General features: G+C 61.6%; 46 protein-coding genes (2 of these 46 cut by a window edge). 15 read left to right on the top strand and 31 right to left on the bottom strand.

What is annotated here, in order from left to right; all coding sequences use genetic code 11:
* Both JOE32_RS20140 and JOE32_RS20135 read right to left on the bottom strand, forming a co-directional pair.
* Positions 1 to 4,556, bottom strand: the 5' portion of a protein-coding gene (locus JOE32_RS20140; RefSeq protein WP_209988023.1) for a DUF6543 domain-containing protein. It extends 2,434 nt beyond the left edge of the window; only the first 4,556 of its 6,990 coding nucleotides appear in the window; it begins with the start codon at positions 4,554 to 4,556; its stop codon lies beyond the left edge, outside the window.
* Positions 4,557 to 4,634: 78 nt separating this feature from the next.
* Entirely contained in the window at positions 4,635 to 5,576 is a 942-nt protein-coding gene (locus tag JOE32_RS20135) for a DnaJ C-terminal domain-containing protein (protein ID WP_209988018.1), read from the bottom strand.
* Between the two features lie 238 nt (positions 5,577 to 5,814).
* Between JOE32_RS20135 and JOE32_RS20130 the strand changes: the two genes are divergently transcribed.
* Entirely contained in the window at positions 5,815 to 7,083 is a 1,269-nt protein-coding gene (locus tag JOE32_RS20130) for an Hsp70 family protein (protein WP_209988014.1), read from the top strand.
* Positions 7,084 to 7,172: 89 nt separating this feature from the next.
* Here the strand turns inward: JOE32_RS20130 and JOE32_RS20125 are convergent, their stop codons facing one another.
* The 4 genes from JOE32_RS20125 to JOE32_RS20110 all read right to left on the bottom strand — a co-directional run bounded on the left by JOE32_RS20125 (position 7,173) and on the right by JOE32_RS20110 (position 10,997).
* A complete protein-coding gene (locus JOE32_RS20125; protein WP_209988010.1) occupies positions 7,173 to 7,796 on the bottom strand; it encodes a GAD-like domain-containing protein in 624 nt (207 codons plus the stop codon).
* A gap of 13 nt (positions 7,797 to 7,809) precedes the next feature.
* Positions 7,810 to 9,147, bottom strand: coding sequence for a DUF6861 domain-containing protein (locus tag JOE32_RS20120; RefSeq protein WP_209988008.1), 1,338 nt, complete (start codon positions 9,145 to 9,147; stop codon positions 7,810 to 7,812).
* A gap of 337 nt (positions 9,148 to 9,484) precedes the next feature.
* Positions 9,485 to 10,498, bottom strand: coding sequence for an AI-2E family transporter (locus JOE32_RS20115; protein WP_209988006.1), 1,014 nt, complete (start codon positions 10,496 to 10,498; stop codon positions 9,485 to 9,487).
* 199 nt (positions 10,499 to 10,697) lie between these two features.
* Positions 10,698 to 10,997, bottom strand: coding sequence for a PsiF family protein (locus tag JOE32_RS20110; RefSeq protein ID WP_209988003.1), 300 nt, complete (start codon positions 10,995 to 10,997; stop codon positions 10,698 to 10,700).
* Between the two features lie 122 nt (positions 10,998 to 11,119).
* Here JOE32_RS20110 and JOE32_RS20105 point away from each other — a divergent pair, with 122 nt between their 5' ends.
* Together JOE32_RS20105 and JOE32_RS20100 are read left to right on the top strand one after the other, a co-directional pair.
* The gene (locus JOE32_RS20105; RefSeq protein ID WP_209988000.1) at positions 11,120 to 12,034 is read left to right on the top strand and encodes a DMT family transporter; all 915 of its coding nucleotides are present in this window, start codon (positions 11,120 to 11,122) and stop codon (positions 12,032 to 12,034) included.
* 88 nt (positions 12,035 to 12,122) lie between these two features.
* Positions 12,123 to 12,653: a ferritin-like domain-containing protein gene (locus JOE32_RS20100; protein ID WP_209987997.1), complete on the top strand. Its 531-nt coding sequence runs from the start codon at positions 12,123 to 12,125 to the stop codon at positions 12,651 to 12,653.
* A gap of 135 nt (positions 12,654 to 12,788) precedes the next feature.
* Here JOE32_RS20100 and JOE32_RS20095 read toward each other — a convergent pair whose 3' ends face one another.
* The gene (locus JOE32_RS20095) at positions 12,789 to 14,855 is read right to left on the bottom strand and encodes an AsmA family protein (protein WP_209987994.1); all 2,067 of its coding nucleotides are present in this window, start codon (positions 14,853 to 14,855) and stop codon (positions 12,789 to 12,791) included.
* A 345-nt stretch (positions 14,856 to 15,200) separates the two neighbouring features.
* On the opposite strand from JOE32_RS20095, the gene JOE32_RS20090 reads away from it, so the two are divergent.
* The 7 genes from JOE32_RS20090 to JOE32_RS20060 all read left to right on the top strand — a co-directional run bounded on the left by JOE32_RS20090 (position 15,201) and on the right by JOE32_RS20060 (position 20,265).
* Entirely contained in the window at positions 15,201 to 15,569 is a 369-nt protein-coding gene (locus tag JOE32_RS20090) for a hypothetical protein (protein ID WP_209987990.1), read from the top strand.
* A gap of 184 nt (positions 15,570 to 15,753) precedes the next feature.
* Entirely contained in the window at positions 15,754 to 16,386 is a 633-nt protein-coding gene (locus JOE32_RS20085) for a TetR family transcriptional regulator (RefSeq protein WP_209987987.1), read from the top strand.
* A 192-nt stretch (positions 16,387 to 16,578) separates the two neighbouring features.
* Positions 16,579 to 17,079, top strand: a complete 501-nt coding sequence (gene ureE / locus JOE32_RS20080; protein ID WP_209987985.1) for an urease accessory protein UreE — start codon at positions 16,579 to 16,581, stop codon at positions 17,077 to 17,079.
* On the top strand, positions 17,076 to 17,750 hold the full coding sequence (locus tag JOE32_RS20075) for an urease accessory protein UreF (protein WP_209987982.1): 675 nt from the start codon (positions 17,076 to 17,078) through the stop codon (positions 17,748 to 17,750). The genes ureE and JOE32_RS20075 overlap by 4 nt, the downstream gene beginning before the upstream one ends.
* A 23-nt stretch (positions 17,751 to 17,773) precedes the next feature.
* The gene (gene ureG / locus JOE32_RS20070) at positions 17,774 to 18,388 is read left to right on the top strand and encodes an urease accessory protein UreG (RefSeq protein WP_003236172.1); all 615 of its coding nucleotides are present in this window, start codon (positions 17,774 to 17,776) and stop codon (positions 18,386 to 18,388) included.
* 23 nt (positions 18,389 to 18,411) lie between these two features.
* Positions 18,412 to 18,984, top strand: coding sequence for a HupE/UreJ family protein (locus JOE32_RS20065; RefSeq protein WP_209987979.1), 573 nt, complete (start codon positions 18,412 to 18,414; stop codon positions 18,982 to 18,984).
* 171 nt (positions 18,985 to 19,155) lie between these two features.
* Positions 19,156 to 20,265, top strand: a complete 1,110-nt coding sequence (locus tag JOE32_RS20060; RefSeq protein ID WP_209987976.1) for an AGE family epimerase/isomerase — start codon at positions 19,156 to 19,158, stop codon at positions 20,263 to 20,265.
* A 352-nt stretch (positions 20,266 to 20,617) separates the two neighbouring features.
* Here JOE32_RS20060 and JOE32_RS20055 read toward each other — a convergent pair whose 3' ends face one another.
* From JOE32_RS20055 to JOE32_RS20015, 9 genes are all read right to left on the bottom strand, one after another.
* Complete coding sequence (locus tag JOE32_RS20055; RefSeq protein ID WP_209987972.1) at positions 20,618 to 21,523, bottom strand: cation diffusion facilitator family transporter; 906 nt, start codon at positions 21,521 to 21,523, stop codon at positions 20,618 to 20,620.
* Positions 21,524 to 21,728: 205 nt separating this feature from the next.
* Positions 21,729 to 22,493, bottom strand: a complete 765-nt coding sequence (locus tag JOE32_RS20050; RefSeq protein ID WP_209987969.1) for an SDR family oxidoreductase — start codon at positions 22,491 to 22,493, stop codon at positions 21,729 to 21,731.
* Positions 22,494 to 23,187: 694 nt separating this feature from the next.
* Positions 23,188 to 23,904 carry an ABC transporter ATP-binding protein gene (locus JOE32_RS20045; protein WP_209987966.1) on the bottom strand — a complete coding sequence of 239 codons (717 nt, stop codon included), beginning with the start codon at positions 23,902 to 23,904 and terminating at the stop codon, positions 23,188 to 23,190.
* Positions 23,901 to 24,776, bottom strand: a complete 876-nt coding sequence (locus tag JOE32_RS20040) for an ATP-binding cassette domain-containing protein (protein WP_209987963.1) — start codon at positions 24,774 to 24,776, stop codon at positions 23,901 to 23,903. The genes JOE32_RS20045 and JOE32_RS20040 overlap by 4 nt, the downstream gene beginning before the upstream one ends.
* Positions 24,773 to 26,050, bottom strand: a complete 1,278-nt coding sequence (livM, locus tag JOE32_RS20035; RefSeq protein ID WP_209987960.1) for a high-affinity branched-chain amino acid ABC transporter permease LivM — start codon at positions 26,048 to 26,050, stop codon at positions 24,773 to 24,775. Before livM ends, JOE32_RS20040 begins: the two co-directional genes overlap by 4 nt.
* A gap of 2 nt (positions 26,051 to 26,052) precedes the next feature.
* Positions 26,053 to 26,967, bottom strand: a complete 915-nt coding sequence (locus tag JOE32_RS20030) for a branched-chain amino acid ABC transporter permease (RefSeq protein ID WP_003236186.1) — start codon at positions 26,965 to 26,967, stop codon at positions 26,053 to 26,055.
* 202 nt (positions 26,968 to 27,169) lie between these two features.
* The gene (locus JOE32_RS20025; RefSeq protein WP_057009736.1) at positions 27,170 to 28,306 is read right to left on the bottom strand and encodes a branched-chain amino acid ABC transporter substrate-binding protein; all 1,137 of its coding nucleotides are present in this window, start codon (positions 28,304 to 28,306) and stop codon (positions 27,170 to 27,172) included.
* Between the two features lie 373 nt (positions 28,307 to 28,679).
* On the bottom strand, positions 28,680 to 29,963 hold the full coding sequence (locus JOE32_RS20020; RefSeq protein ID WP_209987957.1) for an FAD-binding oxidoreductase: 1,284 nt from the start codon (positions 29,961 to 29,963) through the stop codon (positions 28,680 to 28,682).
* A gap of 106 nt (positions 29,964 to 30,069) precedes the next feature.
* The gene (locus JOE32_RS20015; RefSeq protein WP_209987955.1) at positions 30,070 to 31,560 is read right to left on the bottom strand and encodes an aldehyde dehydrogenase family protein; all 1,491 of its coding nucleotides are present in this window, start codon (positions 31,558 to 31,560) and stop codon (positions 30,070 to 30,072) included.
* 152 nt (positions 31,561 to 31,712) lie between these two features.
* Here JOE32_RS20015 and JOE32_RS20010 point away from each other — a divergent pair, with 152 nt between their 5' ends.
* The 3 genes from JOE32_RS20010 to nadE all read left to right on the top strand — a co-directional run bounded on the left by JOE32_RS20010 (position 31,713) and on the right by nadE (position 34,871).
* Positions 31,713 to 32,603 (top strand): LysR family transcriptional regulator, encoded by an 891-nt coding sequence (locus tag JOE32_RS20010; RefSeq protein ID WP_209987952.1) that lies wholly within the window; start codon positions 31,713 to 31,715, stop codon positions 32,601 to 32,603.
* Positions 32,604 to 32,825: 222 nt separating this feature from the next.
* On the top strand, positions 32,826 to 34,040 hold the full coding sequence (pncB, locus tag JOE32_RS20005; RefSeq protein ID WP_209987948.1) for a nicotinate phosphoribosyltransferase: 1,215 nt from the start codon (positions 32,826 to 32,828) through the stop codon (positions 34,038 to 34,040).
* Positions 34,041 to 34,043: 3 nt separating this feature from the next.
* Entirely contained in the window at positions 34,044 to 34,871 is an 828-nt protein-coding gene (gene nadE, locus JOE32_RS20000) for an ammonia-dependent NAD(+) synthetase (RefSeq protein ID WP_057009741.1), read from the top strand.
* A 119-nt stretch (positions 34,872 to 34,990) separates the two neighbouring features.
* Here nadE and azu read toward each other — a convergent pair whose 3' ends face one another.
* The gene (azu, locus tag JOE32_RS19995; protein ID WP_209987945.1) at positions 34,991 to 35,437 is read right to left on the bottom strand and encodes an azurin; all 447 of its coding nucleotides are present in this window, start codon (positions 35,435 to 35,437) and stop codon (positions 34,991 to 34,993) included.
* Positions 35,438 to 35,659: 222 nt separating this feature from the next.
* Between azu and JOE32_RS19990 the strand changes: the two genes are divergently transcribed.
* Positions 35,660 to 35,842, top strand: a complete 183-nt coding sequence (locus JOE32_RS19990) for a hypothetical protein (RefSeq protein WP_209987942.1) — start codon at positions 35,660 to 35,662, stop codon at positions 35,840 to 35,842.
* 36 nt (positions 35,843 to 35,878) lie between these two features.
* Here the strand turns inward: JOE32_RS19990 and JOE32_RS19985 are convergent, their stop codons facing one another.
* From JOE32_RS19985 to JOE32_RS19955, 7 genes are all read right to left on the bottom strand, one after another.
* Positions 35,879 to 36,769: a transglutaminase family protein gene (locus JOE32_RS19985; RefSeq protein WP_209987939.1), complete on the bottom strand. Its 891-nt coding sequence runs from the start codon at positions 36,767 to 36,769 to the stop codon at positions 35,879 to 35,881.
* Positions 36,769 to 39,255, bottom strand: coding sequence for a circularly permuted type 2 ATP-grasp protein (locus JOE32_RS19980; RefSeq protein WP_209987936.1), 2,487 nt, complete (start codon positions 39,253 to 39,255; stop codon positions 36,769 to 36,771). The genes JOE32_RS19985 and JOE32_RS19980 overlap by 1 nt, the downstream gene beginning before the upstream one ends.
* A gap of 158 nt (positions 39,256 to 39,413) precedes the next feature.
* Positions 39,414 to 42,704: a transglutaminase family protein gene (locus JOE32_RS19975; protein ID WP_209987934.1), complete on the bottom strand. Its 3,291-nt coding sequence runs from the start codon at positions 42,702 to 42,704 to the stop codon at positions 39,414 to 39,416.
* Between the two features lie 187 nt (positions 42,705 to 42,891).
* The gene (locus JOE32_RS19970; protein ID WP_245229078.1) at positions 42,892 to 43,254 is read right to left on the bottom strand and encodes a hypothetical protein; all 363 of its coding nucleotides are present in this window, start codon (positions 43,252 to 43,254) and stop codon (positions 42,892 to 42,894) included.
* Positions 43,255 to 43,357: 103 nt separating this feature from the next.
* Positions 43,358 to 43,801, bottom strand: a complete 444-nt coding sequence (locus tag JOE32_RS19965; protein ID WP_209987931.1) for a hypothetical protein — start codon at positions 43,799 to 43,801, stop codon at positions 43,358 to 43,360.
* Positions 43,801 to 44,718, bottom strand: coding sequence for an NAD synthetase (locus JOE32_RS19960; protein ID WP_209987928.1), 918 nt, complete (start codon positions 44,716 to 44,718; stop codon positions 43,801 to 43,803). The genes JOE32_RS19965 and JOE32_RS19960 overlap by 1 nt, the downstream gene beginning before the upstream one ends.
* 211 nt (positions 44,719 to 44,929) lie before the next feature.
* Positions 44,930 to 47,233, bottom strand: a complete 2,304-nt coding sequence (locus JOE32_RS19955; protein ID WP_209987925.1) for a YgiQ family radical SAM protein — start codon at positions 47,231 to 47,233, stop codon at positions 44,930 to 44,932.
* Positions 47,234 to 47,416: 183 nt separating this feature from the next.
* Here JOE32_RS19955 and JOE32_RS19950 point away from each other — a divergent pair, with 183 nt between their 5' ends.
* Positions 47,417 to 51,280 carry a DUF6543 domain-containing protein gene (locus JOE32_RS19950; protein WP_209987922.1) on the top strand — a complete coding sequence of 1,288 codons (3,864 nt, stop codon included), beginning with the start codon at positions 47,417 to 47,419 and terminating at the stop codon, positions 51,278 to 51,280.
* On the opposite strand, the gene dnaB is transcribed toward JOE32_RS19950, so the two are convergent.
* From dnaB to rnr, 7 genes are all read right to left on the bottom strand, one after another.
* The gene (dnaB, locus tag JOE32_RS19945; RefSeq protein ID WP_003236220.1) at positions 51,281 to 52,675 is read right to left on the bottom strand and encodes a replicative DNA helicase; all 1,395 of its coding nucleotides are present in this window, start codon (positions 52,673 to 52,675) and stop codon (positions 51,281 to 51,283) included.
* 110 nt (positions 52,676 to 52,785) lie between these two features.
* The gene (gene rplI / locus JOE32_RS19940; protein WP_003171376.1) at positions 52,786 to 53,232 is read right to left on the bottom strand and encodes a 50S ribosomal protein L9; all 447 of its coding nucleotides are present in this window, start codon (positions 53,230 to 53,232) and stop codon (positions 52,786 to 52,788) included.
* Positions 53,233 to 53,250: 18 nt separating this feature from the next.
* Positions 53,251 to 54,144 (bottom strand): hypothetical protein, encoded by an 894-nt coding sequence (locus tag JOE32_RS19935; RefSeq protein ID WP_209987916.1) that lies wholly within the window; start codon positions 54,142 to 54,144, stop codon positions 53,251 to 53,253.
* Between the two features lie 36 nt (positions 54,145 to 54,180).
* On the bottom strand, positions 54,181 to 54,411 hold the full coding sequence (rpsR, locus tag JOE32_RS19930) for a 30S ribosomal protein S18 (protein WP_002551829.1): 231 nt from the start codon (positions 54,409 to 54,411) through the stop codon (positions 54,181 to 54,183).
* A gap of 28 nt (positions 54,412 to 54,439) precedes the next feature.
* On the bottom strand, positions 54,440 to 54,862 hold the full coding sequence (rpsF, locus tag JOE32_RS19925; RefSeq protein WP_003236224.1) for a 30S ribosomal protein S6: 423 nt from the start codon (positions 54,860 to 54,862) through the stop codon (positions 54,440 to 54,442).
* A gap of 309 nt (positions 54,863 to 55,171) precedes the next feature.
* Complete coding sequence (gene rlmB / locus JOE32_RS19920) at positions 55,172 to 55,927, bottom strand: 23S rRNA (guanosine(2251)-2'-O)-methyltransferase RlmB (RefSeq protein ID WP_012721924.1); 756 nt, start codon at positions 55,925 to 55,927, stop codon at positions 55,172 to 55,174.
* Positions 55,924 to 57,671, bottom strand: partial view of a ribonuclease R gene (gene rnr / locus JOE32_RS19915; RefSeq protein ID WP_209987912.1) — the 3' portion only. The gene runs 883 nt beyond the window's last position; the window shows 1,748 of its 2,631 coding nt (coding positions 884–2,631); its start codon lies off the right edge, out of view — the gene reads right to left on this strand; it ends in the stop codon at positions 55,924 to 55,926. Before rnr ends, rlmB begins: the two co-directional genes overlap by 4 nt.

Raw genomic sequence — 57,671 nt, 5'->3', positions numbered from 1 at the left:
GTCAAGCCGTGCATTTGGCCCAGGGCTGGCGGTAGTTCTCGCAGGTGGTTGCCCGACAAATCCAGCCAGCGCACCCCGCGATAGCGCGAGAGAAAGCCCTCCGGGGAGGTGGTCAGGTTCATGTTGTTCAACTTGAGCGAGCCCACATGGCCAAGGTCCGCTTCCAGGTCAGGCAGGCTTGGCAGGTTGAGGCCGCTGAGGTCCAGCTCCAGGCCAATTGGCGTGCCATCGGTGGCCAGCATCTGCGGGGTTTCCTTGCGCCAGCAGCGCAAAATGCGTTCCCGGGCTTCGTAGCGTCCACTGTGCACCGCCATAGTCATTTGCCATTGCTGCGGCCTGACATAACGCTGCTGCGCGCCCACACCCGAGAACGTCCAGGCGTCCAGTTGAGATTCGAGCAGATTGAACTCGCGCTCCAGCGCGATCAACTCGGTGCCTGCGCCGGTCCCCAGCTTCCAGATAAAGTCCCTGATCTGCTGGGCGCTGTAGTTCGGGTAGAGCCTGCGCATGATCGACTTGCCCGTGCCCATGCCGCTATCGAAAGCGTCGTGCAGTGCACCGGCGGCCAAGTCGGGACGGGACTCACCCAGACGCTTCCAGTAAGCATCGAAGACTCGCCAGTAGTCCCCGGGAAATGGGTTGCCGTCCAGCAACGTGACACGGTTGATCCTTGCCATGGTTTCGACTTGTTCAGGCGGCGGGTTCACGTGTGCCTCGGGAACCTGGCGCAGGTTATTGTTGCGCAGGTCCAGAAGTTCCAGCGAGGGCGACAAGCCGGTTGGCCACCGCTCCATCTGCGTAGCATTGAGCGTGACGCGCTTGAGCGCGGGCATCGTACTGAAATCGAGAGGTACGCCCAGCGGATTATGGCCCAGGTTGAGCGTTTCCAGGCTGGTGAGCGAGTTCAGCGCCGTCGCGCTTTGCGGGGTAAGGCGAATGTCATTGCCCTCCAGTTCCAGCGAGGTCAGGGCCTTCATGTCGGCGACGGCCAAAGGGACATCAGCCAGAGCACCGCTCACCTTCAAATGCTTGAGATGAGTGAAGTTTTTTAAAAACGTGTCGACACCGCCACCTGCGCCCACGTTATAGAGATCGAGCGTCTGGACATGGCTGAAGTCGCCGCTGATGGCCGGCAACTTTGCTGCTCGTGTGTTGAGGCTTAGATGCTCTGTCCTCCATCCCCGGCGCCAGCAATACAAAATATCCGAGGCCTCGCCAGCGATTAATGAAACCACAGAGGCAAAACCGCTGCCTGTGGGTTGCGGTGTATTTTCCTTGACCCAACGCTTCAACGTGCGCTCAAGCGTGTCCAGTTCAAGCTCGCGCCGAGCCAGGCTACTCGATACATCGCTACCCAGCGACTGAATGAATTCGGTGACCATCGCCTCACTGAACGTTGGAAACAGCCGGCGCACCCTCGCCTCGGGAGAACGCAGCACCTGCGCCGTCCTTGTGAGCAGTTGCCGGAAACCCGGGCCACCGCCGAGCAAGTGCAAACCACGATGGTAGGCCGGTTTGCGCACCGGATGTTTCAACAGGACCTGGCGCAGGGGCTCACGCGGCAACGGCGATTGCTGGATCGCTAGCTTGAGTTGCGAGGCATCGCTCAACCCCATCTGTTGCCACTGGGCAGGCGGCAATACCTCCCATGCCGCGCTGTAGAAATCCACGCCCAGCGGCGCTGAAAACAGTCCGTCGTCCTGCAATACCAACGCCTTGCCCAGCGGCGCGTCTGCGGCGCCGATGGCATCCAGCAGCGGCCCATCAGTCCGATAATGGCGCAGTTCCACACGCGTGCCGCTCGACCATCCTGGCACGGTTTGGAGCGTATGCAATGCCAGGCGATGGCTGTCGATCACGTTCAGCGTGTCCAGATGCAGCCCTTCGTAGGCGCGGGACACACGGGTTTCCTGTGCGCACCAGCGCATCTGCTCGGCGAGGGTGCCGGACAGCCGGCCGGTGGCGTGAAAGTGTTCCAGGGCAGCGGCGTCCAGGCCTTCGAGCATGTGCGCAGCCATTGGGGCGGAAAGCCCCGGGTAATCGGCCTGCACGCGTTGAACATTGGGATCGCTTGAGCGGGTGGAAGCTGCGTAGCGCTCGTCCATCAGGTTACCTTTGAGCTCGCCGACCGTGCGGGCAATGAACCTGCGCAACAGGCGCGCGCGCACCGACAACGGATCTTGAGGGGTACCGGGTATTTCCAGCAGTGACGGGTCAACACCTTGCAAGGTGTAGAGCACCCCGTCGAGCAGTTGGCCGCTGTCGAGCTCGGCCTGGCTGATCGGCGCAATGCGACGTTCGGCGGACGCTGGAGCGACGCTTTCCCAGAGCACTTTGCCGCTTGGGTCGAGCACCCGCAGGGATGAGCTTTGCGGCAGCATGCCGCGCCGCTGCATGATGTCGAGCTGCAGCGCCGGGTCTGCCTGTGCGTAGACCAGGGGATCGCTGCTGCTCATCTGCTCTACAAAGGTGCTGAGTTGCTGATGGATTTGGAAACGCTGGATCGTCTCGTCCAGCACCATCGGCAACGGCTCTTGGCTCATAAAGGTTTCGCGCAGGGTGGGCGCTTCGACGCCGCTGATGCGCACCTGATCCACGTAATGCTCCAGTCCAAGGCGCCGGTACAGCGTGTGCTCATCCCAGGTCAAGGGTTCTTCAACTTCATGGCTCCAGCCGCCCTGAGGGTGACGTGCGACTTTTGGCGTGTAGGCCTTGGGCCGCTTCGGGTGCTGGATGCGGTACTCGCCGGTCTGCGCGTCCGGGCTTACCTGATAGGACTTGCCCTCAATGGACAGCAACGTCTTGCCCTCGTGCACGTGCAGGCCAAGCGCATCGGGTTTGACGTCGGGTGCCGGTTTGATCGGTGACTCATAGGGTTCAAGGTCGGCCTTCCACAACATCCGCTTGCCCTTGGGCATCGTGACCGGTTTGTAGCGGTCCAGCACATTCACGTACTGGACATGGGGCAGTACTTTGGCGCCGCCAGCAAAGAACGCCGCATTCAGAGCCACCGAGGAAAAGTGTGCCCACATCTCGCGAACTTCGCCCTGCTCCGCCGCTTCGATGCCTTCGAAGACCTCACCGCACATTTGCGCAGCACCCACGGCCAGCATCACCGGGCCCAGCCCTGGCACAACGAAAGCCGCCAGGTTCAAGAAGCTGACCACCGCATCCAGATAGCTCTCCAGGCGTTCGTTGCGCGCCTTGATGTCTTCGTCGCCTGTCGGCACGGCAACCGCCCGGGCATCGCTGAGCGTCTTGTCGACAAACGCGTTGGCCTGGTGCGCCCACAGTGTTCCGGTAACGACCGCCTCGCCCAGGCGCAAGCGTTCCGAATCGGGCTGGTGCGGGAAGTCGAGGGACGCGGCGCTGTTATCGGCAGGTTGGTACAGTTTGTTGAATTGTTTAAAAAATGCCCCTTGGTCGCGCTTGGGTATAAAGCTGCTGAAAAAGCGCCGATAGGAAGCACTGTGCAGGCGCGTACGCAGGTCGGCCATGAAATCGGCGCTGGACGCATATTCCTTGAGGGGTTGCTGCGGGTCGTTGGGGATAAACACCAGCACCCGTTCACCACGGTCGCTGTGCAGGCGATCCGGGCCGATCAGAATGGGTCCGACCAGTCGGATATCGAAGACTTTCAAGGCGGCGAACGTCACCGGGCGGCCGTCCAGGTTGGCGCCGGGCGTCTCGGACAGCACGCGCTTGAGCATTTGGTAGGCTTCGTCACTCACGCCTGAATCCATTTCGCCGTTGCCTGGTACGCTGGCCACTTGCAGGTGCGCCATCTCAACGCTCACGGCCAGTTGTTGGCGGTAGTAATCCTGCAGGCGCTGCTGCACTTTATCGCGCTCGTACGTGACCGATGGGCGCAGCACGCTGTTGAGGTGTTCCAGATAACGCTCGCCCAGGTCAAGCGTGCGGCACAGTTTGGCGAAGGCATGCGGGGTGATGGGCACGGCCTGGCGCTGGAGTGCCTCGAACGGTGGACTGGCCTCGCCATCAAACCCGCTGTAGCGGGTAATAATGTGGCAATCGTCGCAGGCTGCAGGGATTTCTTCGTCGGGTTCGAAGTTGGCCAGCGCCGCTTCCAGCAATGAAACACCACGGTAGCGGTAGCCAAGCGCGGGGTCGTCCTGGCGCTCAAGGGTGAATGCACCAAACAGGTCGGTACGCCCGGTTGCATAGGCGTACTTCCTGGCGAAGTAGACGTTCTTGACATCCAGATCGAGGTTGAAGGTGCGCTTGATCGCCGCTGTCAGGGCCTCTTCGGCGAAGGCCTGGATATCGGTGATGTCGCCCAGCGTCTGCTCAAGCGCATTGAGCGCCTCGCGGTAGCGGGTGTGGTTGGCCTCCAGCACGCGCCGGGCCTGGGGCAGTGCCGCCCGATACCAACTGGGCAACTGGTGCAGTTCGTGGCTGGCGAGTTCTTGCTGGCGCCGGGTGCTGGCTTGGTTGAACCAATCGGGTACTCGCGCCTTGAGAAAGTCGTAGTGCGCGCCGCGCAGGTCGACATTGAAGACGCCATGGGTGGGGAGTGTGACAAGCTGAGGTGACATAAAGGGCCATCCTTGAAGGCTGTGAAAAAACAGCCTATCGAATGGCCCTGGCGGGAAAGCCTACCTATTTATCGGCGCTCAGAAATGCTCTCGCGGGTTGAACGCCGCTTTTTTGGCCAGCTCCTGCCACAACGCCTTGACCTCTTCGTCGCTGCTCTTTGGCATCACGGCCTTGAGCTGCACAAACAGATAGCCACGCTCGCCGGCCTTGTTCAGCAAGCCATGACCCCTGGCGCGCATGCGCTGGCCGTTCTGGCTGCCGGCCGGCACCTTGAGGTTGATTTTGCCGGTGAGGGTCGGCACCGCCACTTCCGTGCCCAGTGCCAGTTCCCACGGCGCCAGCGGCAGGTTGATGATCAGGTCGTTGCCATCCACTTCAAATTTTGGATGCGGCGCAAACCGGATGATCAGGTACAGGTCGCCATTGGCACCGCCACCGATGCCGGGCGCGCCCTGGGCCTTGAGGCGAATGCGCTCGCCGTCGGCCACGCCGGCGGGGATCTTCACGTTGAGGCTCTTGGTGGTGTTGCTGACGTGGCGACCGGAGGCGTCGTATTGCGGCACCTGGAAGCTGATCTGCTTGGACTCGGTGGCCAGTGTCTCTTCCAGCGAGACCGTCAGCTGCATCTCCACGTCCTGGCCCTTGCGCCCGGCAGGACGACGCTGACCGCCGCCAAAGCCGTCGCCGCGATTGCCGAAGATCGAGCTGAAGAAGTCGGAGAAATCCTCCGTTCCCGCGCCGCCACCGCCAAAGCCGCCACGGCTCTGCCAGCCCGGCGGGCCCTGGAACGGCTGGCCGTGCTGGCCATATTTGCGCAGCTCGTCGTATTCGGCGCGTTTGTCGGCGCTCTTGAGCGCTTCATAGGCTTCGGACGCGTCCTTGAATTTGGCTTCGGCGTCTTTTTCCTTGCTCACATCCGGGTGATATTTGCGTGCGAGCTTGCGATAGGCGGCCTTGATTTCCTTGTCATCGGCGCTCGGCTCGACACCCAATATCTTGTAGTAGTCTTTGAAATCCATCGGCGGTTCACCTTCCTTAAATCGAGACCGCACCGCCGGCTCTACACCGTGCGATGGTTTGCACATGTCGAGTGGTGTAGCCGGGGGTGCGTCAAAGTGTTATCGGCGAGTGCCGTATGCAGCAGATGTGGGGGCGAATCGCGCCGTTTCAAGCACTATTTAACGGATGGTCGGCCTACGCATCCGCCCCCGACTGGCATACACTGCGCGGCCGTTTTGCAACCGGAACCCGATAGACATGAAAAACCCAGCCCCAGCCCGTGCCTGCGGTATCGACTTCGGCACGTCCAACTCCACCGTCGGCTGGATCCGCCCCGGCGAGGAGACGCTCATTGCGCTGGAGGACGACAAGATCACCTTGCCGTCGGTGGTGTTCTTCAACTTCGAGGAGCGTCGCCCGGTATACGGCCGCCTGGCCCTGCACGAATACCTGGAAAACTACGAAGGCCGGCTGATGCGCTCGCTCAAGAGCCTGCTGGGTTCCAAGCTGATCAAGCACGACACCAGCGTGCTCGGCACCGCGATGCCGTTCACCGACCTGTTGGCGCTGTTTATCGGCCAGCTCAAGAGCCGCGCCGAAGCCACCGCTGGCCGCGAGTTCGAGGAAGTGGTGCTGGGCCGCCCGGTGTTCTTCGTCGACGACGACCCGATGGCCGACCAGGAAGCGGAAAACACCCTGGTGGACGTGGCGCGCGCCATCGGGTTCAAGGATATTTCGTTCCAGTACGAGCCGATTGCGGCGGCGTTTGACTACGAGTCGACCATCCAGAAGGAAGAGCTGGTGCTGATCGTCGACATCGGCGGCGGTACGTCGGACTTCTCGCTGGTACGCCTGTCGCCGGACCGCCGCCACAACGACAACCGCCAGAGCGACATCCTCGCCACCGGCGGCGTGCACATCGGCGGCACCGACTTCGACAAACAGCTCAGCCTGCAAGGGATGATGCCGCTGTTCGGCTACGGCAGCCGCATGAAAAGCGGCGCCTATATGCCCACCAGTCACCACATGAACCTGGCCACCTGGCACACCATCAACTCGGTGTACTCGCAAAAATCCCAGCTGGCATTGGGCAGCATGCGTTACGACATTGAAGACACCGGCGGCATCGACCGCCTGTTCAAGTTGATCGAACAGCGCGCCGGCCACTGGCTGGCGATGGAAGTGGAAGAAACCAAGATCCAGCTGACCCATGAAGACAGCCGCCATGTGGCGCTGGACCGCATCGAAAAAGGCCTGAGCGTGGACTTGAGCCGGGCTCTGTTCGAGTCGTCCATCGACAATTTGCTGGAACGTGTGCGCGGCAGTGTCACGCAGTTGCTCAATGACGCCTCGGTGAGCGTCGAGCAGGTGGACACGGTGTTCTTCACCGGCGGCTCCAGCGGCATCCCGGCGCTGCGCCACAGCATCTCTGCGATGCTGCCGAATGCGCGGCATGTGGAAGGGAACATCTTCGGCAGTATCGGCAGTGGTTTGGCGATTGAGGCGAGCAAGCGCTACGGCAGCTGATGTCCTGAGTGCGAGGCGGCTGCGCCGCCTTGTTCAGCACAGTGCTCCAGGCGCTGATGGGGCATTTGCTCCTGTAGCGCCAAATTTGATCAGAACTGAATATCGGAAAAACTATAGGGCTCAAGCCCGGCGAGCTGAGAGAGAAAGATAAGGTGCTCAACGGCCTTCACCTTTTCAAGATGATCAAGCGTGTCCGGGCCACCGAGCATCAATGCTGGAACGTAACCATACATCTCGTCGTGGCGTAAAGTGCCGAGCTTTTTCCTGGCGGGTTTGAAGAGATCGCCAAAGTCGTTGGATTTCACGCTTATGGACAGTAAAAAGTCCTGAAGTCTGCGATCCATTATTTCCGGTGTGGGTTCGAAGTCGTGGATAACGCACCGGGAAACAATGCTGCTTATCTTCAGGGAATATCCGGTCCTTTCGCCCCACAGGTACAGGCCGCCAAATGCACCGCGCGCAATCAAATGGTAAGTATCGTGCTGTTCAAGCTTCGTCCCCTCAATCCATGAAGCTACTACCCCCTCATATTCCTGCGGATTTACCAGCCAGAAAATTCCGTTTCCGTATCCGCACCAGCCGTGTTCAGCCCAGTACTCCAGCAGCTTGTCAGGCAGTTTGCCTCTGTAGCGCTCGATGCTTGATGCTGGCACTTCCTGTCGGTCGATAGGGTCACCCAGCTTCTCTATAAACCTTGCAAACACTTCGTCCACGGATGCCTCCTGTTCAGCACTTATGCAGTTTTACGTTAATAAAAGTTGATTTGCGCTGTGATTCTGGGATTTTCTCAGCAGCTTCTTTCAGGTTTTGAATTTTTGGCTTCCACTGCGGCCCTATGCTGGAATTGACTTGCCGATCACCAAAGTCGGCGATGACATCCTTCCCTCCAGCCCTCAGATCAGGATTATGGAGTGCGGCAAGGCTTGTCATCGTTTCCTTGGCTTTTTTGATTGCAGCTTCCTCCGCATCAGTGGGACTCAATTCTGCGAAGTCGAGTTGAAATCTCGCGCTCAACCTTTCCTCCAAGTCTCGTCGGGCCTGCCTGGCAGCTTTAGCACTGCGCTTCACCGGACTCGCAATATTCTCCAAATACTCCTCAATCGTCAGCCGATTCAACCCACCTTCCTGCCCCTTCAACTGCCGCTTGAATTCTCCCACCTTGTAAACCGGCAGCTTGTCCGCCTTGAAACACTCAACATTATGCAGCGCCATCCTGCCGGGCTTGACCACGGTCGGCTGTCTGGATTTTGCAGGAGTGGCTACCGGAGCAGGCTGCTGAGGCACATACGACCCAGTGTGCGATTTTGCCGTTTGCAGTTCCGGACGACTTTTCAGGGCTTCTTCATGTTTCAGTACCCAGGCGCCCAGTCGCTTGCCTTTGGCGCTGGCTTGCATTTGTTGGGCGAGGGCGTGCGCGTCGCCGCGACCGCGCGTGAGGTAGCTGACAATGGCGCCCAACAGCAGGATGACGGCTTCTACATGGCCCTTCGCGATTTCCTGGGAGGCGCAATAAATGGCGAAAGAATCGTCATGGCTATAGGCCGTCAGCCCCTCTTCACCACGCGGTGCGCCCCAGGCGGTGCGAATGCCCCTGAGGTAATACTCGGCAATTGCAGGCAATCCCTCGGCAAAGAACTCCGTCAGTGCGGCCAACCCAAGCACACTCAGGATCCCGCCGGCGACTTGCAAGCCCAGGGCAGCACCGGTGGCGCCCAGCGGAATGGCGCCGGCACCAGCGCCCAGCACGCCCACGCCGGCACCGATCACAGCACCGGTTAAAACGCTCCCGGCCACAATCATCGCCATTTGAGCGACGGCGTCGATCAAATCGTTAAGGACGCTGGATATGTCCAGGTCAGCGAAGCGTCGTCTCAAAAGATCGGCGGCTTCCCACTCGGCATGGATGAAAGCCGTTCTGATGCATTTAAGCCGACGCAGGTTAAACGCGAGAGAGGGAACAGACTCGTTGTACGCGGTACGAAAGCTGGCGCCTGGCTGATAACCCATTGCATGGGTCAAGCGTGACTCTATGTCGAACCAGGAAGGCACTGGCAATGCAAGCATTCACTGTCTCCAGCGTCCGCCCTGCCTGATCTTTATTAAGTTGGAAGAACCCAACTAACTCACGATAAGGATTGGCAGGTGTGCGGCTTAACGTTATTCGGTCGAGCAACTTACTGAGCCGAAGAAACTGCCGCCATAGGTAAACGCCGCAAAACAGTTAATTAGAACGTTCCTATAGTTCGCCATGAAATAAGTGTAAGAACGGTACTACAGCGATGCACAATTATAGAGTTGCCTTATATAGGCAGTCGAACCTGAAACTTCACGCCGTTGGCATAAGTAACTTAGTTTTTCAGGATTGGATAATGCCGCGTGCCAGTTGACCCGCGGCGCCCCTCTAAACCATCCCACCCAGCTTCAGCTCACTCTTGAGGTACGCATAGTAAATCGGCCCCGCCACCACGCCTGGCAAGCCGAACGCGGCTTCAAACACCAGCATCGCCAGCAGCAATTCCCACGATTTGGCACTGATCTGCCCGCCGACGATGCGGGCATTGAGAAAATATTCGACCTTGTGGATCACGATCAGGTAGCCCAGCGCGGCCAATGCCACCCAGATCGACAGCGACAGCGCGACGATGGTGATCAGGGTGTTGGACATGAGGTTGCCGATCACCGGCAGCAGGCCGAGCAGGAAGGTCAGCACGATCAGGGTTTTGGTCAGGGGCAGGTGGATGCCGCACAGCGGCAGCACCACGGCCAGGAAGATCGCGGTGAAAGCGGTGTTGAGCGCAGCGATCTTGATCTGCGCGAAAACGATGTTGCGAAAGGCCTGCACCAGCAGGTGCAGGCGGTCGAACAGCGCGGCGGCCAGGGGTTTGCGTTTGGTCAGGTCGGGCACGCGCTGCAGGGCAATGATGGCGCCGAGTACCATGCCGATCAGCAGGGTGACAAACATGTGCGCAGCGTCTTTGCCCACCAGTTGCAGTTCGCTCAGGTGCTTGCTGAGCCAGTCGCCGATGGCCACGCGAAATTCGGCGGCGCTGGCGGGCAGGTAGGCGTCGAGGAACGGCGGCAACTGGCCGCGTGCACGGTCAACCACGCCCATGAATTTGTCGAGAGAGGCGCCGGGATTTTCCGCTTCGTGCAGCAGAAAACTGATGGCGCCGGCGAAGATCAGCGCCAGAACGCTGACGATCAGCGTGCCGAGCAACGCCACCGCCAGCCAGCGCGCGCGGCGACCCTCTATCAGCCGCTGCAGTTGGGGGGTGAGCATGTTGACCAGTTCATAGACCAACAGGCCTGCCAGCAGGCTGGGCAGCAACTTCAGCGGCAGCACCAGCAGCAACCCGCCGAGAATAATGATGTAGCTGGCCAGCAATATCACGTGACGCTGAGAAAACGTTGGCATACAGCCTCAGAACGAACGGCGATAAAAGGATGGGCAGTCTGCCAGCCTTGAGGGAATCAAGCGAGGGGGATGCGATCAAGTGTGGGAGGGGGCTTGCTCCCGATGGCGGTAAGTCAGCCAGCACATCTTTTACCTGACATCCCGCTATCGGGGGCAAGCCCCCTCCCACACTCGATTGCCAGTGGCTACAAAAGCGTCGTCAGCCCTTGAGGCAGGTGCTCATGTAGGCCTTGCGCGCATCGCCGGCCAGCGCCTTGGTTTTTGCTGACGCGTTGCAGTCCTTCATCTTTTGCTGCTGCGGCGTGACAGCCTTGGCGTCATTGGCGGCCGGGGCCGACAGGCAGGTCTTCATAAAGGCCTTGCGCTCGTCGCCCTTGAGGGTCTTGGTAGTGGCTTCGGCGTTGCAGGTGGTCATCTTGTTTTGCTGGGCAGTGGCGGCAAAGCCTTGGGAACACAGCAAAAGTCCCATCATCAGCAAAGGAATACGCAGCATCTTCATGGAGTTTTCTCCCGGTTACCGCGCCGACGGGCACGGCCTTGGCAGAGTGTAGTCAAACCCTGTTACACCTTCCTGCGCGGACGGTGGATAATCCTCGCCCATCCATCTATACGGCGATGTTCATGCAATACGCGTATCCCCTGCTGGCCATTTTTATCTGGGCCGGCAACACCGTGATCAACAAATTGGCGGTGGGCTCGATCTTCCCGGCCGAAATCGGCTTTTACCGCTGGTTGCTGGCGGCGCTGCTGTTCACCCCGTTCATGCTTAAACCGGTGATTGCCCACTGGCCGTTAATCCGCCCTAACCTGGGCAAGGTCTTCGTGCTGGGCGTGCTGGGCATGGCGGTGTATCAGAGCCTGGCCTATTACGCAGCGACGCTGACCTCGGCGACCAACATGGGCATCATCCTGTCGCTGATGCCGTTGATGGCGCTGACTGCCGCGATTATCAGCCTGGGCCAGCGCCTCACGTACGGCGCGCTTGCCGGGGCGGTGCTGTCGTTTGGCGGCGTGGTCGTGGTGGTGTCGTCCGGCAGCCTGGGCGCGCTGCTGCAACACGGGGTCAACCTGGGCGACGGCATGATGCTGGTGGCCACCCTGGCCTACGCGGTCTACAGCACCCTGCTGAAAAAATGGCAACTGCGCCTGCCGCCTTTGGTGTTGTTGTACTTGCAGGTGCTGGTGGCGGTGGTGGTGCTGTTTCCGCTGTTCCTGTTCTCGCCCAAAACAGGGTTGGGCTGGGCGAACATTCCACTGGTGCTGTACGCCTGTTTGCTGGCCTCGATGCTGGCGCCGCTGGCGTGGATGCATTCGGTGAAGACCCTGGGCCCGAGCCGCACAACGCTGTTTTTCAACCTGCTGCCGTTGATCACCGCGCTGATTGCAGCGGTGGTGTTGAAAGAAGAACTGGCGCTGTATCACCTGCTGGGCGGCTTGCTGACCCTGGGCGGGGTGATCCTGTCGGAGCGCTGGACGACACCGGTGAGCCAGAACCGTCAGCCAGGCCCTCGTGACACATCCGGTAAAATCCGATAAAACTTTTTGCCCTGGCCGCGACTCACAACCTGTAGCGATCACGCCGACAGAGCGTGGCGTACAACCGGATTAGCACCAGGAGATTGAGATGACCGAAGCAAACTTGACTGACGTTGCGACCCTGCGCAGCCGCGCCCGCCAGAACGTCGAAAACGGTGCCGTGACCGAAGGCTACAACGCCGACCGCGAAGAGATCATTCGCCTGCTCAACACATCGCTGGCCACTGAGCTGGTGTGCGTGCTGCGCTACAAGCGTCACTACTTCATGGCCAGCGGCATCAAGGCCTCCGTTGCCGCCGATGAATTCCTCGAGCACGCGACCCAGGAAGCCGAACACGCCGACAAACTTGCCGAGCGCATCGTGCAACTGGGCGGCGAGCCGGAGTTCAACCCTGACCTGCTGTCGAAAAACTCCCACGCGCAGTACGTGGCGGGTAATTCGCTGAAGGAAATGGTCTACGAAGACCTGGTGGCCGAGCGAATTGCCGTGGACAGCTACCGCGAAATCATCCAGTACATCGGCGACAAGGATCCAACCACCCGCCGTCTGTTTGAAGAGATTCTGGCTCAGGAAGAAGAGCATGCCGACGATATGGCGGACATTCTCGAAAGCCTGTAAGTCGTCGCACGAAAAAGTCGCACGAAAAAGAGGGGGGAGAGCCGGTTAAACGGCTCTCCCCTCTTTTTTTGCCACACCGAAAATAAACGGTGGGAGGGGGCTTGCTCCCTCCCCCATCGGACCATGCGCCGTCAGTTATTTAACGGTCTTGGGCGCCTTGCCTTCCTTCATCTGCTGCAGCAACGGCGCACACTCGTTGGGCTCGCCGCCGCTCGGCGCCACCAGCGCGAGCAGGCCGGCGGCCGGACCTGCGATGACGCCCAATGCCACCATCCCCGCGCCACGCAGGGCCAGCGGGATGGCTTTGACGCCAGCGTTAGGCTTGATAAACGGCCCGTTCACGTACAGCGGCGAGCGCAGCGAGAATAGACGGAAGCCCTTGGATTCCGGGGTGATCGTGAGATCAAGCTGCTCGGTGGCCATGTTCGCGGTGCCATCGATGTAGATGATGGCGTTCTCGGTATCGAACACGAACAGCCGGGTGGTCGCCAGGCCCGTCTTGATGCCGAAGTCCGCCGCCGCACAGTTGATCTTCACTTCCTTGTCGCCGAACAGGCGGCCAACCACGTAGTTACCCACGTTGAGCCCGGCGATCTCCATCAGCCCACGGCTGATGGCGCCGTCGTTGATCAGCATCTTCAAGTCACCGTTGGAACTGCCCAGCAAGGCTGCGACCGAGTTGCCGCGCCCCGCGATGTCGGCATCGCCGTTGAGTTCGCCAAAGCTGGTTTTCATCGGTTCAAAGGTCGGGAACAGCTGCTTGAGCTTGAAGTTGCGCGCGCTGAGTTTCGCGCGGCCTTCCATCGGCGTGATGCGGCCGTTGAGGCGAATCTGCGCATCGAGCTTGCCGCCGGCCACGCCGAAACGCAGCGGCTCCAGGCTCAGTTCGCCATCGTTGAGCACCACATGGGTGTAAAGGTCGGTGAAGGGCAGGTCGGCGCTGTGCACGATGCGCTTGCCGGTGAATTCCACATCGGCATCCATTTCACGCCAGCGCTGGGTACGGAACTCTTCCACTGGCAGCACCCGGGTGGCCGGCTGCTTGCTCGCACCGCCACGGACCTTTTGCTTGGCGTTGGAGTCGGCGCCGATCAGCGGCGCAAGGTCGGTCATCAGCAACTGGTTGGACAACAGGGTGCCGCTGAGCTTGGGCCGTGGCTGGCTGGCGACGTAGGCCAGGTCGCCGTGGATATCGCTGTTGCCGATCTTGCCGTTGAAGTTTTCATAGCGGAACGACGCACCGCTGGCTTCATGCAGCTTGGCGATCAGGTGACCGTCGGTGGAATAGGCCGGCGAATCCGGCAGGGTCACGCCGGTGAGCGGGTAGAGGTTGCCCAGGCTCGCGCCAGCGAGTTTGAGGCGCAGGTCAAGCGCACCGAGGTTGAGCGGGTCGGTCAGGGTACCGGCCACGGCAATGCTGGTGTCGCCGATCTTGACCAGGGCTTGCAGGGGAAACGGTTTGGCCGCGTCCTGCAGGGCCAGCAGGCCGCCGATCTTGCCGCTGCCATCGAGTTTCTGCCCATGGTATTGGCCTTTTACCTTGAGGCCGAACGCGTAATCCTGCGGCGCAGCTCCTTTTTCCAGGGCCTTTTTGGCATCGGCGTCGCCGACGATTTCGGCGAAGGGAATCGGCTGGCCCAGCGGGTCAATGATCACATCGAGCTGGGTGTTGAGGGTCTGGTCGTCGAGGGTCACGTGGCCCTTGTCGAACTTGATGGCGCCGATGTCGACCACCCAGTTGGACGGCTCGGCGTCCGGGTCCTTGGGGTCGAACGTAAAGGTCCAGTTGGCGCGGCCATCGGCCAGGCGCTGCAACTGGGCACTCGGTTCGGTGAGGTCGATACGCGGAATCGCTACGCGCTGCGCCAGCAAGGCCAGCGGCGAAATGCGCAGCTCGACTTTTTTCAAGGTGACCATCTGCGGCTGCTTCGACCAGTCCGGGTTACCCAGGGTCAGGTCCTCGGCGATCACATGGGGCCACGGCACCCAGGCGCGCCAACCGCCTTCCTCGGGTTCGCGCTGCCACACCACCGCGAGGTTGCCATTAATGGCGAACGGACGATGCAGCTCTTCGGAGACTTTGGCATTGAGCGGCGGTTTGATGCGGTTCCAGTCGAAAAACACCAGGAACACCACCACCACGGCGATCAATACGGCGAAGCCGGCGCAGCACCAGGCGACGATTTTACGAGTGCGCGTCATTGCACAGAACTCCTGAACACGGATAGCTGGAATACAGCTCATAAGGGTACGACTGGCAAACCTCAGCAGGGTTTAACCCATTGATGGATTTAACCGCAGAGCGCTTTTTTTCTGACCGGACCGACAGATTTCGCCTGCTCGCCTGCACCATTGCTACCCACCATTGTGTCGAAAATACCCACTTGGGTGCAAAACCGCGTGCTTGAGAGGCCCGATCTAGAGCCCTCCGCTTGAACCATCAATTGTGTTGATTATTACCATTGCGTTTATGAACTTTTATATCGATATATCGAGAGTAGCATGAGTCCTGTACCCACTTTATCGCCCTCCCAAGGAGCAACCATCATGAAACGCCAAGTACTCGCTACCGTCCTGTTGTCTGTCCTGGCTTCCAGTGCCTTCGCCCTGCCAGCCGCCGAGCAGACTATCCCGCAACACCAGGCTCAGGCCGTTCAGTCCAGCCAGACTCTGGCCCGCAGCGGCTCGCAAGAAGATGAGAACCGCGACTACGCCAAAGGCGTTGCCGAAAACGGTTCGGAGCAAGCCAACAAACGCGCTTATACCGAAGGCCTGAGCGAAAACGGCCGTCACCGCCTGGAAGAAAAACGCCTGGCTGAGGGCGGCGCCGAGCAAGCCAACGAGCGTGCCTACACCGAAGGCGTTGCCGAAGGTGGTGCTGATCGCCTGCAAGACCTGCATCAAGCACAGAGCTGAGCCTGTGGTGGCCCAGACAGCTCGCTCCGACATCCGTAGGAGCGAGCTTGCTCGCCAACGTCACTAACGCCTGCCCCCCCCCCTGACTTCACGCAACGCCCTCGCTTCATACCGCCAAGTTCGACGCCGGCAAAGCGCTTTTGCTAGAGTGCGTCGCTGTACTTGCCGACAAAGCTCACCCGCCATGCTGCCCCGTGCCGAACAGAAGCAACAGACCCGCCTCGCCCTGATGGACGCAGCCCGCCATCTGATGGAGTGCGGCCGTGGGTTCGGCAGCCTGAGCCTGCGCGAAGTGGCCAAAACCGCCGGGATCGTGCCTACCGGTTTCTATCGGCACTTTGCCGATATGGATCAGCTCGGGCTCGTGCTGGTCAGCGAGGTCGGCCAGACCTTTCGCGCCACCATTCGCCTGGTACGCCACAACGAATTCGTGATGGGCGGCATCATCGATGCCTCGGTGCGGATCTTTCTCGACGTGGTATCGGCCAACCGTTCGCAATTCCTGTTCCTGGCCCGCGAGCAATACGGCGGCTGCCTCGCCGTGCGTCAGGCCATCGCGGCCCTGCGCGAAGACATCACCCGCGACCTCGCCGCCGACCTCACCCGCATGCCCAAGCTGGCGCACCTGCAGGCCGACGGTTTGCACGTGATGGCCGACCTGATCGTCAAGAGCGTGTTCGCCACCCTGCCCGATATCATCGACCCGCCCGCCCACGCCCTGCCTGAACACCTCACGCCCCAGGCGAAAATCACCCAGCAGTTGCGCTTTATCTTTATTGGTCTCAAGCACTGGCAAGGCCTGGGCAGCACCGAATAGGCCGCCAGGCAAAAACGCCCTCATCCAGTGCCCTAGCACACGCAATGCACCACATTGAGTCACGCCCTGAACAGGCCGCCGCCCTATTCGGAGGCACAACGGCGCGCGCCGACAGGCAATTCCTACAACCCGCCCCGGGTTGGCAAGCCCCTTGCTCTAGCTCCGTTATCGCTCATAGCTGGAAGCCCCCTGATGCTGGTGATCCACCGCCGAATCGCCCCCCAGGCCCAATGGGCTGCCGAGCTGCTGCTCAACTTCGAAGCCCGCAGCAAAAGCCGTCTGCGCTGTTTCAGTGCCGACGGCGAAGACGTCGGCCTGTTTCTGGAGCGTGGCCAGCCACCGCTGCATGACGGCGAATACCTGCAGGCTGAAGACGGCCGGGTGGTACGCGTGTGCGCACGGCCAGAACAGCTGCTGCACGTCACCTGCAGCAGCGCGTTTGAACTGACACGCGCCGCCTACCACCTGGGCAACCGCCACGTGGCCCTGCAAGTCGGCGATGGCTGGTTGCGCCTGCTCGATGACTACGTGCTCAAGGCCATGCTTGAACAGTTGGGCGCGCAGGCCGAAACCATCGAGGCGCCGTTCCAGCCGGAACACGGTGCCTACGGCGGCGGCCATCATCACTCGCGCCATGGCGATGAAGATTTCAACTACCCGCCCAAACTGCATCAATTCGGCGTGCGTACATGAATCCAGCCTGGGCATTGCTGCGCCTGGCCAGTCCGCAATTGCCGATTGGCGGCTACAGCTATTCCCAGGGCATGGAAATGGCCGTGGACAACGGCCGCGTGCCGGATGCCGCCAGCGCACGCCGCTGGATCAGCGACCAGTTGCTGCTTAACCTGGCGCGCTTCGAAGCGCCGCTGCTGCTCGCCCACTGCCGTGCCGCCGCTGTTGATGACTGGTCGCAACTGGCGCACCTGTGCGAAGAGCACCGCGCCAGCCGTGAGACCCGCGAGCTGTACCAGGAGAGCCGGCAGATGGGCTACTCGCTGCAGCAGCTGCTCAATGGCTTGCCCGAACTGGATGACGCGGCCCGAGACTTTCTCGCTCTGCGCGCCGAACCTCACCTGGCCCTGGGCTGGGCCCTGGCCGCGCGCGCCTGGCACATCAGCCCCGACGACGCCCTCGCCGCCTGGCTGTGGAGCTGGCTGGAAAACCAGCTGGCGGTGCTGATGAAAACCCTGCCCCTGGGCCAGCAAGCCGCGCAGCGCCTGACCAGTGAACTGCTGCCGCTGCTGCAGCAGGCCCAGCAGGACGCCGCGCGCATCGACCCCAACTCAACAGGCAGCGCCGCGTTCGGCCTGTCTCTGGCGTGCATGGCCCACGAGCGCCAATACAGCCGCCTGTTCCGTTCCTAGATTCCCTTGATGTGGAGAAGCACATGAACTCACAACCCCTGCGTGTCGGCATCGGCGGCCCGGTGGGCTCCGGCAAGACCGCCCTCACCCTGGCCCTGTGCCTGGCGCTGCGCGATCGCTACAACCTGGCCGTGGTCACCAACGATATTTATACCCGCGAAGACGCCGACTTTCTGGTGCGCAACCAGGCCCTGGCGCCGGAGCGCATCATCGGCGTGGAAACCGGCGGCTGCCCGCACACGGCGATCCGCGAAGACGCCTCGATCAACCTCGAAGCGGTCGATCAGCTCAACCGGCGCTTTCCCGGCCTGGACCTGATCCTGGTGGAGTCCGGCGGCGACAACCTGTCGGCCACCTTCAGCCCGGAACTGTCAGACCTGACTATCTACGTGATCGATGTGTCGGCCGGCGACAAGCTGCCGCGCAAGGGCGGGCCCGGTATTTGCAAATCCGACCTGCTGGTGATCAACAAGATCGACCTGGCGCCACTGGTGGGCGCCTCGCTGGAGCTGATGAACAGCGACACCCAGCGCATGCGCAACGGTAAACCTTTTGTGTTCAGCAACCAGAAAACCGGCGTCGGCCTGGACGAGATCGTCGCCTTCATCGAACGCCAGGGCCTGCTGACCGCCGCCTGATCAACCCATTACGGAGCCTGTTTATGAGCCTCAACAAACTGTTCGCCGCCGCCGCACTGCTGCTGGCCCCTGCCCTGGCCTTCGCCCATCCGGGCCATGGCGACAACGGCCTGGTGGCCGGCATCAGCCATCCTCTGGGCGGCATCGACCACTTGCTGGCCATGCTCGCGGTGGGCCTGTGGGCCGCCCAGCAAAAAGGCGCGGCACGCTGGGCGCTGCCGTGCACCTTCGTCGGCACCATGCTGATCGGCGGCGTGCTGGGGTTTGAAGGCCTGGCATTGCCGGCGCTGGAAAGCGGCATCGCCGCCTCGGTGCTTGCACTGGGCCTGGCGGTGGCGCTGGCGGTGCGTCCGCCGCTGTTTGTGGCAGTGGGCGCGACGGCGCTGTTTGCGCTGTTCCACGGCGTGGCGCATGGCCTGGAACTGCCGGAGATGTCCAGCCCCTGGGCGTACGCGGCGGGGTTTGTCGGTGCGACGGCCATGTTGCATGCCGCCGGTTATGCCGTGGTGCGCGTGCTGCCGGCCGCGGCGGCGCCGTTGGTGCGGGTGGCTGGGGCGGCTTCGGCGGCGACTGGCGTGTGGTTGCTCGCGGGCTGATTTCGGCACCTGTGCCGGCCCCATCGCAGGCAAGCCAGCGCCCACATTTGAGCGGATTCGCCATTCAAAAATGTGGCAGCGGGCTTGCCCGCGATAACGGTGGCGCAGACACCACCGCACCCAAGCCTGCTACCATGCGCGCCTACACCCCTGCCGTGACGACGCCAGCCGATGCCCAGCGCTTCCCAACCGCTTTTGAATACCGTGCTCAACCATTTCCATGATCTGATCGTGCCACTCTGGCAAGGCCCGGGCTGGAATGCCGAGCTGGCGCTGCCTTACGAGGCACTGGACGCCGATCACCAGCCCTTGCCGCCCCAGCGCTACCGCGCCATGGCCTGCGCCCGTCAGTTGTACCTGTTTGCCAGCCTGATCGGCGAGCCCGAGGCCGATTTTGCGCACGCGCGCGCAGCTGCGCTGTTCCGCTCCCTGCAACAGCACTTCCATGACGCCGAACACGGCGGCTGGTTCTACAGCATCGACCCGGCGGGCCAACCGCTGGATACGCGCAAAGACCTCTACACCCACGCCTTCATCATCTTCGCCTGCGCCCATTACTCGGCCAAGGTACGCGAGCCGCTGGTGGCGTCGGTCCTCAATGCCGCGCTCGAAGTGGTTGCCCAGCGGTTCGCCAGCGGTGACGGCCTGTACGACGCGGTGCTGGAGCGCGACTGGTCGTCACTCTCGTCCGGCCCGCTGCAAAACCCGTTGATGCACCTGGCCGAAGCGTTCCTCGCCACCCTGGCAGTGCGTGAGGACGCACACGTGCAAACCGCCCTGCTGAACCTGGCGACGGCCATGCAGCGGCGCTTCATCGACCCGGGGCACGGCGTGATGCTGGAAAAGCCGCTGGGCGCTGTGGACAACTGGTTCGAGCCGGGCCATCAGTTCGAATGGTTCTTCCTGCTCGACTCATCCGAGGTGCTGCGCGGCACGCCGCTGCATGCATCGCTCAGCCGGGCATTTGCCTACGCCGAGCAAAAGGGTGTGGATAAGCTGAGCGGCGCCGTGAGCGGCATGCTCGACCTTGACGGCAAGGTGCGTGACGGCACTCAGCGTATCTGGGCCCAGGCCGAATACCTGCGCGCGCTGACGTTGCGGCCGGGCAGCGAAGCGGTGTTGCAGCGCCAATTGCTGGCGCTGCAAGACCATTTCCTGCATGCAAAAGGCTGGCATGAATGCCTGGATGCCAAGGGTGTCGTGAGCCGACGGGATATGCCGTCGACCACCCCTTATCATTTGGCGACTTGCTATCAGGGGCTGATCAAGCATCTCGGCTGACCTTTCGGGCCTCATCGGGGGCAAGCCCTAATGCCAGTCAGTTAAGCGCAGCTCCCCTGTGGGAGCGTCGGTGCGACGATTCGACTTGCCCGCGAAAGCGGTGGGTCAGTCAACATCAATGTTTGCTGGGCCGACGCCATCGGGAGCAAGCCCCCTCCCACATTTTGTACAGCGTTCGGCAGACCATTTCGGTCGGCTCTCAGGCCGCCGCGCTCTTGATCTTGATCTTAGGCGCCCCGTCAAACACGCTGGCTTAACTGAACGGCATTAGGGCAAGCCCCCTCTCACACTTGACTGTGCTGAATGTGGGAGCTGGCTTGCCTGCGATTGCCTCACCGCGGTCTAACCGGCCTCATGCAATCCACTTGCGATCCCCGGTAAAGCTGATCGTCAGCCAGCGCGCCGCATCCGGCGTGCCGAGCCCTGTGGATATCTCTTCGCGCAGTCTGTCGAAGGTGGCCACGTTATCCACCGGGTAATCCGCCGGCAGCACCACATGAATTTCGATAAACCGCGCGCGCCCGTGCTTTTGCACGTAGGACACGTAGTCGTCGAAACCATGCCGGGCCTTGGCCGCGTCCATCACTTCACGCACCTTGTCGTCCAGGTGATCCGGAGCGATCCCCAGCACCTCGCGCAACGCCGGACGCAGGATCTTGAAGGCCGGCGCCAGCATGCTCAGGGCCAGCAGGATCAGGATGGCCGGGTCGACATACACGGCCCACTCGCCATAGCCCCGGGACTTGAGCAACAGCGCAGCGAGGAAACTGAACAGCAAGCCTATCGACAGCATCGCGTCCACCAGCCAGCTGATGTTGTCGAACTGGATCAGCGAGGATTTGAGCGTGCGATTGCGGTAGCGCACATAGAAGAAGTAAGCGAACTCGACGACGGTAAACACCGCTGCATAGATGATCACCAGCCCCAACTCGATCTCGCGCCCGCCGTTGATAATGCCGAACACCCCGTTGAGGAATGCATAGAGGGCGATCAGCAGCAGGAAACTGCCTTCGATCAACAACACCATCGGCTCCAGGTGCCAATAGCCGAACTGGAAACGCTCGTTGCTTTTCCTGGCGATCAGCTTGGCCGTGATCAGCATCAACACCTTGATGGCGGTGGCGATCAGCGAGAAGAAGCCGTCGAACAGAATGGACTGGGCGCCGGATATCACACCCGTGACAATTCCGGCGATCGCGACCGCGAACATCAGAATCGTCGATTGTTTGAGCAGTGCCTGCTCACCTCGGTTACTCACATTTCCTCCCGTCAAAACCTTTGAACCGCCGGGTGCGGTGGGGTTTTCAGGGTGGGAGTGTACCTTATGGCCTGTTTTGGCCGATTTGACGCCATCGGGGGCAAGCCCGCTCCCACAGGGGACTGAGTTCTCACATTCAGACGTGTGAACACCGTCAAGTGTGGGAGGGGGCTTGCTCCCGATGGCAACGACCCGGTTTAAAGCCTTACTTACCGCCCCGCTCAATCGCAAACCCAGCCCAGGTCTGGCTCACCGGCATCAGCTCCAGGCGGTTGATGTTGACGTGCGCCGGGGTGTTCATCACCCAGAAGATCGTGTCGGCGATGTCCTGCGGCTGGATCGGCTCGGCGCCGGCGTAGGTGGCGTCATAGCGCGCCTGGTCACCACCGAAGCGCACCAGCGAAAACTCGCTCTCACACAAGCCCGGCTCGATGTTGGTCACGCGCACGCCGGTGCCCTGCAGGTCGCAACGCAGGTTCAGCGAGAACTGCTTCACGAACGCCTTGGACGCGCCATACACGTGGCTGCCCGGGTAAGGGTAGTTGCCGGCGATGGAGCCCAGGTTGATGATGCCCGCGCCTCGCCCATGGGCAATCAGGCGCGGCAGCAGCAGGTTGGTGGTGGTCAGCAGGCCCTTGATGTTGGTGTCGACCATGGTCTCCCAATCGTCGAGGCTGCACTTGGGCGCAGGGTCGGTGCCCACGGCCAGGCCGGCGTTGTTGATCAGCCCGCGCAGGGTCGCGAACGACGGCGGCAGGTTGGCGATGGCCTCTTCCATGCCCTTGCGGTCACGCACGTCCACCACCAGGCCGTGTACTTCGGTCTGCTTGGAAAGCTCTTCGACCAGCGCATTCAAGCGTTCGGCACGGCGACCGGTGAGCACCAGTTTCCAGCCGGCCTCGGCAAAACGACGGGCACAGGCTTCGCCGAAACCTGAGGTGGCGCCAGTAATAAACAACGTGTCGGACATGGTGGTCTCCTTGCGAACATCGGGAAAAAGTTGCCAGCAGAATGCCCGTACGCGGCGCTTGCGGCAACCGCCAGGCACACCAACTGATCATTTTTTGATCGATTTATTCAACGCCTTATGAACCGTGGCTTGCAGCCATATGCGCGCAGGTTATCCACAACTGCGCCCACAGTCTTTGGGGGCAAGTCGAAAAGGCTCCAGGCCGCTGTACACAAGGCCCGCAGGCGATTTTAGAAAGTTTTTTGCTTGACCTGGACCGGGCCGTATGTAGGCCTGGGTGAAAAGGCAAAAACCGAACGATGGCTCCAGGCCAGTTAATCCGGCCCCTACGGAGGTCTTTCCAGAGTTTAGTCACAGACTTATCCACAGGCTGATCCGACATCAATCGGTCATATACCTGTGTCTTTAAACAGGTTGACAACCCCCTCGACAGGCCACGAAAAAACCGCTGATCAATAAACGACCACCGCGCTGAAAGCCACGGCGTTAAAGGCTTTCAGCCAGCTACACCCACGTTACCCACAGCCGGTTCCACAGCGGATGGGGACAAGTCAAAACTGTGACAAAACAGGGATTTGCGGCGGCTATATGTCGCGGTTTGGAGGGCGGCTGGATTTGTTTTCCACAATTTCGAAAGGGGTCTTGCGGACCACACAAAACCCGTGTGGGAGGGAGCAAGCCCCTCCCACAGCGATCAGTGCCCGCCGAGGTAGGCGCTGCGCACGTCCTCGTTCACCAGCAACTCCTTGCCGGTGCCCGTCAGGCGAATCTCGCCGTTGACCATCACATACGCGCGGTCGGAAAGGCGCAGCGCGTGGTTGGCGTTCTGTTCCACCAGAAAGATGGTCATGCCGGTGGCCGCCAGCTCGCGCAGCGTGGAGAAGATCTGCTTCACCACAATCGGTGCCAGGCCCAGGCTCGGTTCGTCCAGCAGCAGCAGCTTGGGCCGGCTCATCAGCGCACGGGCGATGGCGAGCATTTGCTGCTCGCCGCCGGACATGGTCATGGCGCGCTGGTTGCGCCGCTCCTTGAGCCGTGGGAACAGCTCGAACATGCGCTGCATGTCTTCCTGCGCGAACTTGTCGCCGATGGGGATGGTGCCCATCAACAGGTTTTCCTCGACCGTCATGTCGGGGAACACCCGCCGCCCTTCCGGCGACTGTGCGATGCCATTGGAGGCGATGTAGTGGGACGACTTGTGGGTAATGTCGACGCCGTTGTACAGAATCTGCCCGGATTCTGCCCGTGGCTGGCCGAAGATCGACATCAGCAGCGTGGACTTACCCGCGCCGTTGGACCCGATCAGGCTCACGGTTTCGCCTTCGTTGATGTGCAGCGAGACTTTTTTCAGGGCCTGGATCGGGCCGTAGAACACATCCAGGTCCTTCATTTCGAGGATAGGCCCGCTCATACCAGCTCCTCTTCGTCGGCGCCCAGGTAGGCGGCAATCACTTTCGGGTCGTTGCGGATCGCTTCCGGCCCGCCTTCAGCGATCACGTTGCCGTGGTCGAGCACCACGATGTGGTCGGAAATACTCATCACCATGCCCATGTCGTGTTCGATCAGCACCACCGTGAGGTCGTGTTCGTCGCGCAGCAGGCGAATCATCGCGCTGAGGGCTTCGGTTTCCTGCGGGTTGAGGCCGGCGGCCGGTTCGTCCAGGCAGATGATCTGCGGCCGCGTGCACATGGCGCGGGCGATCTCCAGGCGGCGCTGCTGGCCATAGGAGAGTTCGCCGGCGAGGCGATTGGCGCAGTCCACCAGGTCGACCACCTCCAACCAGTAGAAGGCGTGGTCGAGCGCATCGCTCTCGGCCTTGCGGTAGCCCCTGGTGTTGAGGATGCCCGCGAGCATGTTGCGGTTGACCCACATGTGCTGGGCCACCAGCAGGTTCTCCAGCACCGACATTTCCTTGAACAGGCGAATGTTCTGGAACGTACGGGCCAGGCCTGCGCGGTTGACCAGGTGGGTGCCGCCGAACATCTTGTAATACACACGGCTGAAGAAGCTTTTCGGCGAGACGAAGTCGACGGCCTTGAAGCGTTCGCCGAGCAGTTGGATCACGTTGGTCTGCTTGCCGCGGATGTTGAGTTGGATCTTGCCGCCACTGGCCTTGTAGAAGCCGGTGAGGCAGTTGAACACGGTGGTCTTGCCGGCGCCATTGGGGCCGATCAGGGCGAAGATCGAGTTGCGTTCGACCTTGAGGCTCACATCGCTCAAGGCCTTGATGCCACCGAAGTGCATCATCAGGTGTTCCACGGACAGAACAACTTCCTTGCTCATGGCGCCACTCCTTTGCGTGGGGTCACACCGGTTCGGCTGATGCGGATCAACCCGCGTGGTCGCCAGATCATCATCACCACCATCAACACGCCAAACAGCAGCACGCGGTATTCCGAGAAGCTGCGCAGCAACTCAGGCGCCACGGTCAATACGAACGCCGCGATCACCACGCCCACCGTCGAACCCATGCCGCCCAGTACCACGATGGCGAGGATCAGCGCCGACTCGAAGAAGGTGAACGACGACGGGTTCACAAAGCCCTGATAGCTGGCAAAGAACACCCCGGCCAGGCCGGCAGTCGATGCACCGATGGTGAACGCCGAAAGCTTGACCAGCACATGGTTCAGGCCCATGGAGCGGCAGGCGATCTCATCTTCACGCAGGGCTTCCCAGGCGCGGCCGACCGGCATGCGGGTCAGGCGGTGCTTGATGTAGAGTACGGCCAGCACTACCAGGAACAGCACGATGTAGATGAACAGGAATTTGATATTGGGGTTGTAGTCAATGCCAAAAAATTCGTGGAAGGGTATCCCGCCGTCCTTCGCGCGCCGGCCGAACTCCAGGCCCAGGAAGGTCGGCGACGGCACGGGCATGCCGTTCGGCCCGCCGGTGAACGACAGCCAGTTGTTGAGCACCAGGCGGATGATTTCACCGAAGCCAAGGGTCACGATGGCCAGGTAGTCACCGTGCATTCGCAGCACCGGGAAGCCGAGTATGCACCCCGCTAACGCCGCCGCGATGGCTGCCAACGGCAGCACCGTCCAGAAGCCCAGGCCGAGGTATTGATAACCCAATGCCAGGCCGTAGGCACCGATGGCGTAGAACGCCACGTAACCGAGGTCGAGCAGACCGGCCAGGCCGACCACAATGTTCAGGCCCAGGCCGAGCAGCACGTAGATCAGTCCGAGGATCACCACGGTGAGCAGGTACTTGTTGGCGAAGATCGGGAACACGATGGCGATCACGATCAGCGCCGGGATGATCCAGCGCAGCCGCGATTTATAGTCCGGCGCCCGCACGTGCACGCCGGAGCCGCTGCTTTCGAAGCCCTGCAGGATCTTCAGGCCCCTGGGGGTTTGCAGGAACAGGCTCATGGCAAAGCGGCCGACCATCACGATGGCCACCAGCAGGCCCACGCGGGCCGGTTCCAGATTGAAGCTGTAGCCGTCGAGGACCACGCCGACGATCGGACCGAACACGATCAACGAAATCAGCCCGGCAAGGATCGTATCGACCGCACTTTTCTTGATATCGATAGGTTTGGCAGCAGACATGTTTACACCTTAGCCACGAGTGGGCGACCCAGCAGGCCCTGGGGACGGAAAATCAGAATCACCACCAGCAGGGAGAAACTGAACACGTCTTTGTAGTCGGAGTTGATCAACCCGGAGAACAGCGACTCGGAAATCCCCAGGATGATCCCGCCGAGCATCGCCCCAGGCAGGGAGCCGATGCCGCCGAGCACCGCTGCGGTAAATGCCTTGATGCCGATGATGAAGCCGGCATAGAAGTCGAAGGTGCCGTAGTTGAGGGTGATCAGCACGCCGGCCAACGCAGCCATGGCGGCACCGATGACGAAGACATAGGAGATCACGCGGTCGGTGTTGATACCGAGGATCGAGGCCATCTTGCGGTCTTGCTGCGTCGCGCGGCACATGCGGCCCAGCTTGGTGTACTTGATGATGTAGGTGAGCAGGGCCATGCCGGCAAACGCCGCCACGAGAATGAACACTTTGGTGTAGGTGAGTTGCACGAACCCGCTGCCGATATCGACGCGCCAGGCGCCGGCCAGCAGGGTCGGGATGCCTTGTTGCTTGGCGCCCTGGGCGATCTGTGCGTAGTTCTGCAGGATCAGCGAAATCCCGATGGCGCTGATCAGCGGGGCCAGTCGGGTGGAGTTGCGCAGCGGTTTGTAGGCAACCCGTTCGATCACCCAGCCGTACACGCCGGTGACGACCACGGTGAAGATCAGGGTGCCGAGAATGAGCAGCGGGAAGGATTCGATGCCGAAGTAAGCCAGCAGTGCCAGACTGATCGCCGCGAGGTACGCGGAGATCATATAAACCTCGCCGTGGGCGAAGTTGATCATGCCAATGATGCCGTAGACCATTGTGTAGCCGATGGCGATCAGGCCGTAGACCGACCCGAGGGTCAGGCCGTTGACCAGTTGCTGCAGGAAAATACCATCCATAACGCAAATCTCACGCGGTGAGCACCTGCACACCGGGTGGGTGTGCGGCGCTTCTGGAGGAAAAAACAGATCTCGATAACAGCCCCGTCTCCTGTGGGAGGGGGCTTGCTCCCGATGACGGTGGGTCAGTCATGCAGGTGTTGCCTGACATACCGCTATCGGGAGTAAGCCCCCTCCCACAGTGGAGCTGTGGTGCTCAGGCTTACTTCTGTTTTTCCAGCTGGTGGTATTTGCCGTCTTTATCCCACTGGTAAACCACGTAGTCGGAGATTTTCAGGTCGCCCTTGGAATCCCAGGCTTTTTCGCCCATGACGGTTTTTACCGGGTGAGCCTTGAGCCACTTGGCAGCGTCTTCGCCCTTGTTGGACTTGGCGCCATTGAAGCCGGCCGCCAGCGCCTGGACCGACGCGTAGGCGTACAGGGTGTAGCCTTCCGGCTCGTAGCCGCTCTTCTGGAACTCTTCCACGACGGTCTTGCTGTCCGGCAGTTTGCGCGGGTCGGCACCGAAGGTCATGTACACGCCGTCCACGTACTGCTTGCCGCCGGCGGTGGCGACCAGTTCGTCGGTGACGATACCGTCATCGGACATGAACTTGACGTCCTTGAGGCCCGCTTCACGGATCTGGCGCACCAGAGGGCCGGCTTCGGGGTGCAGGCCGCCGAAGTACACGACGTCGGCGCCGGTGGAGCGAATTTTGGTGACCAGGGCGCTGAAGTCTTTCTCGCCACGGGTGAGGCCTTCTTCCAGCACCGGCTTGACGCCGCGCTTGGTCAACTGGGCAGCGGTGGCGTCGGCCAGGCCTTTGCCGTAGGTGTCCTTGTCGTTGATGACCGCGACTTTCTTGCCCTTGAGCACATCGACGATGTAGTCGCCGGCGACGACGCCCTGCTGGTCGTCACGCCCGCACATGCGGAACATCGCGCCCAGGCCACGTTCGGTGACTTGCGGGTTGGTGGAGCCCGGCGTGATCGCAATGATGCCGGCCTCGTCATACACCTCGGACGCCGGGATGGTGTTGGAGGAGCAGAAGTGCCCGACCACGCCGATCACTTTGTCCTGGTCGGCCAGGCGGTTGGCCACGGCCACGGCCTGTTTGGGCTCGCACGCATCATCGCCAGCCACCAGCACGATTTTTTCGCCGTTGATGCCGCCGGCCTTGTTGATCACATCGGCCGCCGCCTGGGCACCCTTCATGTACTGCTCACCGAAAGCGGCGTTGGCGCCCGTCATCGGGCCCGCCACGCCGATTTTCACATCAGCTTGAACAAACGTAGAAACACCCAGCGCCGCTGCAACGGCGAGGGCCAGAAAACCTTTCTTGTAAAACGTCTGGGACATGAGTGGTGCTCCGTATTTTTGATTTTAGGCACGACGACTTGCATTCCATCCTTTCACCGAAAGCTCAGAGCAAGCCGCGTGCCATTACTTTTTTATTCTTCAAAAAGACACCGTGTCATTGTTATTGCAGGCGTTTCGGCGCCGCTTGCCAGTACGTGCAACCCTCTGGCAGGCATAGGTGCAACCAGCAGGCAAAAAAAGTACAACCCGACCCGGTGGCACCTGCAACCGGACCCGCAAACGACAGCGCCTGCACCTGTAACAACAGGCGTAACGGAACTGCACATTTACAGTGCGCGATTGCTACGACTTGCACCAATACAGATGGGAAGCCTGCCAGGAAGAGGCAGGCTTTTACACGCCAGGTCGCTGTTCAGATCACGATTCGCAGGCATTGCCCGGCGTGATACAGCGAGAATCCCGCTTCATACAGACAGCTGCGCACGCCCACGCCGGTCAGGGGCTGCATCGGCGCAAACGGTATCGGCAAGGCCTGGGGATTCTGGTGACACAGGTAATCGGCAAACGCCTTGCCGACCACACTGCCGGTGGTGACGCCGCGCCCGTTATAGCCGGTGACGGCGACCAGGCCCGGCGCCGGTTCGAACAGGCGCATCAGGTGATCCGGGGTAAACGCGATGCAGCCGGTCCAGGTGTATTCCCACTGCACCGATTTGAGGTACGGGAAGTAATGCTGTTGCACCCGATCAGCCCACGCCTTGAGGAACCAGCCCGGCTTCTGATTGCCGTTGCCCAGGCTACCGAGCAACAGGCGGCCATCGGCATCGCGGCGAATGCTGCTGAGCACCTGACGGGTGTCCCATGACCCCTGGCCGCCGGGGAGGATTTGCCGGGCGGCGTCATCGGTGAGCGGCGCGGAGGCGACCTGATAGTAATAACCGGGGAAAAAATTGCGCCGCAACTCGGTCCATTCGCCTTCGGTGTAGGCATTGGAGGCGATCACCACCTGGGCCGCCTGTACCGAACCCTGGGCCGTCTGCACCGACCAGTTCGCGCCCTGGCGTTCCAATTGCGTCACCGGGGAATGGTCGAACATCTGCCCGCCCAGGCCGGCCGCGGCATTCGCCAGCCCCGTGGTGTACGCCATCGGGTTCAACGTGCCGGCGCGCTTGTCGAGCAGGGCGGCGGAAATTTTGCGGGTGCCGATGGCCTGCTCACAGGCCTGACCGGTCAGCAGCTCGACCGGCGCGCCACGGCGCTTCCATTGTTCCTCACGACTGCGCAAATCCGCCTCGCCCCGGGCGTTGTGCGCCATGTGCAAGGTGCCCTCGCGGCGCAATTGGCAATCGATGTTGTATGTGTCGACCAGGCTGAATACCAGCGACGGCGCCGCACCCAGCATACGGTTGAGCTGGCTGCCCACCGCTTCGCCAAAACCGGCTTCGATCTCGTCCGGCGGGATCCACAGGCCCGCATTCACCAGCCCGACGTTACGCCCCGAGCCGCCGTGGCCGGTGCGATGGGCTTCGAGCACGGCGACGCTTTTGCCCTGCTCCAGCAGGTGAATGGCTGCCGACAACCCGGTGATGCCGGCGCCGATCACGCACACATCCACCTTGACCTCGCCCATGAGCGCGGCGCGGTCGGGCCGGCCGGGGGTGAGGTGTTCCCACAAACATGCTTCGCGCAGTGCCATTGCCAGACTCCGATGAGACCCAACAAACAACCATTCTTGATGTGCAAATGCGATCAACTGTGGGAGCAAGCCCCCTCCCATCTTGACCGCGCTCCGCCTTGGGGAATCAGTCGAAGGTGATGCCCTGTGCCAGCGGCAGCTCCAGCGAGTAGTTCACGGTGTTGGTCTGGCGACGCATGTACCCGCGCCAGGCATCCGAACCCGATTCACGCCCGCCGCCCGTTTCTTTCTCGCCGCCGAACGCGCCGCCGATCTCCGCGCCGCTCGGGCCGATGTTGACGTTGGCGATGCCGCAGTCGCTGCCCACCGCCGACATGAATTGCTCGGCTTCGCGCACATCAAGGGTGAAGATGCACGACGACAGGCCCTGGGGCACCGCGTTGTTCAGGCGCAGGGCTTCGGCAAAGTCACTGTAGCCGACCACATAAAGGATCGGCGCGAAGGTTTCGGTGCACACCACGTCGCTCTGCTCAGGCATTTCCACAATGGCCGGGGACACGTAGTACGCATTGGGGAATTTGTCCTGCAACTGGCGCTGGCCGCCGAACACCTTGCCGCCTTCGCTCAACGCCTGTTCCAGGGCGTCCTGCATGGCATCGAAACCATGTTTGTCGATCAGCGGGCCGATCAGGTTGCCTTCCAGCGGGTGGCCGATGCGCACCTTGGCATAGGCGGCCTTGAGGCGGGTGACGATTTCCTCCTTGACCGACTCATGGGCGATCAGGCGGCGCAGGGTGGTGCAACGCTGGCCGGCGGTGCCGACGGCGCTGAACAGGATGGCGCGCACCGCCATGTCCAGGTCGGCGCTGGGGCCGAGGATCATCGCGTTGTTGCCGCCCAGCTCGAGGATGCTGCGGGCAAAGCGTGCGGCGACTTTCGGCGCCACTTCGCGGCCCATGCGCGTACTGCCGGTGGCGCTGATCAGCGCCACGCGTGGGTCATCCACCAGCGCGGCGCCCGCATCGCGACCACCGATGATCACCTGGCAGAGGTACTCCGGAGCGCCGTCGAAGGTCTTCAGCACGCGCTCGAACAATGCCTGGCAGGCCAGGGCGGTGAGCGGGGTCTTTTCCGACGGTTTCCAGATCACCGCATTGCCGCACACCAGCGCCAGGGCGGTGTTCCACGCCCACACGGCCACCGGAAAGTTGAACGCACTGATCACGCCGACCACGCCCAGCGGGTGCCAGGTTTCACGCATGTGGTGGCCGGGACGCTCGGAGGCGATGGTCAGCCCGTAGAGCTGACGCGAAAGGCCGACGGCGAAGTCGCAGATGTCGATCATTTCCTGCACTTCGCCCAGGCCTTCCTGGGTGATCTTGCCGGCTTCCCACGACACCAGCTCGCCGAGGTCGGCCTTGTATTGGCGCAGCACATCACCAAACTGGCGCACCAGTTCGCCGCGACGCGGTGCCGGCACTTTACGCCAGGCGTCAAATGCATGCTCGGCGCGACTGACCTGTTGCTCCACCTCGGCGGCACCTTCCCAGTGCACACTGCCGATCAGGCTGCCATCAATCGGCGAATGCACGGGCTGTTTACCCGCCTGGTACAGCGCCGGGCTCACCCCGAGACGATCAAGCAATGCGGCAACCATGGGTCACTCCTTCAATCTGCACACAAAAATCGCGCCGCCACACGCACGGCAATTCAGGGCCTATTTGTAGCTGGCCCAAGACTTGCCAACAAACGACGATTAGGCGAGATATCATTCCGTTTATTCATGCAAAGAATAAAAAGAGGCGTGCCGTGCTGAACAAACGCTATTTGCCCTCGATCACTGCCCTGCAGTGCTTCGAAGCGGCCACCCGCCACCTGAGCTTCACCCGCGCCGCCGAGGAACTCAACCTCACGCAAAGCGCGGTGAGCAAGCAGGTGGCGCAGCTGGAAGAGTTGCTGCAACACCTGTTGTTTCGCCGGGTGCGGCGCCGCCTGCAGATGACCCCGGCGGGGGATCTTTACCTGGTGGAAGTGCGCAAGATCCTCACGCAGGTGGAGATGTCCACCCATTACCTGCGCTCCTACGGCGGCGAGACCGAAGTGCTGCGCGTGTCCACGCCCTACACGTTCGGCGCGCGCTGGCTGGTGCCGCGCCTCAAGGGCTGGCGTTTGCGTCACCCGCAGATTCATCTGGACCTGTGCAACGAGCAGGAACCGGACGAACTGCTGCAAGGCAAGGCCGATATGGCTTTCTACTTCGGCCAGGGCTCGCGGCCCGGCACCGAGAGCCTGAAGCTGTTCAGCGAGGAACTGGTGCCGGTGTGCGCCCCGGAAAGCCTGCCCGCGACGCCGTTCACCGACCCCACACAATTGAGCGACCTGGTGCTGCTGCAAAACGCCTCACGCCCGCAGGGCTGGCATGACTGGTTCGCCGATCAGGGGCTTCATACCGAACACAGCTACCACGGGCCACGTTTTGACACCTTCTACATGTGCATTCGCGCCGCGCAGGTGGGGTGCGGTGTGGCGCTGTTGCCGAGGTTTTTGGTGGAAGAGGAACTGGCCGAGGGCAAGCTGGTAATTCCCTGGCAGCATGCGATGCCCAGCCAGGATGCGTATTACCTGGCGTATCCGGAGCATTCGGCAGAGGTGCCCAAGGTGCGGGAATTTGTGAAGTGGATGATGGAGCAAGTCATTTAGTGCGTGGAATACCGCTATCGGGAGCAAGCCCCCTCCCACACTTGACCGGGTTGGCACATGAGTACGCGGTCAACTGTGGGAGGGGGCTTGCTCCCGATAGCGCCAGTGGCCTCAGCAAAAAAAATCGCTGGCAAAACCCCACAGGTCTATGCGCCACTAGCTCTTTCCTCAATTATGCGTAAAGGCCGGCGCCCATCGCCGACCCGTCTGGAGATTCCCGTTATGAGCGAGAGTGTGTTTGCCGATCGCATCGTGCAGAACCTGCTCGACACCGACTTCTACAAGCTGACCATGATGCAGGCGGTGCTGCACAACTACCCGAACGTGGACGTTGAATGGGAGTTTCGTTGCCGCAACAGCGAAGACCTGCGTCCGTACCTGGCGGAAATCCGCTACCAGATCGAGCGCCTCGCCGAACTGAGCCTGAGCCCCGACCAACTGGGCTTTCTGGAACGCATCAGTTTCATGAAGCCGGACTTTTTGCGCTTCCTCGGGCTGTTCCGCTTCAACCTGCGCTACGTGCAGACCGGTATCGAAAACGGCGAGCTGTTTATCCGCCTGCGCGGGCCGTGGCTGCATGTGATCCTGTTTGAAGTGCCGATGCTGGCGATTGTCAGCGAAGTGCGTAACCGCTACCGCTACCAGAGCGTGATCCTCGAACAGGCGCGCGAGCAGCTGTATCGCAAGTTCGACTGGCTGACCGCCCATGCGAGCAGCGAGGAGCTGGCGGAGCTGCAAGTGGCGGATTTCGGCACGCGCCGACGCTTTTCGTACCGCGTGCAGGAAGAAGTGGTGAGCGTGCTCAAGCACGATTTCCCAGGGCGCTTCGTGGGCACCAGCAACGTGCACCTGGCCCGCGAATTCGACATGAAGCCGCTGGGCACCATGGCCCACGAGTGGATCATGGCCCACCAGCAACTCGGCCCGCGCCTGATCGACAGCCAGATCGCCGCGCTCGACTGCTGGGTGCGCGAATACCGTGGCCTGCTCGGCATCGCCCTGACCGACTGCATCACCACCGACGCGTTCCTCGGCGACTTCGATCTGTACTTCGCCAAGCTGTTCGACGGCCTGCGCCACGACTCCGGCGACCCGGTGCAATGGGCCGAAAAAGCCATCGCCCACTATCACAAACTGGGCATCGAGCCGATGAGCAAGACCCTGGTGTTCTCCGACAGCCTGACGTTGCCCAAGGCGCTGGAGATATTCCGTGCGCTGCGCGGTCGCATCAATGTGAGCTTTGGTATCGGCACCAACCTGACCTGCGACATTCCAGGGGTGGAGCCGATGAGCATCGTGCTTAAAATGACCGCCTGCAATGGCCAGCCGGTCGCGAAGATTTCCGATGAAGCGGGCAAGACCCACTGCACCGACCCCAATTTCGTCGCCTATTTGCGTCACGTTTTCAAAGTACCTGCCCTATCCAGCAAGGAGTGAACCATGCAAGCCGTACAGCGTGAAATTGCGCAGCAGCTCAAGGTCCAGGCGCCGTTCAACGACCAGGCGGCCCTTGAGGCCGAAGTGGTCAGGCGCATAACGTTTATCCAGGACTGCCTGCGCAATTCCGGACTCAAGGCCCTGGTGCTGGGCATCAGCGGCGGCGTCGACTCCCTCACCGCAGGCCTTTTGGCCCAGCGCGCGATGCAGGAACTGCGCGCCAGCAGCGGCGACGAGGCCTATCGCTTTATCGCGGTGCGTCTGCCCTACGAAACCCAGTTCGACGAACTCGACGCCCAGGCTTCGGTCGACTTCATCAACCCGCACGAGCGCCACACCGTGAACATCGGCCCGGCGGTGAAAGCCCTGGCCACTGAAGTGTCGGCGTTTGAAGACAAGCCCGCCGCGTCCCGCGACTTTGTGCTGGGCAACACCAAGGCGCGCATGCGCATGGTGGCGCAGTACACCATCGCCGGCGCGGCCGGTGGCCTGGTGATCGGCACTGACCATGCGGCGGAAGCGGTGATGGGTTTCTTCACCAAGTTCGGCGATGGCGCCTGCGACCTGGCCCCCTTGAGCGGGCTGGTGAAAAACCAGGTGCGCGCGATTGCGCGTTACTTCGGCGCGCCGGAGTCGCTGGTGGAGAAAGTGCCGACGGCGGACCTGGAAGATTTGTCGCCGGGCAAGCCGGATGAAGCGTCACATGGCGTGACCTATGCCGAAATCGATGCGTTCCTGCACGGTGAGCCGGTGCGCGAAGAGGCGTTCCGGATTATCTGCGAGACGTATCGCAAGACCGAGCACAAGCGGGTGATGCCGTTTGCGCCGTGAGGTGAGTCAGGTAGTTTTGTGTTGACTGTCAGATAGTCATCGGGGGCAAGCCCCCTCCCACACTTGGAATGCGGTCGAATGTGGGAGGGGGCTTGCTCCCGATAAACGATAACGCGGTGTTACTTGACCACCACCGTACCTTTCATCATCGAAATGTGCCCCGGGAACGAGCAGAAAAACGCGTAGTCAGTACCCGCAGCCAGCTTCGACACATCAAAAGTCACCGAATCCTTCTCACCGGCACCGATGATCTTGGTGTGCGCGATGATGCGCGCATCACCCTCTTTCAGGTAGCTCTTGTCGATGCCAGCAGCCATGCCTTCGATGGCGACCGGTTGCATATCGGCCGCGCTGGTCAGCACCCAGTTGTGACCCATAACGTTTTTCGGCAGGTTGCCGGAGTGAGTCAGCTCGACGGTGAAGGTCTTGCAGCTTTTGTCGATGGTGATTTCCTGGGTGTTGAAGGACATCTGATCGGTGGAATCAACAGTGACCGCGCACTCTGCTGCAAGCAACTGGCCGCTGGCCAGAGTGAGCAGGGAAACAGCAACGATTTTGGCAAACATGTGAATCTCCATGGCAAGGTTTTAAAACGCGTAATACCGCAAAGGGCGCCTCAGACGGGCTTGAATTCTTATGATCTGCACCGGCAGATTGTATACAACTTTAGGCTATCAGACTGCTCAGCACAATCTGCCAGCCGCCAACCGCGCCGCTAAGCTGCTACCATAGCGACCCAAAGGCAGCTGCGCGCCGCCCCCCTCCCCTTCGACCCTAGAGGATCGCCCATGGCCAAACCTAATTACTCCTTCGCCAAACGTCAGAGAGACTTGGCCAAGGAACAGAAGAAAGAGGAAAAACTGCAACGCAAAAAAGCCGCTGCAGACGAAGAAGCCGGTGGCGAGACCCCGGATGCAGATGCTGAAGTAACGAGCGACGAGAGCGAAACACCAAAAGATCCGGCTGAATAAGTATTCCCCACACTGTGGCAAGCGCGCTTGCCACAGTTATTCCAGCGGCATCACCGTCACCCGCACCTCCGGGTCATGGCTCCCCCCTCCCAGAATCACCCCCCGCAACGGCGACACATCGGAGAAATCCCGGCCCCAGGCCAGGGTGATGTGCTCCAGTGCCGGCTGCACGTTATTCGTCGGATCAAAATCGACCCAGCCCGACACCGGGCAAAACACCGAAACCCACGCGTGGGACGCGTCGGCGCCGATCAGCCGTGGCTGGCCAGGCGGCGGCTGGGTGAGCAGGTAGCCGCTGATGTAGCGCGCCGGCAGGCCACGCGAGCGCAGGCAGGCGAGCATCAGGTGGGCGAAGTCTTGGCACACGCCGCGTCGACGTTCCAGCACTTCCACCAGCGGCGTGGCGACCTGAGTGGCCTCGGCATCGAAGGTGAACTCGCTGAAGATCTTTTCCATCAATGCCTGCGTGCCTACCAGCAACGGCGCGCCGGGCGGGAAACAGCTGGCGGAGAACTCGACGAAGGTTTGTTTGAGGTGCACGTAAGGCGATTCGAACCGGTAGCGACAGGCTTCGATCCGCTCTGGCGACAGCGGCTGGCTGCTGTAGGCCAGGCTGTCACGGGTGCGGTCCCAGGCCGGCGACTGCCGAAAATCCAGCGCCGGCCGCGCCAGCACTTCCACGCTCAGGCTGGCATTGACCAGCAACTCATCGTGAGGCCGCTCGAACGCCAGGCGGGTGATCGGGTTGCCGAACACATCCAGCTCGTCGCGCCGCGAGGACGGCTCGGGGCTGATGTCCAGTTGCTGCGAGCTGCAACGTTGCCAGGCGCAAGGCCGGGGCCACAGGTGGGCCAACTGCTGGGCCAGGGAAACCGGGCTGTCATAGTGGTAATGGGTATCGTGAAAAATCTGATAGCGCGCGCTCATTACACCGACACCGTTTGCTGGCTGACATCATCCACATGGGCAAAATGGCGCAGGGCCAGGCGATCCGAGACTTGCCCGCTCTCATCGGCGACCGCCTGCAACAGGTCGGCCAGACCGTTCAGTGCGGCGCGCACACCGGGCTCGCCAAACAGCGGGTTCTCCAGGCACGCCAGGTCGAAACGCGCCAGACGCTCCACCAACGGCGCCAGGCCGGTTTCGCGCGGCACGCCGAAGTCGTCGTTCAAGCGGCGCAAGGTACGGCTCACCAGTTTGAGCTGGAACAGCACCGCATGGGGGTTCTGCTCATCAAGCAGCAACAGGTCGAGCACCGGGATCAACTGCGGCACCGCCAGGTAGCGTGAGCGGTAGGTGATGCTGCTGTTGCCCAGCTCCAGCAACCACTCAAGCCCGGCCTGATCGAACACCGCCACACCGCGCAGGAACGCTGCCAGGCTGCTGCTCAGGAACTGCAGGCGCTCGATGCGCCGCCCCATCATCAGAAAGCGCCAGCCTTCGTCGCGGGTCATGTCGTCCAGGGCAAAGCCGGACAGCGCCGCCAGGGACATCACCAGGCGGTTGAGGAAGTCCAGCAGCTCGCCCACATCCGCAGCGTCGCGCTCCAACTCCATGGCTTCGCGCTGCAGCTCCACCAGCGCCTGCCAGTTTTCGCGGGACAACTTGCCGCGCACCTGGGACGCCGCCCACTGCAAGCGTTGCAGGTTGGCGCGCAGGCTCGACGGCCAGTCATCTCCCAGCAAGGCCGCGAGCAGGCGCTCCGGCAACTCGCCCTCCTCCGGCAGCAGGCGCAGGTTTTCTCCCAGCTCCACCGCCGCCTGCAAGGCCAGCGGGTCGTCGCCGTCGACATAGCGCGCGAGCACGATACGCAACCAGCGCGCGCTGTTATCGCAGCGCTCGCAATAGCGGCCGAACCAGAACAGGTTTTCCACCACGCGCGAGGGCAGATAAGGGTCTCGGCGCACCAGGTCATGGGCGCCAATTGTGCGTTGTGCACGCCACAGCTCACCAGCGGCGGCGCGCTCGCCGAGCACCCAGGTGTCCTTGCTCGCGCCGCCGCGCTGCATCGACACCACTTCAGCGTCGGCATCGGCCGCCACGCGGGTCAGGCCGCCGGGCAGCACGCGATAACCGTCCTCACTGGCCACGGCGTACACGCGCATGCCGATGGCGCGGTGTTGCAGGTGGTCGTCGACGGTGTGCCACACCGGCGCCTGGGACAATTGCGCCAGCTCCTGGGCGACGTAGGCGTAGGGCCGCGCGCGCATGCGCTCGGCCAGGGCCTGGCGTTGTTCGGGGTTGAGGTCGCGGCCGAATACCGGGGCGAAACTCTGCGAGGGAAACGCCGGTTTGATCAGCAACTCGGGCAGTTTCTCCAGGGCTTTGGCCAGCACCGGCGCCTCGCCGCACCACCAGGTGGCAATCGACGGCAGGATCAGTGTTTCGCCGAACAGGAACTCGTTGATCTTCGGCAAAAAGCCCAGCAGCCCAGGGGACTCCAGCACACCGCTGCCCAGGGCATTGGCCACCAGCACATTGCCCTGGCGCACGGCGTCGAGCAGGCCGGGCACGCCGAGTGCCGAGTCGGTGCGCAGCTCCAGCGGGTCGCAGAAGTCATCGTCCAGGCGGCGCATGATCGCGTGCACCCGACGCAGGCCGCTGAGGGTTTTGAGAAACACGGTGCTGTCGCGCACGGTCAGGTCGCCGCCTTCCACCAGCGGGTAGCCGAGCTGGCGGGCCAGGTACAGGTGTTCGAAATAGCTTTCGTTGAAGCGCCCCGGGGTGAGCAGCACAATCAGTGGCGGCTGGTTGTCGCCCGGTGCCTGGCGCGCCAGGGTTTCCTGGAGTGTGCGAAAAAAACCGGTGAGGTGCTGCACTTGCAGGTCGCGGTACAGGTCCGGGAAGGCGCGGGACACAATGGTGCGGTTTTCCAGGGCGTAGCCGGCGCCCGAGGGGGCCTGGGTGCGGTCGGCCGTCACCCACCAGCGACCATCCGGCGTACGCGCCAGGTCCACGGCGTACAGGTGCAGAAACGCGCCGTCCGGCGGCTGGATGCCCTGGCACGGCCACAGGAAGTTGTTATGCCCGAACACCAGCTCGGCCGGCAGCAGGCCTTCGGCAATCAGGCGTTGCGGACCGTACAGGTCGGCGAGCACGGCATTGAGCAGGCGCGCACGCTGGGCGATACCGGCCGCCAGGTGCTGCCATTCATCGGCAGCCAGCACATGGGGCAGCAGGTCCAGTTCCCACGGGCGGTCGGCGCCCTTGGGGTCGGCGTAGACGTTGTAGGTCACGCCGTTTTCCTGGATCTGCCGGGTCAGCAGCGCCTGGCGCTGGGCCAACTGGTTGGGCGTGCTGCGTTGCAGGTGGTCGAGCAGGCGCCGCCAATGGGCACGCACGGCACCGCTGCCATCCAGCAGTTCGTGGTAGGTGCCCGCGGTCAGCGGGTAACGGTCGAGCAAATCGGACATGGAACGCTCGGCAGGGCAAAGGGGGGTCAGTGTAATTCAAACTTGCCGCAATCCAATGTAGGAGGGGGCTTGCTCCCGACGGCGGCGGATCAGTCACTTATGTATCGGCTGATATACCGCGATCGGGAGCAAGCCCCCTCCCACAGGTTGAATTGCATTCAGTCATTTTTATTGGGGAAGCGGCGCAGATCGAGCGTCATCGGCAGTTCATCGTTGAGCACCACCGTGGGCACGGTGAGCTTCCCAGGGCTGTGCCCCAGACGGAAAAACCGCGCCATGCGCCGGCTCTCGGCCTCATTGGCATTCACCGGCAGGCTGTCGTAGTTGCGCCCGCCTGGATGGGCGACGTGGTACTGGCAACCGCCCAGCGAGCGTTGCATCCAGGTGTCGAGCAGGTCGAACACCAGCGGCGCGTGCACCGCGATAGTCGGGTGCAGGCAGTTGGCCGGTTGCCACGCGCGGTACCGCACGCCGGCGACGAACTCGCCAACGCGGCCGGTGGGCTGCAGCGGCACGGGAATGCCGTTGCAGGTCAGCAGGTAGCGCTGCGGCGCCAGGCCGGTCAGCTTCACTTGCAGGCGTTCCAGCGACGAGTCCACATAACGCACCGTGCCGCCCACCGCGCCCTCTTCGCCCAGCACATGCCAGGGCTCCAGGGCCTGGCGCAACTCCAGCTCGATGCCGCTGACGGCGTAGTCGCCGACTTTGGGGAAACGGAACTCCAGGTGCGCGGCAAACCACTCGGCGCGCAGCGGGTAGCCGGCCGTGTTGAGCTCGTCGATCACGTCGGCAAAATCCTGCGCGATAAAATGCGGCAACAGGAAGCGGTCATGCAGCTCGGTGCCCCAGCGCGCCAGTTTCGCCGGCGCGTAAGGCTCACGCCAGAAACGCGCGACCAGGGCGCGCAGCAGCAATTGCTGGGTCAGGCTCATGCGCGCATGGGGCGGCATCTCGAACGCGCGCAGCTCCAGCAGGCCCAAGCGTCCGGTGGCGCCGTCCGGTGAGTAAAGTTTGTCGATGCAGAATTCGGCGCGGTGGGTGTTGCCCGTCACGTCGATCAGCAGGTTGCGCAGCAGACGGTCGACCAGCCACGGCGGGCATTCTTCGCCCGGTTCGGGCATTTGCGCAAAGGCGATTTCCAGCTCATACAACGCGTCGTTGCGCGCTTCGTCCACCCGTGGCGCCTGGGAGGTCGGGCCGATGAACAGCCCGGAAAACAGGTACGACAACGACGGGTGATTGTGCCAATAGCTGATCAGGCTGCGCAGCAGGTCGGGCCGGCGCAGGAATGGCGAGTCCTTGGGTGTCGCGCCGCCGAGCACGAAGTGGTTGCCGCCACCGGTGCCGGTGTGGCGCCCGTCGATCATGAACTTTTCCGTGGTCAGGCGGGTTTGCCGTGCCTCTTCGTAGAGAAATTCGGTGCGCTCCACCAACTCGTTCCAGGTGGCGGACGGCTGTACGTTGACCTCGATCACCCCTGGATCGGGGGTGACGCGGAAGTTGCTCAGGCGCGTATCGGCCGGCGGCTCGTAACCTTCGAGCAGCACCGGGCACTGCAACTCCTCGGCGGTGGCTTCGATGGCGGCCACCAGTTCCAGGTAATCCTCGAGCCGTTCCAGCGGCGGCATGAACAGGTACAGCCGCCCTTCCCGGGCTTCGGCGCACAGCGCGGTGCGGGTCAGCCAGTCGGCGGACTCGTCCACCTCGGGCACGCGCTCATCGCTTGGCGCGGGTTCGCCGTGATGGTGCAGTTGGGTGGTGGTGGGTAACGCCGGCAGATCCTGATTGGGGTCTGTGGGGTGCACGAACGGGTACTCGGCTGCCGTCACCCAGGGTTGCGAGGCCAGCGGCAGGCGGTAACCCAATGGCGAATCACCCGGCACCAGGCGGCAGTGGTTGTCGCGCAGGTACCAGCGCCCGCTCTGCCAGCGATCATTGGCGGCGGTGCGCGCCAGCGGCAGCACCTGGCCGATGACTTTATCCAGGCCCTGGGCGAACACTTTGCGCAGGCGTTCGCGTTCCAGTTCATCGCTCAAGCGCGGGTCCTGGGCGGTGACGTTCTGCGGCAACGCCCCTTCACGCCACAGGTAGTAGAAGTTGTCTTCGAAGGCCGGGAACACGAAGCGCGCCGGCAATTTCAGACGTTCGGCCACACTGGCCAGAAAGCGCCCGGCCAGCTCGCCGTCGGCGCCATAGTCCTGCTGCTCATCGGCGATCAGCGCGCTGTTGTGCCAGATCGGCACGCCATCGCGGCGCCAGTAGGCATTGAGCGACCAGCGCGGCAATTGCTCGCCGGGGTACCACTTGCCCTGACCGAAGTGCACCAGGCCCTGCGGCGCATAGTGCTGGCGCATGCGCTGGAACAGTTCGGCGGACAGGCGCCGTTTGTCCGGGCCCAGGGCGGCGGTGTTCCACTCGGCGCCGTCGGGGTCGTCGATGGACACGAAGGTCGGCTCACCGCCCATGGTCAGGCGCACGTCGTGCTTGAGCAGGTCGCTATCGATCTGTTGGCCCAGGGCCTGGATCTCCTGCCACTGTGCTTCGGTGTAGGGTTTGGTCACCCGTGGGGCTTCCCAGATCCGCTCTACCGACATCTCGTGGGTGAATTCGCAGCCGCACGGTTCCACCAGGCCACTGATCGGCGCGGCGGACGATGGATCGGGACTGCAGGCCAAGGGGATGTGGCCTTCACCGGCGAACAGGCCGGACGTCGCATCCAGACCGATCCAGCCGGCGCCGGGCAGATACACCTCGCACCAGGCGTGCAGGTCGGTGAAGTCCACCTCGGTGCCGGACGGGCCGTCGAGGGCCTTGACGTCCGCGGTGAGCTGGATCAGGTAGCCGGACACGAAGCGCGCGGCCAGCCCGAGGTTGCGCAGCAACTGCACCAGCAGCCAGGCCGAATCGCGGCAGGAGCCGGAGGCGTTCTGCAGGGTGAATTCCGGGGTCTGCACCCCCGGTTCCATGCGGATCAGGTAACCGATATCGGCGGCCAGACGCTGGTTGAGGCCCACCAGAAAATCCACCGCTGGCAAGGGCGTGCGGTCGATACCGGCCAGGTAGGCGGCAAACGTTGGCGTCAGCGGTAGGGTTTCCAGGTACGGCGCCAGCTCGCGCTGCTCATCGGCGGCGTAGCTGAAGGGGATGTTCTCGGCGTAGGGCTCAAGGAAAAAGTCGAACGGATTGAACACCGCAATCTCGGCGACCAGGTCGACCTCGATGCGCAGCTCGGCGGTCTTTTCCGGAAACACCAGGCGCGCCAGGTAATTGCCCTGGGGGTCCTGCTGCCAATTGATGAAGTGCTGCTCGGGCTGCACGTTGAGCGCGTAAGACAGAATCCGCGTGCGGCTGTGGGGCGTGGGGCGCAAACGCACGATCTGCGGGCCGAGTTCGACAGCGCGGTCGTAGCGGTAATGCGTAACGTGGTGCAACGCGACATGAATCGACACGGCGGCCTCCTGCGAGCCAAAGCATGGGAACAACGCGCGCAAGACTTATGCCAGCGCGGCGGTCATTGCGCTTTCTCAATGGACCCGGTGCAGTACAGCACCAAAACGGCGCCAACGGGTGGGTAGTGGTGCGAGCGTTGCACGTATTTGTGGCGCCCGTGTGGCGATCAGTGGCGAATCTACCCAACTAGCGAGCTTTGCGGGTGGCGATGATGGCTTGCCGCAGCCGCCGTACTTCGACCAGTTTGCGGCGCATTACACGGTGACGCTTGCTGTTGAGCAGCAGCAATCCCAGCAGGGGAAACAGCAGGCTCAAGCCAAACGAAAGCCAATGTGGACCGCAAGCGATCGTGGGCAGCACCGCCAACATGCAGAGTACCAGCAGCGTCGCCAGCGGCCGTACCCACTGCGGCCGACCGCGCGCGATCATGAAGTTGCACTGCACCACACCCCACGTCAGCGCCAGGCCGCCGAAGAAGGAATACTGGAGATTGTCCTCCAGCGGCAGGCGCGGGAAATAGCTGTCGACCACCAGCGGGACCGCGAACAAGGGGGTTGCCCATGGGGTGATCTTCCTTCAAATGGGCGATTCGTTGCACGCGCTGCACATACTTATGGCGCGCGTGCGAGGCTGGGGGGGTGAATCTACCCATTCAGCGAGCTTTGTGCTTGGCGCTCTTGGCTTCACGCAGGTGACGGATTTCCCGTAGCTGACGGCGCATTGCCCGATGACGCTTACTGTTGAGCAACAGCAGTCCCAGCATTGGAAACAGCAACCCAATGACATAGGCAGCCATATGGGGCCGATAGCCATAGGTTGGTAATACGATCAAAAAACACACCGCGTAGAAGGCGACGATGGCCCAAACGCCCCAGGCTCTCCCCCGAATCATGAAGAAGTGACTGACCGCCAAGAGCAGCCCCAAGACTACCGCCGCCACAAAGGAGTAACGCGCTCGCTCTGGTTCACCCCGGAAAAAGGTACTGGATGCCAATGAAATGGCAGCGGACAGGGAAAAACAGGCAAGGAAAAATGCACAAATAAACGCAGGGAAGTAGTCAGCCAAAAAAGCTTTTAACGAGACTTGGCGCACCATCACTCAAGCTCCTCGTACAACCCTACTGCGATGGTTCGAATGTTGCCGGACACTGCACTGCCGGTGAAACCAATAGCGGCACCGAGGGAGTCCCTGATCTGCGTAATAGTCGCGTGATTGATCTCGGTCGCCGAATAGCGCTTCACCAACTCACCGGAGCGCTGGCGCAACTTCAGCAGCTTATTGCTCAGGCTTGGGTCTTTCAGGCTTAGCAACTCTTTGGTGAGCGCCTTACGTTGCTGGCGGGTCAAACCCTTGGACAGCTCATACCAGCTTCTACCGGTCGTTGCTTTTCGAGCCTGCAACAGTCGAACAGTCGTCAGGGTAGAGGCGCCGGCGCCCAACAGCGAGGCCGCGTCCAATACCGGCATCGCATAGCGATACCATTCCTCGTTGTCCATATCGTCGTTGGCGGTCGGGTCGTTGAGTTCGTTGAACGTTCTCATGCCTCCAACCACGCACTGCGCGGTACTGGCCGCGGCAGCGGTGGCGCCCAGGCCCGCCACCACCAAGCTCGCGCCACCCGTGAACGGTACGGCGACAGTGCCGCTGAACACCACAATCCAACCCAGAATCGCGCCGGCACATGACAATGTCGTATTGACGGCCTCCCCCACGAGTCGAGACTCACGCGGATTGTTGGTTACCTGATCGGCAAACTGCGCGGGGGCTATGTACTTCTGCGCCTCACGCAAAATGATGCGCTTGGGCTTGATGCTGCAGATGGGCTTGAATTCGCGCAGCGTCACGACATTAAAATCAGCGTCGATGTACACGACACCCGTGCCGACGATGCCGGGGTCGCCATCGATGGCCGCAAACAGGCGGGGCAGATTGAGTTGGCTTTCGATGCGCTGGCGGGCCAGGAACTGGGAGCGGTTGAAGTCCATGCCGATGCCGGCCAGGGGGTTGCCCATGGGGGTGCTCTTCCTTGAAGGGGGGTGACTGAACTGACGCTATCGGGAGCAAGCCCCCTCCCACAGTCTGAACGGTGAATACATTCAAACGGTGGGAGGGGCTCGCTCCCGATAGCGATCCAATGCCCACCACCTTATCAAACGGTCTACACATCGCCTAGAAAGCAAAACGCCAGCCCTTAAGGCTGGCGTTTTGTATTTCAGGCTGCGATCAACGCGGCACTACCGGCTTGCGCGTTGGCTTGCCGCCTTTGCCCTTCGCCGCATCCGTGCGTTCCTTGGCCGCCTGTTTGTTGCGCGCTTGCGCGGCAGCCTTGGCCTGTTCGCGCTTGTCCCAGGGGTTGCTGCCGTCGCTGCCACGCGGCGGCAGGCCGGTGTGCTGGGTAAGGATTTTGGTAGTGGTTTCCTTGGCAACCTTGTGGCTGCCGGCCGGCGTCGAGTTCTTGCGCCGGGCGCTCTGGTAGCTGTCGGTGCTCGGCTGGTGCAACGGAATCAATTGTTCCTTGCCCGGCCCGATCAGGTCGGCGCGGCCCATGCGGGTCAAGGCTTCACGCAGCATCGGCCAGCCCTTCGGGTCGTGGTAGCGCAGGAAGGCCTTGTGCAGACGGCGTTGCTCTTCGCTCTTGACGATGGTCACCGCGTCGCTCTTGTAGGTGACCTTGCGCAGCGGGTTCTTGCCCGAGTGGTACATCGCGGTGGCGGTGGCCATCGGCGAGGGGTAGAACGCCTGCACCTGGTCGGCACGGAAGCCGTTGCCCTTGAGCCACAGGGCGAGGTTCATCATGTCTTCATCGGTGGTGCCGGGGTGGGCGGCGATGAAGTACGGGATCAGGTACTGCTCCTTGCCCGCTTCCTTGGTGTACTTCTCGAACATGCGCTTGAACTTGTCATAGCTGCCGATGCCCGGTTTCATCATCTGGTTGAGCGGACCTTCCTCGGTGTGTTCCGGGGCGATCTTGAGGTAGCCACCGACGTGGTGGGTGACCAGCTCTTTCACGTATTCCGGCGACTCGACGGCCAGGTCGTAGCGCAGGCCGGAAGCGATCAGGATCTTTTTCACACCCGGCAACGCACGGGCGCTGCGGTACAGCTGGATCAAGGAGGAGTGGTCGGTGTTCAGGTTCGGGCAGATACCGGGAAACACGCAGGACGGCTTGCGGCACGCGGATTCGATCTCCGGGCTCTTGCAGGCGATGCGGTACATGTTCGCGGTGGGGCCGCCGAGGTCGGAGATCACGCCGGTAAAGCCCGGCACTTTGTCGCGGATCTCTTCGATCTCGCGAATGATCGACTCTTCGGAGCGGTTCTGGATGATGCGGCCTTCGTGCTCGGTGATCGAGCAGAAGGTACAGCCACCGAAGCAGCCGCGCATGATGTTCACCGAGAAGCGGATCATGTCGTAGGCCGGGATCTTTTCCTTGCCGTACGCCGGGTGCGGCACGCGCGCGTAAGGCATGCCGAACACGTAGTCCATTTCTTCGGTGGTCATCGGGATGGGCGGCGGGTTGAACCACACGTCCACTTCACCGTGCTTTTGCACCAGGGCGCGGGCGTTGCCTGGGTTGGTTTCCAGGTGCAGCACGCGGTTGGCGTGAGCGTAGAGCACCGCGTCGCCACGGACTTTTTCCACCGAGGGCAGGCGGATCACGGTCTTGTCGCGGGTCATGCGCGGGCTGGCCAGGATCTGTACGACCTTGGCCTCTTCCGGGTCTTCAACCGGCCCCTTTTCCTGCTCGATAGCGCAGGCCTGGGTGTCCTGGGTGTTGACGTACGGGTTGATGATCTTGTCGACCTTGCCCGGGCGATCGATACGCGTGGAGTCCACTTCGTACCAGCCCGCCGGGGTATCGCGGCGAATGAACGCGGTGCCGCGCACATCGGTGATGTCTTCGATCTTGTGGCCCCACGACAGGCGCTGAGCCACTTCGACGATGGCCCGCTCGGCGTTGCCATACAGCAGGATATCGGCGGCGGCGTCGATCAGGATCGAGTTGCGCACGCGGTCCTGCCAGTAGTCGTAGTGGGCGATGCGGCGCAGGGAGGCTTCGATGCCGCCGAGCACGATCGGTACGTGCTTGTAGGCTTCCTTGCAGCGCTGGCTGTACACCAGACTCGCACGGTCCGGGCGTTTGCCGGCCATCCCGCCGGGGGTGTAGGCGTCGTCGGAACGGATTTTCTTGTCGGCGGTGTAGCGGTTGATCATGGAGTCCATGTTGCCGGCCGCGACGCCGAAGAACAGGTTCGGCTCGCCGAGCTTCATGAAGTCGTCTTTGGACTGCCAGTTCGGCTGGGCAATGATCCCCACGCGAAAGCCCTGGGACTCCAGCAGCCGGCCAATGATCGCCATGCCGAAGGACGGGTGGTCCACGTACGCATCACCCGTGACGATGATGATGTCGCACGAATCCCAGCCAAGCTGATCCATCTCCTCCCTGCTCATCGGCAGGAATGGCGCTGGACCGAAACATTCGGCCCAGTACTTGGGATAGTCAAATAACGGCTTGGCTGTTTGCATGACGATAACCGGTGTTGAGATGAAAAATCGCGGGCGCGGAATATAGCACAAATTTTGACCAATTCCGACGGCAGTGGTCGGCTTTTCCATGAACACCCAACTGGGGCTAACGGGCTAGGGCCCCGTCAAAAAAATCATGGATAGCCTGAAAGCGACCAACCACAGCCCATGAGGGCTCGATCCATGCCCCAACACGTTTCGGCAATGCACACACCCGCCTCGCCCCTGACGCCCCACCTGGACTTCATCAAGAATCAGTTGCCCTCCTGGCTGAGCGAAGCGCCGGAGCAGTTGCGCCGGAGTTTTCGCAGCAGCCTGATCAGCAGCAACCAGGCCAGGCACGACCTTGACGCCCTGCTCGATGCAATACAAAGCCCGGAAGCGTTTGCACGCAAGTTGTTGCGCGAGAAAATCCGATCCTGGTTCTTTGGCCTCGTTACGAACGAAGACGCCGTCCTGTCCCGCGAGTGGAAGAATCATCACCTGCTGGGTCTGATCAAGAACCACGCAAAAACCACCCGGCAGACACTCCTGGAGGCTGCACTGCAGAACTTCGAAGCCTCGGAGGCAGAGGCGGGAGGCATGGAAATCGGCACGGCGATTTTCAATCCGACTGACTCGGGAGAGGTGCCGAGTGCGGTTTGCGCGACCGCGTTCGCACGCTTTTGTCGCAAGCTGGATATCGGCGGCCAGTATCTAAAACACATCAGCGATGTCCTTGAGCCTGCGTCTGCCGACAAGGTCCGGGGGCTATTCAGGGCCCAGGCGCGGCATGCCTTCGGTGTTGCACTGCACAGCAGCAACATGCGCCAGAAGATAATGGCTCGCCAGCATTTGCAATTGCAGGTCCTCCAGGAAGCGGGAAAACACCTGGAGATAACCTGCAACCACCTGACCCTCAATGAGGTGGTACTGCCCAGTGTTTTGGTGATCAAGGCCGAGAGCATCGGTATCCCATTCCTGCTCTACACCCCCGAGGACCCGCACGCAGCGCTGCGTCAACACGCCTCCCTGGCTGAGCTTGTGGCAGAGCTGGCGACGCGCCTGCTTAAACCGGATTACCAGGCCTTCTTCAAACACTTGGTGCCGTTGCAGCATCAAGGCAATCTGCTGGAAGTGACTGCGGCCCGCCTTCGCCATCCCGAGGCGCCAGCCCTGCAGAAAAAGCTGCCAGCCACACTCAAGGCGGCCATTAGCCTCACGGCAGTTGAAGGCGACCTTTTCAAAGCCATTGCCCGGCAGCGAATCGACCAGATCAAAAGCGATGCACGCATCGTGGCTGTGCCCACCGCCGACGTCGACCTGATCAGCCGGCAAAAACGTCTGCAGGGCTGGCTCGACCTGGGCAAGTCCGCGCTGTTTTTTGCAGCGTCTTTCATTCCCGTGGTGGGCGAAGTGTTGTTGGTCGTCACCGCTGCACAGGTGATCGGCACCGTGTATGAAGGGTTCGCGGCCTGGAGCCGCGGCGACAGCGATGAAGCCTTGAATGACTTGCTCGACCTGGTGGACAGCGCCGCTCTGGCGGTGGCCACGGCGGGCGCGGTGCGCACCGTCGGCTTCAGCACCCGGCTGGTCAAGGTCAAGGTGCGCAACAAAGGCTGGCGTTTGTGGAACACCGACCTCAAACCCTACCGCCATCACGAAGCATTGCCCAGCCATGTGGTGGCCGATAAACAGGGAATTTACAAGGATGGGCAGCAGCACTACCTGAAACTGGACGATCACGCCCATGCCATACAACGCGCCGCCGATGGTCAGCAATGGGAGCTTTCACACCCCACCGATCCGGATGCCTACCAACCCGCTCTCCTGAGCAATGGAGCCGGCGGTTGGCGCCACGCCCATGAAACGCCACACGACTGGGACGAGCTTAAACTGATCAAGCGCCTGGGGCCTGACGCCGCAACTATCACCCTGCCCAAGGTTGAGCCCATCCTCCTGCTCAGCGGCCTGGACAAGACCCAGCTGCGTGAAGTCCACCAGGATATGCAGCGCCCGCCGCCCCTGCTGCTCGATACGGTCAGGGACTTCAACCTGGACCAGGAGCTGACCGACTTCAACCTGGAGCGCGCCGAAGGCACAGCGGTGACGCCCTGTTCACCACAAATTCAATTCCACCTGCTTACATCGCTGCCTGAATGGCCAGCCAACCATGTGCTGAAAATTGTCGGCGAACAACAACAGGTCGTGATGAGCCACGGCACCGGAACAGTCGAAATAAAAATCAGCGAAGCGCGCTTCAGAAAGGGCGAGCTGCTGCATGCGCTGGAAGAGCAGATGCCACAGCTCGAATTCAACAAGCTGCTACCCAGGTTCTATGTCGATTATTTAACCAAAATCGAAAATCTGGCAGTACGGCTGGCGGATGACGTTCCGCGTAAAAAGCAGCGACTGCTTTCCTTGCTCGACGAGTCCGGTGAAACAGCGGTCACGACGATGGAAAAACGCTTGCCGCCGCCCCTGCAAATGGAGGTAAAGGCCACCAGTGACGCTGCGCAGGCTGCCCGTTTGCAGGCCGGTATTTTTCTCGAGGCCAGGCGCAGCCCCGAGAGCGTGCCATTGGTTCTCTATGCCCTGGAGCAAACGCCCGGCTGGCCGAAGGCACGAAAAATCAGCGTACACGACGCCAGTCCCGACGGCCCGTTGCTGGGCAGCATCGGCGATCCAGATAGCATCACCAGCCACGTACTGGTTCGTGAAGGTGAGCTGTACGCAGAACAACCTGCTGCACCGACCGACCTGCTTGGCGCTATCGAGGGCACGCTCACCGACTCCGAACGCACTGCGCTCTTGACCCGGGCAAACGCCACTTCCTTCGAAGCCGCGCTGCACAAGACCGGCGCGTCGCTGATCGCCGAGCCTGCCGCGGCCTATCGGGGCCAAATGCTCTTGAGGCACGCGCCAACAGAGCCAGGGTTGCCACTTGATCCATCATTTGCACAAACAAGCCCCCCGACCGGGCTGACGTTGCGCGCGGACGGCCTTCATCAAAGCCGTCCCGCTTCAGACGGCAGTTATCGCTACTACCTTCAGGACCAGCAAAGGTATTACGAAGTCAAAGCTGACCCGCAGGGATGGCGACTGATCGATGCCCGCAATCGTTTCCGCGCCTATCAGCCCTACGTTCGTCAAAAAACCGGGGGAGGCTGGGAAACTGATCAAGCCACTGGGTCACTGCTCGGCGGCGGAACATCACCTGCACCGTCACTTCAAGGCATGGAGTCCAGCGACGAGTTTGAGTCGACGCAGTCTTCCAGCGATTACGGATCAGCCGAAGGGGACAGCGTGCAGCCGGCTTACACCGCACAGGAACTGACCAGCATGCGTAGCGAACGGGGCTATCAGCACAGCTGGAACTACCGGTGCATCTACGACCGAGCCAACAACGGTCGATATCCGTTACGTGACCAGACAGGTCAGCCCATGCGGATCCGGCATCTGCAAATCCAGGGGAAGTCGTTAACGTCCGACGTGGTATACGCAAGCGCGTCGATCCGGCCTTACATCCAGTGGGAAGGTTATGAAAACGTCGCGCGCCTTTACGAGGACAAGCTCGAAGTAACGCCTTTCACAGCGGCGCATCAGAAGTTTGCGCAGGAATCTGCGCTGATCGGGCAGGCCACCGTCATTACCCGCAAACCGCTCAGGAAAGGCGAAGCCTTGGGCGTGTATGGCGGGGAAGTGCTGCCTTTGTACGTTGCACACGCTCGGCATGACCCGTATCTGATGGCCATTAAAGAAGTCCGGCCCGCCTCCCCTTACGCCGTCAACACTCAACCGATCCTGTCGGGCGACAACGCGTTGTCGAGGATAAACACGATTTTCGAATACGAGGCAGGCCATCCGGTGCGGCAGGCCAGTACGGGCTACAACGTTGAAGCCGCGCACTTTCGGGTGAATACCCAGGTCGGCGATGCGCCACAGGAACAAATGATTCTGACCGGCATGTTTGCCAGCGAGGATGTCCCCGCAGGCGCCGAACTACGCTGGAACTATCAATACAGTGAAGCCACCGTCAGGCAACTGTTCCCATTGCCGCCCGGGTGACTACTCGTCGTCGAAGTTGTAACTGCCAGGCGCAAGGTTTTCGAAGCGCGTGTATTTACCGATAAAGGCCAGCCGCGTCGTACCGATAGGGCCGTTACGCTGCTTGCCGATGATGATTTCGGCGATGCCCTTGTGTTCGGTTTCCGGGTGATACACCTCATCGCGGTAGACGAACATGATCACGTCGGCATCCTGCTCGATCGCTCCGGATTCACGCAGGTCGGAGTTGATCGGGCGTTTGTTCGGACGTTGTTCCAGGGAGCGGTTGAGCTGGGACAGCGCCACCACCGGGCAATTGAATTCCTTGGCCAGGGCTTTCAGGGAGCGGGAAATCTCGGAGATCTCGTTGGTACGGTTGTCGCCGCCGGAGCCCGGGATCTGCATGAGCTGCAGGTAGTCGATCATGATCAGCGCCACGTCGCCGTGCTCACGCACCAGGCGTCGGGTGCGCGCACGCATTTCCGAGGGGCTGATGCCGGCGGTGTCATCGATGAACAGTTTGCGGTCATTGAGCAGGTTGACCGCCGACGTCAGGCGCGGCCAGTCGTCGTCTTCCAGGCGGCCGGCACGCACCTTGGTCTGGTCGATACGACCGAGGGACGAGAGCATCCGCATGATCAGCGATTCGCCTGGCATCTCCAGGGAGTACACCAGCACGCTCTTGTCACTGCGCAGCACGGCGTTTTCCACCAGGTTCATGGCGAAGGTGGTCTTACCCATGGACGGACGGCCGGCCACGATGATCAAGTCCGCCGGCTGCAGGCCGCTGGTCATGCCGTCAAGGTCGGTGTAGCCAGTGGAGAGGCCGGTGATGGCGTTGTCGGTGTTGAACAGGGTGTCGATACGGTCGATGGCCTTGGTCAGCAACTCGTTGACGCCCACCGGGCCGCCGGTCTTGGGGCGCGCTTCGGCGATCTGGAAGATCTGCCGTTCGGCCTCGTCGAGGATTTCTTCGGCGGTGCGGCCTTCGGGGTTGAAGGCGCTGTCGGCGATCTCGGTGGCGATGCCGATCAACTGGCGCAAGGTGGCCCGGGCGCGAACGATCTGCGCATAGGCCTTGATGTTGGCGACGGACGGCGTGTTTTTCGCCAGCTCACCGAGGTAGCCCAGGCCGCCGACCTGGGAGGTCTGGCCCTCCTTGTCGAGTTGCTCGGCCAGGGTCACCACGTCGATCGGTGAGTTCAGGTCGGCCAGCTTGGCGATGGCACGGAAGATCAGGCGGTGGTCATGCCGATAGAAATCGCCGTCCGAGACTTGATCCAGCACGCGTTCCCAGGCGTTGTTGTCCAGCATCAGGCCACCGAGCACGGCCTGTTCGGCCTCGATGGAATGCGGCGGCACCTTCAGGGCAGCGGTTTGCAGATCGTATTGCTCGGGAGCTGAAATATCGTTCATGGCCACTTGGAATTTGGGAAGTGTAGAAAAACAAAAGGCACGACCTGTAAACAGGATCGTGCCCGATGTTAACCGGCTGGCACGCGAGGTGCCACCCAGTTAGGTGCTGCTTAAGCTGCTACCACGACAACGCGTACGGTGGCTTCAACTTCGGCGTGCAGGTGCACGGCTACGTCGAATTCGCCTACGTTGCGGATGGTGCCGTTCGGCAGACGAACTTCGCTCTTCTGCACTTCAACGCCGGAGGCGGTCAGTGCATCAGCGATGTCGTGGGTGCCGATCGAACCGAACAGCTTGCCTTCGTCACCGGCAGTGGCAGTGATAGTCACTTCCAGCTCAGCCAGTTGGGCAGCGCGAGTTTCGGCCGACGCTTTTTTGTCTGCTGCGGCTTTTTCCAGCTCAGCGCGACGCTCTTCAAACGCAGCCAGGTTGGCAGCGGTTGCAGCGGTGGCTTTGCCGTATGGCAGCAGGTAGTTACGACCGTAACCGGCCTTAACATTTACTTTGTCGCCCAGGTTGCCCAGGTTGGCGACTTTTTCCAGAAGGATCAGTTGCATGTGAAAATCCTCTAACTTTTAACCTTCACCGTTCGCGTTGTCGGCGTCTTTCGGCGCCAGACGACCGCGAAAATCAATCAGGCCGTCGACAATGGCCAAAACCACGAGTAACGGATAAATCAGCTGCATGAACAGCACCAGCGTCACGTACAACCCCGCCAGCCAGAACCTGGCCAGGCGCTTCTGCGCCACCAGCCCATGAATCAGAGCCAGCCCGGAAAACACCAGCGGTACGCTGCAAAACAGCAACAACAGGGCGGCCTGTGGACCGAAGTTCGGTCCGACCACCATGCATGCCAGCAGCAACATCGCCGGGCCCGCAGGGATTCTGATGCTGCGAAACTCGCGACCAAAACCACCCGGGTTGTACAACAACGCCTGCCAATAACGCCCAAGCATCAGGCTCAGCAGGCTGACGACCTGCAACACCACCGCCATCAGGCCGATCAGGGCCGGTGCTATCAATGCTGCGAGACGCGCTCGCTCGTCTACCGACAATTGCTGGTAGAGCTCCCCGAGAGCCGACGGCAGGACCTTGACGATCTCTTGCGCCAGCGCCTCGATTTGCGGGTGGAAAGCCGCGCCGAGCAACACTGAATACACCAACCCCACTGCCACGCTGACCAGCAGCGTGCGGACCCAGGACTCACTTGCGCGCAAAACCAACGCAAGGCTCGACGAACCCAACAGCACCATAAGCACCTTGGGTTCGCCCAATTGCAGCCACCAGACAAGGCCGGCCAACAATCCCAGGGCCAGGACGCCAATGGCATCCTGTAAACCGCGCCGCAGGAGCACAAGGCATCCGGCGGCAGCACCCAACCAATACAACAACGGCAATGCCGCACAGCCGGCCACTACCAGAGTGGCCTGCATACGACCGCGCATGATGAACTCAGCTAAGGCGCGCATGCATTTAATCCCTTACTACTTGTCGACTGCCCGGTCTCAGCGGCCGTGGCTGTCGGTGTAGGCCAGCAGGGCCAGGAAGCGGGCGCGCTTGATAGCGGTGGCCAGCTGACGCTGATAACGTGCTTTGGTACCGGTGATACGGCTTGGAACGATTTTGCCGGTCTCGGATACGTAGGCTTTCAGAGTGTTGAGATCTTTGTAATCGATCTCTTTCACGTCTTCAGCGGTGAAGCGGCAGAATTTACGACGACGGAAGAAACGTGCCATTTGATAGGCTCCTTAAAAGGTCCGTGGATTACTCGTCAGCGTTATCGCTGTTGTCGCTGTCATCACTGTCAGCGCTATCAGCGCCTTCGTGCTCAGGACGGTCGCGACGCTCACGGCGCTCACTGCGGTTTTCTTCAGCCTTGAGCATCTCGGATTGGCCGGTAACGGCTTCTTCGCGACGGATGACCAGGTTACGGATCACTGCATCGTTGTAGCGGAAGTTGTCTTCCAGCTCGGCCAGGGCCTTGCCGGTGCATTCAACGTTCAGCATCACGTAGTGAGCCTTGTGAACATTGTTGATTGCATAGGCCAGTTGACGACGGCCCCAATCTTCCAGACGGTGGATTTTGCCGCCGTCTTCTTCGATCAGCTTGGTGTAACGCTCAACCATGCCGCCGACTTGCTCGCTTTGATCCGGGTGGACCAAAAAGATGATTTCGTAATGACGCATGAATGCTCCTTACGGGTTGTAGCCTGCCGCTCAAAAACGGTCAGACAAGGAGTGAATGACACTTATGGATCTTGCCGCAGGGGAGGCACATGCGTGCCTGCCGGGTGGGCAAGGGGCGCAATTGTAGAGAAGGGGAGGAACAGGCGCAAGGTGATTGGTGATTATTTGAACAATCTCCCAATCGCCGCAAAACAACTGTGGGAGGTGGCTTGCTCCCGATTGCGGTGGATCAGCAACATTATCTGTTACTGACTTACTGCTATCGGGAGCAAGCCCCCTCCCACATTTGCATCTATGCCAGGCCAAAAATTACTTTTTGGTCTTGGCCTTGGCGCCACGCTGACGCCGCGCTTCGAACAGGCATACACCGGTCGCGACCGACACATTGAGACTGCTGACACTACCGGCCATCGGCAGGTGCACCAGGTAATCGCAATGCTCACGCGTCAAGCGACGCATGCCTTTGCCTTCAGCGCCCATGATCAGGATGGTCGGGCCGGTGAGGTCCTGGTCATAGATACTGACCTCGGCCTCCCCCGCCGTGCCCACGACCCACAGGCCGCGCTGCTGGAGTTTTTCCAGGGTGCGCGCCAGGTTGGTCACGGCCACCAGCGGAATCACTTCCGCCGCGCCGCAGGCAACCTTGCGCACCACAGGCGTCAGGGTGGCCGACTTGTCCTTGGGCACAATCACCGCCAGGGCGCCGGCGGCATCTGCCGAGCGCAGACAGGCGCCGAGGTTGTGCGGGTCGGTCACGCCGTCCAGCACCAGCAGGAGCGGCGCACCTTCGGTACGGTCGAGCAGCTCGTCGAGCATGGCCTCGCCCCACACCTGGCTCGGGCTGACGTCAGCAACCACGCCCTGATGCACACCTTCGACCCACACATCCATTTCACGGCGCTCGGCCTGGCCGATGGCGACTTTATTCTGGGTCGCCAGCTCGACCAGCGCCTGCACGCGTGGCTCGCTGCGCCCTTCGGCCAGCCATACCTGCTTGACGCGCTTGGGATGGTGACGCAGCAGTGCTTCTACGGCGTGGACGCCGTAGATTTTTTCCAGACTCATGACTTGGCCTTAGGTTTGCGCGACCCGCTGCTTTTGGCAGGGGTCGAACCCGTCTTGGACGGGCCTTTACGGTGTTTACTGGTCTTGCTCGAGGTTTTTTCCGCCGCTTGGGACTTTCCCCCAGACGCCGCTTTACCACCGCTTTTGGCTTCGTTAAGCAACTGCTGCTTCAACTCGCGGCTCTTGCGCAGCTCGGCGTTTTTCGCCGCGGCATCGCTCGGGCGATAGGCTTCCGGGGCCTTATCCTTGGCAGAGGAACGACGGCCCGACTTGGCAGGCGCAGACTCTGTCGCCGCGGTTGTGGCAGCCGCTTTGCCTTTCGCGGTCGGCGCTGTGGTGTCGCTGCCGCGTTTTTTACGGCCGGTCGGCTCGGTCGGCTTGTCAGGCATGCCGAAGTCGATCTTGCGCTCATCGAGGTCGACGCGCATGACCTGCACTTCCACCGTGTCGCCCAAACGGAAGCTGCGACCGGTGCGCTCGCCCGCCAGGCGGTGATGCACAGGATCGAAGTGGTAATAGTCGCCCGGCAAGGCGGTGACGTGCACCAGGCCCTCGACGTAGATGTCGGTCAGCTCGACAAACAGGCCAAAGCCGGTCACGGCGGTGATCACACCCGGGAACGACTCGCCCACGCGGTCCTTCATGAACTCGCACTTGAGCCAGTTCACCACATCGCGTGTGGCCTCATCGGCGCGGCGCTCGCTCATGGAGCACTGCTCGCCGAGCTGTTCCAGGGCGGCTTCGTCGTACGGATAAATCCGCGCTTTCGGAATGCTCATGGCACCGGCGCGCTTGACGTGCGGGGTGTCCTGTCTGGAATGGATCACGCTGCGGATCGCCCGGTGCGTGAGCAGGTCCGGGTAACGGCGGATCGGCGACGTGAAGTGGGTGTACGCTTCGTAATTGAGGCCGAAGTGGCCCTGGTTATCGGCGCTGTACACCGCCTGGCTCAGGGAACGCAACATCACGGTCTGGATCACGTGGTAATCCGGACGGTCCTTGATGCTGGCCAACAGTGCCTGGTAGTCCTTCGGCGTCGGGCCGTCCTTGCCTTTGTGCAGAGACAGACCAAGCTCACCGAGGAACGCGCGCAGTTTTTCCAGACGTTCCGGCGGCGGGCCATCATGCACTCGGTACAGCGCAGGGATCTCGTGTTTTTTCAGGAATTCAGCGGTGGCCACGTTGGCCGCCAGCATGCATTCCTCGATGAGCTTGTGCGCATCGTTGCGGGTGGTCGGGGTGATTGCGGCGATCTTGCGCTCGGAACCGAAGACAATTCGGGTTTCCTGGGTTTCAAAATCGATCGCGCCACGCACATGACGAGCACCCAGCAATACCTTGTAGAGCGAGTAGAGCTGCTTGAGGTGCGGTACCACGCCAGCGTATTCGGTACGCAGGGCCTTGGCTTCGCTGGTTTTCGGTGTTTCCAGGATAGTGCTGACCTTGTTGTAGGTCAGGCGCGCCTGGGAGTGAATCACCGCCTCATAGAACTGGTAGTCGGTCATTTCACCGGTTTTCGAGATGGTCATCTCGCACACCATGGCCAAACGGTCGACTTTCGGATTCAGCGAGCACAGGCCGTTGGACAGCTGCTCAGGCAGCATCGGGATCACGCGCTCAGGGAAATACACGGAGTTGCCGCGCACCTGGGCTTCGTTATCCAGCGCAGAACCGATTTTCACGTAGCTGGACACGTCGGCAATCGCGACATACAGCTTCCAGCCGCCGGAGAACAAGCGCAATT

This window comes from Pseudomonas sp. PvP025, from assembly GCF_017832155.1.
In the GTDB taxonomy this organism is placed as follows: Bacteria; Pseudomonadota; Gammaproteobacteria; order Pseudomonadales; family Pseudomonadaceae; genus Aquipseudomonas.
This window is presented reverse-complemented; position numbering and strand designations above follow the sequence as displayed.

What these genes read in the sequence shown, in the direction of transcription:
- JOE32_RS20135 (WP_209988018.1), bottom strand. Translation starts at nt 5,576, where the DNA reads ATGGATTTCAAAGACTACTACAAGATATTGGGTGTCGAGCCGAGCGCC.
- JOE32_RS20130 (WP_209988014.1), top strand. Translation starts at nt 5,815, where the DNA reads ATGAAAAACCCAGCCCCAGCCCGTGCCTGCGGTATCGACTTCGGCACG.
- JOE32_RS20120 (WP_209988008.1), bottom strand. Translation starts at nt 9,147, where the DNA reads ATGCTTGCATTGCCAGTGCCTTCCTGGTTCGACATAGAGTCACGCTTG.
- JOE32_RS20115 (WP_209988006.1), bottom strand. Translation starts at nt 10,498, where the DNA reads ATGCCAACGTTTTCTCAGCGTCACGTGATATTGCTGGCCAGCTACATC.
- JOE32_RS20110 (WP_209988003.1), bottom strand. Translation starts at nt 10,997, where the DNA reads ATGAAGATGCTGCGTATTCCTTTGCTGATGATGGGACTTTTGCTGTGT.
- JOE32_RS20105 (WP_209988000.1), top strand. Translation starts at nt 11,120, where the DNA reads ATGCAATACGCGTATCCCCTGCTGGCCATTTTTATCTGGGCCGGCAAC.
- JOE32_RS20100 (WP_209987997.1), top strand. Translation starts at nt 12,123, where the DNA reads ATGACCGAAGCAAACTTGACTGACGTTGCGACCCTGCGCAGCCGCGCC.
- JOE32_RS20095 (WP_209987994.1), bottom strand. Translation starts at nt 14,855, where the DNA reads ATGACGCGCACTCGTAAAATCGTCGCCTGGTGCTGCGCCGGCTTCGCC.
- JOE32_RS20090 (WP_209987990.1), top strand. Translation starts at nt 15,201, where the DNA reads ATGAAACGCCAAGTACTCGCTACCGTCCTGTTGTCTGTCCTGGCTTCC.
- JOE32_RS20085 (WP_209987987.1), top strand. Translation starts at nt 15,754, where the DNA reads ATGCTGCCCCGTGCCGAACAGAAGCAACAGACCCGCCTCGCCCTGATG.
- ureE (WP_209987985.1), top strand. Translation starts at nt 16,579, where the DNA reads ATGCTGGTGATCCACCGCCGAATCGCCCCCCAGGCCCAATGGGCTGCC.
- JOE32_RS20075 (WP_209987982.1), top strand. Translation starts at nt 17,076, where the DNA reads ATGAATCCAGCCTGGGCATTGCTGCGCCTGGCCAGTCCGCAATTGCCG.
- ureG (WP_003236172.1), top strand. Translation starts at nt 17,774, where the DNA reads ATGAACTCACAACCCCTGCGTGTCGGCATCGGCGGCCCGGTGGGCTCC.
- JOE32_RS20065 (WP_209987979.1), top strand. Translation starts at nt 18,412, where the DNA reads ATGAGCCTCAACAAACTGTTCGCCGCCGCCGCACTGCTGCTGGCCCCT.
- JOE32_RS20060 (WP_209987976.1), top strand. Translation starts at nt 19,156, where the DNA reads ATGCCCAGCGCTTCCCAACCGCTTTTGAATACCGTGCTCAACCATTTC.
- JOE32_RS20050 (WP_209987969.1), bottom strand. Translation starts at nt 22,493, where the DNA reads ATGTCCGACACGTTGTTTATTACTGGCGCCACCTCAGGTTTCGGCGAA.
- JOE32_RS20045 (WP_209987966.1), bottom strand. Translation starts at nt 23,904, where the DNA reads ATGAGCGGGCCTATCCTCGAAATGAAGGACCTGGATGTGTTCTACGGC.
- JOE32_RS20040 (WP_209987963.1), bottom strand. Translation starts at nt 24,776, where the DNA reads ATGAGCAAGGAAGTTGTTCTGTCCGTGGAACACCTGATGATGCACTTC.
- livM (WP_209987960.1), bottom strand. Translation starts at nt 26,050, where the DNA reads ATGTCTGCTGCCAAACCTATCGATATCAAGAAAAGTGCGGTCGATACG.
- JOE32_RS20030 (WP_003236186.1), bottom strand. Translation starts at nt 26,967, where the DNA reads ATGGATGGTATTTTCCTGCAGCAACTGGTCAACGGCCTGACCCTCGGG.
- JOE32_RS20025 (WP_057009736.1), bottom strand. Translation starts at nt 28,306, where the DNA reads ATGTCCCAGACGTTTTACAAGAAAGGTTTTCTGGCCCTCGCCGTTGCA.
- JOE32_RS20020 (WP_209987957.1), bottom strand. Translation starts at nt 29,963, where the DNA reads ATGGCACTGCGCGAAGCATGTTTGTGGGAACACCTCACCCCCGGCCGG.
- JOE32_RS20015 (WP_209987955.1), bottom strand. Translation starts at nt 31,560, where the DNA reads ATGGTTGCCGCATTGCTTGATCGTCTCGGGGTGAGCCCGGCGCTGTAC.
- pncB (WP_209987948.1), top strand. Translation starts at nt 32,826, where the DNA reads ATGAGCGAGAGTGTGTTTGCCGATCGCATCGTGCAGAACCTGCTCGAC.
- nadE (WP_057009741.1), top strand. Translation starts at nt 34,044, where the DNA reads ATGCAAGCCGTACAGCGTGAAATTGCGCAGCAGCTCAAGGTCCAGGCG.
- azu (WP_209987945.1), bottom strand. Translation starts at nt 35,437, where the DNA reads ATGTTTGCCAAAATCGTTGCTGTTTCCCTGCTCACTCTGGCCAGCGGC.
- JOE32_RS19990 (WP_209987942.1), top strand. Translation starts at nt 35,660, where the DNA reads ATGGCCAAACCTAATTACTCCTTCGCCAAACGTCAGAGAGACTTGGCC.
- JOE32_RS19985 (WP_209987939.1), bottom strand. Translation starts at nt 36,769, where the DNA reads ATGAGCGCGCGCTATCAGATTTTTCACGATACCCATTACCACTATGAC.
- JOE32_RS19980 (WP_209987936.1), bottom strand. Translation starts at nt 39,255, where the DNA reads ATGTCCGATTTGCTCGACCGTTACCCGCTGACCGCGGGCACCTACCAC.
- JOE32_RS19965 (WP_209987931.1), bottom strand. Translation starts at nt 43,801, where the DNA reads ATGGTGCGCCAAGTCTCGTTAAAAGCTTTTTTGGCTGACTACTTCCCT.
- JOE32_RS19960 (WP_209987928.1), bottom strand. Translation starts at nt 44,718, where the DNA reads ATGGGCAACCCCCTGGCCGGCATCGGCATGGACTTCAACCGCTCCCAG.
- JOE32_RS19955 (WP_209987925.1), bottom strand. Translation starts at nt 47,233, where the DNA reads ATGCAAACAGCCAAGCCGTTATTTGACTATCCCAAGTACTGGGCCGAA.
- JOE32_RS19950 (WP_209987922.1), top strand. Translation starts at nt 47,417, where the DNA reads ATGCCCCAACACGTTTCGGCAATGCACACACCCGCCTCGCCCCTGACG.
- dnaB (WP_003236220.1), bottom strand. Translation starts at nt 52,675, where the DNA reads ATGAACGATATTTCAGCTCCCGAGCAATACGATCTGCAAACCGCTGCC.
- rplI (WP_003171376.1), bottom strand. Translation starts at nt 53,232, where the DNA reads ATGCAACTGATCCTTCTGGAAAAAGTCGCCAACCTGGGCAACCTGGGC.
- JOE32_RS19935 (WP_209987916.1), bottom strand. Translation starts at nt 54,144, where the DNA reads ATGCGCGCCTTAGCTGAGTTCATCATGCGCGGTCGTATGCAGGCCACT.
- rpsR (WP_002551829.1), bottom strand. Translation starts at nt 54,411, where the DNA reads ATGGCACGTTTCTTCCGTCGTCGTAAATTCTGCCGCTTCACCGCTGAA.
- rpsF (WP_003236224.1), bottom strand. Translation starts at nt 54,862, where the DNA reads ATGCGTCATTACGAAATCATCTTTTTGGTCCACCCGGATCAAAGCGAG.
- rlmB (WP_012721924.1), bottom strand. Translation starts at nt 55,927, where the DNA reads ATGAGTCTGGAAAAAATCTACGGCGTCCACGCCGTAGAAGCACTGCTG.